66 protein-coding genes and 1 pseudogene are annotated in these 54794 nt (G+C 58.0%); 22 read left to right on the top strand and 45 right to left on the bottom strand.

What is annotated here, in order from left to right; genetic code table 11:
- Both AC097P_RS05955 and AC097P_RS05960 read left to right on the top strand, forming a co-directional pair.
- Positions 1 to 262, top strand: a 262-nt coding sequence (locus tag AC097P_RS05955; RefSeq protein WP_479609475.1) for an integrase core domain-containing protein, incomplete at its 5' end; no start/stop codon positions are given.
- Between the two features lie 68 nt (positions 263 to 330).
- Positions 331 to 2003, top strand: a pseudogene (locus AC097P_RS05960) (phage integrase family protein).
- Between the two features lie 71 nt (positions 2004 to 2074).
- Here the strand turns inward: AC097P_RS05960 and AC097P_RS05965 are convergent.
- From AC097P_RS05965 to AC097P_RS05985, 5 genes are all read right to left on the bottom strand, one after another.
- Positions 2075 to 2374, bottom strand: coding sequence for a helix-turn-helix domain-containing protein (locus tag AC097P_RS05965; RefSeq protein WP_479609476.1), 300 nt, complete (start codon positions 2372 to 2374; stop codon positions 2075 to 2077).
- A 415-nt stretch (positions 2375 to 2789) separates the two neighbouring features.
- Entirely contained in the window at positions 2790 to 3113 is a 324-nt protein-coding gene (locus AC097P_RS05970; protein ID WP_479609477.1) for an aminotransferase class V-fold PLP-dependent enzyme, read from the bottom strand.
- A 50-nt stretch (positions 3114 to 3163) separates the two neighbouring features.
- Positions 3164 to 4453 (bottom strand): MFS transporter, encoded by a 1290-nt coding sequence (locus AC097P_RS05975; protein ID WP_479609478.1) that lies wholly within the window; start codon positions 4451 to 4453, stop codon positions 3164 to 3166.
- A 9-nt stretch (positions 4454 to 4462) separates the two neighbouring features.
- Positions 4463 to 5209: an MBL fold metallo-hydrolase gene (locus AC097P_RS05980; RefSeq protein ID WP_479609479.1), complete on the bottom strand. Its 747-nt coding sequence runs from the start codon at positions 5207 to 5209 to the stop codon at positions 4463 to 4465.
- Between the two features lie 10 nt (positions 5210 to 5219).
- Entirely contained in the window at positions 5220 to 5573 is a 354-nt protein-coding gene (locus tag AC097P_RS05985; RefSeq protein WP_479609480.1) for a DsrE/DsrF/TusD sulfur relay family protein, read from the bottom strand.
- A 105-nt stretch (positions 5574 to 5678) separates the two neighbouring features.
- Between AC097P_RS05985 and AC097P_RS05990 the strand changes: the two genes are divergently transcribed.
- From AC097P_RS05990 to AC097P_RS06040, 11 genes are all read left to right on the top strand, one after another.
- Positions 5679 to 6329 carry an ArsR/SmtB family transcription factor gene (locus AC097P_RS05990; protein ID WP_479609481.1) on the top strand — a complete coding sequence of 217 codons (651 nt, stop codon included), beginning with the start codon at positions 5679 to 5681 and terminating at the stop codon, positions 6327 to 6329.
- 233 nt (positions 6330 to 6562) lie between these two features.
- On the top strand, positions 6563 to 6862 hold the full coding sequence (locus AC097P_RS05995) for a hypothetical protein (RefSeq protein ID WP_479609482.1): 300 nt from the start codon (positions 6563 to 6565) through the stop codon (positions 6860 to 6862).
- A gap of 125 nt (positions 6863 to 6987) precedes the next feature.
- On the top strand, positions 6988 to 8124 hold the full coding sequence (locus AC097P_RS06000) for an efflux RND transporter periplasmic adaptor subunit (RefSeq protein ID WP_479609483.1): 1137 nt from the start codon (positions 6988 to 6990) through the stop codon (positions 8122 to 8124).
- A gap of 1 nt (position 8125) precedes the next feature.
- Entirely contained in the window at positions 8126 to 11227 is a 3102-nt protein-coding gene (locus AC097P_RS06005) for an efflux RND transporter permease subunit (RefSeq protein WP_479609484.1), read from the top strand.
- Entirely contained in the window at positions 11217 to 11522 is a 306-nt protein-coding gene (locus AC097P_RS06010) for a DUF3240 family protein (RefSeq protein WP_479609485.1), read from the top strand. Before AC097P_RS06005 ends, AC097P_RS06010 begins: the two co-directional genes overlap by 11 nt.
- Positions 11522 to 12769, top strand: a complete 1248-nt coding sequence (locus AC097P_RS06015) for a TolC family protein (protein WP_479609486.1) — start codon at positions 11522 to 11524, stop codon at positions 12767 to 12769. Before AC097P_RS06010 ends, AC097P_RS06015 begins: the two co-directional genes overlap by 1 nt.
- Positions 12762 to 13508, top strand: coding sequence for a HupE/UreJ family protein (locus tag AC097P_RS06020; RefSeq protein ID WP_479609487.1), 747 nt, complete (start codon positions 12762 to 12764; stop codon positions 13506 to 13508). Before AC097P_RS06015 ends, AC097P_RS06020 begins: the two co-directional genes overlap by 8 nt.
- A gap of 14 nt (positions 13509 to 13522) precedes the next feature.
- Positions 13523 to 14194: a hypothetical protein gene (locus tag AC097P_RS06025; RefSeq protein ID WP_479609488.1), complete on the top strand. Its 672-nt coding sequence runs from the start codon at positions 13523 to 13525 to the stop codon at positions 14192 to 14194.
- Positions 14195 to 14279: 85 nt separating this feature from the next.
- Positions 14280 to 14684, top strand: a complete 405-nt coding sequence (locus tag AC097P_RS06030; RefSeq protein WP_479609489.1) for a hypothetical protein — start codon at positions 14280 to 14282, stop codon at positions 14682 to 14684.
- Positions 14685 to 14706: 22 nt separating this feature from the next.
- Positions 14707 to 15078 carry a hypothetical protein gene (locus tag AC097P_RS06035; protein WP_479609490.1) on the top strand — a complete coding sequence of 124 codons (372 nt, stop codon included), beginning with the start codon at positions 14707 to 14709 and terminating at the stop codon, positions 15076 to 15078.
- A 39-nt stretch (positions 15079 to 15117) separates the two neighbouring features.
- Complete coding sequence (locus tag AC097P_RS06040) at positions 15118 to 16167, top strand: DMT family transporter (protein WP_479609491.1); 1050 nt, start codon at positions 15118 to 15120, stop codon at positions 16165 to 16167.
- A 214-nt stretch (positions 16168 to 16381) separates the two neighbouring features.
- Here the strand turns inward: AC097P_RS06040 and AC097P_RS06045 are convergent, their stop codons facing one another.
- From AC097P_RS06045 to AC097P_RS06130, 18 genes are all read right to left on the bottom strand, one after another.
- Positions 16382 to 17185: a prolipoprotein diacylglyceryl transferase family protein gene (locus AC097P_RS06045; protein WP_479609492.1), complete on the bottom strand. Its 804-nt coding sequence runs from the start codon at positions 17183 to 17185 to the stop codon at positions 16382 to 16384.
- 3 nt (positions 17186 to 17188) lie between these two features.
- Positions 17189 to 17377, bottom strand: coding sequence for a hypothetical protein (locus AC097P_RS06050; protein ID WP_479609493.1), 189 nt, complete (start codon positions 17375 to 17377; stop codon positions 17189 to 17191).
- Between the two features lie 356 nt (positions 17378 to 17733).
- Positions 17734 to 18228: a hypothetical protein gene (locus AC097P_RS06055; RefSeq protein ID WP_479609494.1), complete on the bottom strand. Its 495-nt coding sequence runs from the start codon at positions 18226 to 18228 to the stop codon at positions 17734 to 17736.
- A gap of 106 nt (positions 18229 to 18334) precedes the next feature.
- Positions 18335 to 18763, bottom strand: coding sequence for a DsrE family protein (locus AC097P_RS06060; protein ID WP_479609495.1), 429 nt, complete (start codon positions 18761 to 18763; stop codon positions 18335 to 18337).
- A gap of 105 nt (positions 18764 to 18868) precedes the next feature.
- Complete coding sequence (gene soxB / locus AC097P_RS06065) at positions 18869 to 20605, bottom strand: thiosulfohydrolase SoxB (RefSeq protein ID WP_479609496.1); 1737 nt, start codon at positions 20603 to 20605, stop codon at positions 18869 to 18871.
- A gap of 47 nt (positions 20606 to 20652) precedes the next feature.
- Entirely contained in the window at positions 20653 to 21342 is a 690-nt protein-coding gene (gene soxX / locus AC097P_RS06070; protein WP_479609497.1) for a sulfur oxidation c-type cytochrome SoxX, read from the bottom strand.
- A 13-nt stretch (positions 21343 to 21355) separates the two neighbouring features.
- Positions 21356 to 22159: a sulfur oxidation c-type cytochrome SoxA gene (soxA, locus tag AC097P_RS06075; RefSeq protein ID WP_479609498.1), complete on the bottom strand. Its 804-nt coding sequence runs from the start codon at positions 22157 to 22159 to the stop codon at positions 21356 to 21358.
- Between the two features lie 23 nt (positions 22160 to 22182).
- Positions 22183 to 22494, bottom strand: coding sequence for a thiosulfate oxidation carrier complex protein SoxZ (gene soxZ / locus AC097P_RS06080; protein WP_479609499.1), 312 nt, complete (start codon positions 22492 to 22494; stop codon positions 22183 to 22185).
- 48 nt (positions 22495 to 22542) lie between these two features.
- Entirely contained in the window at positions 22543 to 22998 is a 456-nt protein-coding gene (gene soxY, locus AC097P_RS06085) for a thiosulfate oxidation carrier protein SoxY (protein WP_479609500.1), read from the bottom strand.
- A gap of 62 nt (positions 22999 to 23060) precedes the next feature.
- Positions 23061 to 24167 carry a c-type cytochrome gene (locus AC097P_RS06090; protein ID WP_479609501.1) on the bottom strand — a complete coding sequence of 369 codons (1107 nt, stop codon included), beginning with the start codon at positions 24165 to 24167 and terminating at the stop codon, positions 23061 to 23063.
- Positions 24151 to 25515 (bottom strand): sulfite dehydrogenase, encoded by a 1365-nt coding sequence (gene soxC / locus AC097P_RS06095; protein ID WP_479609502.1) that lies wholly within the window; start codon positions 25513 to 25515, stop codon positions 24151 to 24153. The genes AC097P_RS06090 and soxC overlap by 17 nt, the downstream gene beginning before the upstream one ends.
- 110 nt (positions 25516 to 25625) lie before the next feature.
- Complete coding sequence (locus AC097P_RS06100; RefSeq protein WP_479609503.1) at positions 25626 to 25946, bottom strand: hypothetical protein; 321 nt, start codon at positions 25944 to 25946, stop codon at positions 25626 to 25628.
- Between the two features lies 1 nt (position 25947).
- Positions 25948 to 26442, bottom strand: coding sequence for a GlcG/HbpS family heme-binding protein (locus AC097P_RS06105; RefSeq protein WP_479609504.1), 495 nt, complete (start codon positions 26440 to 26442; stop codon positions 25948 to 25950).
- A 40-nt stretch (positions 26443 to 26482) separates the two neighbouring features.
- Entirely contained in the window at positions 26483 to 26965 is a 483-nt protein-coding gene (locus tag AC097P_RS06110; protein WP_479609505.1) for a SoxW family protein, read from the bottom strand.
- The gene (locus AC097P_RS06115) at positions 26965 to 27852 is read right to left on the bottom strand and encodes an MBL fold metallo-hydrolase (protein WP_479609506.1); all 888 of its coding nucleotides are present in this window, start codon (positions 27850 to 27852) and stop codon (positions 26965 to 26967) included. Before AC097P_RS06115 ends, AC097P_RS06110 begins: the two co-directional genes overlap by 1 nt.
- 63 nt (positions 27853 to 27915) lie before the next feature.
- Complete coding sequence (locus AC097P_RS06120; RefSeq protein WP_479609507.1) at positions 27916 to 29199, bottom strand: FCSD flavin-binding domain-containing protein; 1284 nt, start codon at positions 29197 to 29199, stop codon at positions 27916 to 27918.
- Positions 29200 to 29208: 9 nt separating this feature from the next.
- Positions 29209 to 29514: a c-type cytochrome gene (locus tag AC097P_RS06125; protein WP_479609508.1), complete on the bottom strand. Its 306-nt coding sequence runs from the start codon at positions 29512 to 29514 to the stop codon at positions 29209 to 29211.
- Positions 29515 to 29641: 127 nt separating this feature from the next.
- The gene (locus AC097P_RS06130) at positions 29642 to 29974 is read right to left on the bottom strand and encodes an ArsR/SmtB family transcription factor (RefSeq protein WP_479609509.1); all 333 of its coding nucleotides are present in this window, start codon (positions 29972 to 29974) and stop codon (positions 29642 to 29644) included.
- Between the two features lie 326 nt (positions 29975 to 30300).
- Here AC097P_RS06130 and AC097P_RS06135 point away from each other — a divergent pair, with 326 nt between their 5' ends.
- Complete coding sequence (locus AC097P_RS06135) at positions 30301 to 30711, top strand: DUF302 domain-containing protein (protein WP_479609510.1); 411 nt, start codon at positions 30301 to 30303, stop codon at positions 30709 to 30711.
- A 126-nt stretch (positions 30712 to 30837) separates the two neighbouring features.
- Here AC097P_RS06135 and AC097P_RS06140 read toward each other — a convergent pair whose 3' ends face one another.
- A complete protein-coding gene (locus AC097P_RS06140; RefSeq protein ID WP_479609511.1) occupies positions 30838 to 31188 on the bottom strand; it encodes a rhodanese-like domain-containing protein in 351 nt (116 codons plus the stop codon).
- Between the two features lie 101 nt (positions 31189 to 31289).
- Positions 31290 to 32177 carry an MBL fold metallo-hydrolase gene (locus AC097P_RS06145; RefSeq protein WP_479609512.1) on the bottom strand — a complete coding sequence of 296 codons (888 nt, stop codon included), beginning with the start codon at positions 32175 to 32177 and terminating at the stop codon, positions 31290 to 31292.
- Between the two features lie 111 nt (positions 32178 to 32288).
- Here AC097P_RS06145 and AC097P_RS06150 point away from each other — a divergent pair, with 111 nt between their 5' ends.
- Genes AC097P_RS06150 through AC097P_RS06170 form a run of 5 tightly spaced genes read left to right on the top strand, consistent with a single transcriptional unit; the run spans position 32289 to position 35714 of the window.
- Positions 32289 to 32621: an ArsR/SmtB family transcription factor gene (locus AC097P_RS06150; protein WP_479610413.1), complete on the top strand. Its 333-nt coding sequence runs from the start codon at positions 32289 to 32291 to the stop codon at positions 32619 to 32621.
- A gap of 24 nt (positions 32622 to 32645) precedes the next feature.
- Positions 32646 to 33077 carry a YeeE/YedE family protein gene (locus AC097P_RS06155; RefSeq protein ID WP_479609513.1) on the top strand — a complete coding sequence of 144 codons (432 nt, stop codon included), beginning with the start codon at positions 32646 to 32648 and terminating at the stop codon, positions 33075 to 33077.
- Positions 33078 to 33115: 38 nt separating this feature from the next.
- The gene (locus AC097P_RS06160; protein ID WP_479609514.1) at positions 33116 to 33556 is read left to right on the top strand and encodes a DUF6691 family protein; all 441 of its coding nucleotides are present in this window, start codon (positions 33116 to 33118) and stop codon (positions 33554 to 33556) included.
- A 1-nt stretch (position 33557) separates the two neighbouring features.
- Positions 33558 to 33902 carry a protein tyrosine phosphatase family protein gene (locus tag AC097P_RS06165; protein WP_479609515.1) on the top strand — a complete coding sequence of 115 codons (345 nt, stop codon included), beginning with the start codon at positions 33558 to 33560 and terminating at the stop codon, positions 33900 to 33902.
- An 18-nt stretch (positions 33903 to 33920) separates the two neighbouring features.
- Positions 33921 to 35714 carry a SulP family inorganic anion transporter gene (locus tag AC097P_RS06170; RefSeq protein WP_479609516.1) on the top strand — a complete coding sequence of 598 codons (1794 nt, stop codon included), beginning with the start codon at positions 33921 to 33923 and terminating at the stop codon, positions 35712 to 35714.
- Between the two features lie 70 nt (positions 35715 to 35784).
- On the opposite strand, the gene AC097P_RS06175 is transcribed toward AC097P_RS06170, so the two are convergent.
- From AC097P_RS06175 to AC097P_RS06210, 8 genes are all read right to left on the bottom strand, one after another.
- Positions 35785 to 36327, bottom strand: coding sequence for a DUF6691 family protein (locus AC097P_RS06175; protein WP_479609517.1), 543 nt, complete (start codon positions 36325 to 36327; stop codon positions 35785 to 35787).
- Positions 36327 to 36881, bottom strand: coding sequence for a YeeE/YedE thiosulfate transporter family protein (locus tag AC097P_RS06180; protein ID WP_479609518.1), 555 nt, complete (start codon positions 36879 to 36881; stop codon positions 36327 to 36329). Before AC097P_RS06180 ends, AC097P_RS06175 begins: the two co-directional genes overlap by 1 nt.
- Entirely contained in the window at positions 36878 to 38317 is a 1440-nt protein-coding gene (locus tag AC097P_RS06185) for an MBL fold metallo-hydrolase (protein WP_479609519.1), read from the bottom strand. The genes AC097P_RS06180 and AC097P_RS06185 overlap by 4 nt, the downstream gene beginning before the upstream one ends.
- Positions 38318 to 38464: 147 nt before the next feature.
- Entirely contained in the window at positions 38465 to 38866 is a 402-nt protein-coding gene (locus tag AC097P_RS06190; RefSeq protein ID WP_479609520.1) for a DUF305 domain-containing protein, read from the bottom strand.
- A gap of 29 nt (positions 38867 to 38895) precedes the next feature.
- Positions 38896 to 39225: a four-helix bundle copper-binding protein gene (locus AC097P_RS06195; RefSeq protein WP_479609521.1), complete on the bottom strand. Its 330-nt coding sequence runs from the start codon at positions 39223 to 39225 to the stop codon at positions 38896 to 38898.
- Positions 39226 to 39601: 376 nt separating this feature from the next.
- Positions 39602 to 40057, bottom strand: a complete 456-nt coding sequence (locus AC097P_RS06200) for a DUF4440 domain-containing protein (protein ID WP_479609522.1) — start codon at positions 40055 to 40057, stop codon at positions 39602 to 39604.
- 142 nt (positions 40058 to 40199) lie between these two features.
- Positions 40200 to 41627: a heavy metal sensor histidine kinase gene (locus tag AC097P_RS06205; RefSeq protein WP_479609523.1), complete on the bottom strand. Its 1428-nt coding sequence runs from the start codon at positions 41625 to 41627 to the stop codon at positions 40200 to 40202.
- Positions 41624 to 42304, bottom strand: coding sequence for a heavy metal response regulator transcription factor (locus tag AC097P_RS06210; RefSeq protein WP_479609524.1), 681 nt, complete (start codon positions 42302 to 42304; stop codon positions 41624 to 41626). The genes AC097P_RS06205 and AC097P_RS06210 overlap by 4 nt, the downstream gene beginning before the upstream one ends.
- 157 nt (positions 42305 to 42461) lie before the next feature.
- Between AC097P_RS06210 and AC097P_RS06215 the strand changes: the two genes are divergently transcribed.
- Positions 42462 to 42824: a DUF4148 domain-containing protein gene (locus AC097P_RS06215; RefSeq protein WP_479609525.1), complete on the top strand. Its 363-nt coding sequence runs from the start codon at positions 42462 to 42464 to the stop codon at positions 42822 to 42824.
- A gap of 68 nt (positions 42825 to 42892) precedes the next feature.
- Positions 42893 to 43165 (top strand): copper-binding protein, encoded by a 273-nt coding sequence (locus tag AC097P_RS06220; protein WP_479609526.1) that lies wholly within the window; start codon positions 42893 to 42895, stop codon positions 43163 to 43165.
- A 180-nt stretch (positions 43166 to 43345) separates the two neighbouring features.
- Here the strand turns inward: AC097P_RS06220 and AC097P_RS06225 are convergent, their stop codons facing one another.
- The 12 genes from AC097P_RS06225 to AC097P_RS06280 all read right to left on the bottom strand — a co-directional run bounded on the left by AC097P_RS06225 (position 43346) and on the right by AC097P_RS06280 (position 53954).
- Entirely contained in the window at positions 43346 to 43696 is a 351-nt protein-coding gene (locus AC097P_RS06225) for a copper-binding protein (RefSeq protein WP_479609527.1), read from the bottom strand.
- Positions 43697 to 43707: 11 nt separating this feature from the next.
- Positions 43708 to 44196, bottom strand: a complete 489-nt coding sequence (locus tag AC097P_RS06230; protein WP_479610414.1) for a DUF411 domain-containing protein — start codon at positions 44194 to 44196, stop codon at positions 43708 to 43710.
- 11 nt (positions 44197 to 44207) lie between these two features.
- Positions 44208 to 44702: a cupredoxin domain-containing protein gene (locus tag AC097P_RS06235; RefSeq protein ID WP_479609528.1), complete on the bottom strand. Its 495-nt coding sequence runs from the start codon at positions 44700 to 44702 to the stop codon at positions 44208 to 44210.
- 26 nt (positions 44703 to 44728) lie between these two features.
- Complete coding sequence (locus tag AC097P_RS06240) at positions 44729 to 45349, bottom strand: hypothetical protein (RefSeq protein ID WP_479609529.1); 621 nt, start codon at positions 45347 to 45349, stop codon at positions 44729 to 44731.
- A gap of 25 nt (positions 45350 to 45374) precedes the next feature.
- Positions 45375 to 46817, bottom strand: a complete 1443-nt coding sequence (locus AC097P_RS06245) for a multicopper oxidase family protein (RefSeq protein ID WP_479609530.1) — start codon at positions 46815 to 46817, stop codon at positions 45375 to 45377.
- 35 nt (positions 46818 to 46852) lie between these two features.
- Positions 46853 to 48280, bottom strand: a complete 1428-nt coding sequence (locus AC097P_RS06250) for a TolC family protein (protein WP_479609531.1) — start codon at positions 48278 to 48280, stop codon at positions 46853 to 46855.
- A gap of 11 nt (positions 48281 to 48291) precedes the next feature.
- Positions 48292 to 48606, bottom strand: a complete 315-nt coding sequence (locus AC097P_RS06255; RefSeq protein ID WP_479609532.1) for a hypothetical protein — start codon at positions 48604 to 48606, stop codon at positions 48292 to 48294.
- Positions 48607 to 49162: 556 nt separating this feature from the next.
- Positions 49163 to 49717, bottom strand: coding sequence for a Cu(I)-responsive transcriptional regulator (cueR, locus tag AC097P_RS06260; RefSeq protein ID WP_479609533.1), 555 nt, complete (start codon positions 49715 to 49717; stop codon positions 49163 to 49165).
- Between the two features lie 108 nt (positions 49718 to 49825).
- A complete protein-coding gene (locus AC097P_RS06265) occupies positions 49826 to 50017 on the bottom strand; it encodes a heavy-metal-associated domain-containing protein (protein WP_479609534.1) in 192 nt (63 codons plus the stop codon).
- Between the two features lie 151 nt (positions 50018 to 50168).
- Positions 50169 to 50870, bottom strand: coding sequence for an FAD-binding oxidoreductase (locus AC097P_RS06270; protein ID WP_479609535.1), 702 nt, complete (start codon positions 50868 to 50870; stop codon positions 50169 to 50171).
- A gap of 40 nt (positions 50871 to 50910) precedes the next feature.
- Positions 50911 to 53436 carry a heavy metal translocating P-type ATPase gene (locus AC097P_RS06275; RefSeq protein ID WP_479609536.1) on the bottom strand — a complete coding sequence of 842 codons (2526 nt, stop codon included), beginning with the start codon at positions 53434 to 53436 and terminating at the stop codon, positions 50911 to 50913.
- A gap of 353 nt (positions 53437 to 53789) precedes the next feature.
- Positions 53790 to 53954, bottom strand: coding sequence for a GDCCVxC domain-containing (seleno)protein (locus AC097P_RS06280; RefSeq protein WP_479609537.1), 165 nt, complete (start codon positions 53952 to 53954; stop codon positions 53790 to 53792).
- Positions 53955 to 54124: 170 nt separating this feature from the next.
- Here AC097P_RS06280 and AC097P_RS06285 point away from each other — a divergent pair, with 170 nt between their 5' ends.
- Positions 54125 to 54589, top strand: a complete 465-nt coding sequence (locus AC097P_RS06285) for a DedA family protein (RefSeq protein WP_479610415.1) — start codon at positions 54125 to 54127, stop codon at positions 54587 to 54589.
- Positions 54590 to 54794: the final 205 nt, after the last annotated feature.

Raw genomic sequence — 54794 nt, forward strand, 5'->3', positions numbered from 1 at the left:
AGAACCTTCGGTTGGTAGCCGTGGTGACAGCTACGACAACGCCCTGGCTGAGACGATCAACGGGTTGTACAAAACCGAATTGATCCACCGCCGTGCTCCCTGGAAAACGAAGGAGTCGCTGGAACTAGCCACCCTGGAATGGGTGTCCTGGTTCAACCACCACCGACTGCTGGAGCCGATTGGGTATATTCCACCGGCCGAGGCTGAGGCAAACTACTATCGGCAACTCGCCGAGAAGACCGAAACCCCGGTTTCACTTTAACTAACTGGCCTCCACGAAACCCGGGGCGATTCATTGTGAAAAATAGCGGTCACTTAGCTCTCTCCTGTATCCCTGGTACTCAGTCAGGACTACCAGATCCCGCAGAGATTGCAGCGCTGCGCGCTTGGTACGAAGGTCTGGATTGCCATGTTGCGGTTGAGCGATATTTGAGCCCAAGGCGTGCGGATGGTGAATCGTCGCGCGGATTGTTGGAGCCATCCGTCGGAAGTTGAGAGATTTCGCCCGAATCCGAAAGCAAGATGACTTGGCAAGGCTCCTGGATCATCCGGATTCCCGGCGAGCCGAGCGCGCCCGGGCGGCCATTCAGGCCATCGGCCTTCTGCAAACCCTGCCTCCTGTCAGTCCACTTATCGGTGACGATGTAGACCGGTGGCTCGCGCCTCGAATCGCCAAAGCACTGCATGCTCATGGGATACGAACGCTAGCCGAGCTGACTATCAGAGTACCTAGGCGGCGTCGATGGTGGGTTTCCGTTGGCGGCCTAGGTGCAACTGGCGCCCGCTCTGTGGAAGCGTTCTTCGCGGAACATCCCGAGTTGACAACACGAGCGCAAGCCCTGATCTCGATCGATGGCCCAAAAGATGTGTTGCCATGGGAAATATTAAGTCTGCCCGCACACGTCGATGGAACACAGGGAACTTTCCGAGGGCCGAAACGCACCTGCACGCTTGACGCAGATGATGACTACATGGCTGTTCAAGCGTGGCTCTCGCTGCAGGAGTCGCCAGCCACGTTTCGCTCCTATAGGAAGGAAGCGGAGCGCCTAATCCTTTGGGCGATTCTGGAGCGAGGGCGCGCAATGTCTTCTTTGACACTTGAAGATGCCGTCGCCTACCGTGCATTTTTAAGAAAACCTACTCCCGTAAAGCGGTGGGTAGGGAGTGCCCAATCGCGCTCTTCACCGGAATGGAAGCCCTTTGTCGGGCCACTGTCGCCTCGCTCAATTTCTTACTCAATAGTAGTTCTCGGCAGTTTGCACCGTTGGTTGATGGAGCAGGGTTATCTGCTAACCAACCCGTTTGCCGGTCTCAAGGTGCGGGGTGCCAATGGCGGCAAAGGTATTGACACGGGGAACGCGTTTACCGACGGTGAGTGGGCGATCGTGCGGACCATTGCTGATGGGCTCAAATGGCAGTGCGGGTGGACCGAATCCGCTGCTAGAAGGCTGCGGTTCATATTGGACCTCTCGTACTCCACGGGATTACGGGCTTCTGAGCTTGTCGGTGTAACGCTCAGTTCTATTAAACCCGATGCGCACAGCGACCAGTGGTTGCATCTAATCGGAAAGGGGCACAGTATCGGGAAGGTGGCGCTGCCTCCTTTGGCCCAACAAGCGCTGAACCAGTATCTGATGCAGAGGCGACTTCCAACATCTCCAACATTGTGGATACCAGGCACTCCATTAATTTGCTCTCTCGAAACGGAAGGCCCAAGTGGGATCACTGCAGCGAGGCTGTGGAGTGTGATGCGACGATTTTTCACCGCGGCCGCGGACCAAGTTCAGGGTGAGCTTCCTGCTTTGGCGGAAAAGTTGCGCCGAGCTTCTCCACACTGGATGCGCCATACCCATGCCACGCATGCGCTCGCGAAAGGCGCAGAACTCAATACTGTACGTGACAATCTGAGGCACGCATCTATCTCGACCACATCGATTTATTTGCACGGGGACGATATGAAGCGCGCAAAGCAGATCGGCGGTGCTTTCTCGTCTCGCAGCTAGAAATGAATAGCCCGCGTTCCCTCTGATTTACTAAGGGGGACTTTCACGTAAGCCTTCAGAACAGAGGTCAACTACCTCTTAACGACTATGAGCGCAAGATCCTTTTTCACCCGTTCCAACAGGAACTCCATATTCCCAATGGTTGGCTCTGGCAGGTAGGCTAGCGCAATGAGGGCAAGTGGGTGCATATCCATGTATGCGGCCAACTCGTCCAACTTATTCAGCGTGGGCGAGTACAAGCCCCGCTCGAGGCTCCCGACGTACGTCCGGCTTGAAACCAAAGCGAAAGACTCTTGGCTCAATCGCCTCGATTTTCTTGCGATCTTCATTGCGCCAGGAAAATCGTTTGTAGTTTGTATTGCGCGTGTCATGCGCACCGATTAATCTCGAATGCGCCGTATACAGCTACAATGTATACTGTTCATTTTGCCGCCATGTTTGCAACCGTCGAAGCACATCGATCACCGCTCACGCCCCAGTTCGAGCAGATGGAGGAAACACATTGGGTCTCAGTCGAATTGGTGCTTAGTCGGCCGTGGTTTCTTGTGTCCTTCACAGAAACATCCACCAATTCGTATACGGAGGTAGATGACGAGCTCCCGCATAGCCGGACCATACTTACGTATGGGATTGGTTCAGTAGAAAATTTGCTTCAATCAAACGCAAATGGCGCAAGATCGTTCGAGTCAGTACAAATGTGCACCCCAGACCATATGAACGGTGCAGGCGGCTGGCGGCTAGAGCCCTCGACGCGGTGTATACAGCCCATCATCCCGACTACCCGGCTCACAAAATCGACGTGTTTGTCACGAAGGAGGGAAAAAGATACCCGTCGTGTTCACTTGGGATAGGGGCTGATAATCTGACACTGCGTGAACTATGGTTTAAGGTACCTGCCCGCACATAGAGCTGAGCGGGCAGAACTGACCTGTCCCCGGCAGTACTTACTGCTCCAACTTGAACCCCCCCCCGCAGGCCCTGGCGATGGGAAGAGGATGGATTGCCGTAGATCCCGCGCCAGTACGGCTGCATCGCCTCGATCACTTCCGCTGCCACTGGGGTAGTGGCGTTGTAATCAAGATAAATCAATCCACCATTGCTAAAGGTCATTTCCTAATTCTTCCGTGATACATGGTGTTGAATTATTGTGTCCTGACGCCTCATGCCGCACGGCGGTGCGTTTCAAGCATGCGCAGCGCCGCAATCACCCCCGATAAAAACGTGAGGCCGGCGACCAGCCACATGGCGCTAGCAACACCAAACAGGTCGGCGACGAGCCCAGACAGCAAAGCTCCTATGGCATAGCCCAGATCTCGCCACAGCCGATACACCCCAACAATGGAGGCACGCCATGCTGGATTGGCCACGTCGCTAATCGCAGCCAACAGCGTGGGATAAACCATGGCCGTACCCAGTCCCAGCAACGCGGCGCCCGCCGCGAAGCCGCCGAAGGCGCTACTGGCAATGACCGCTGCGATGCCGCCGGCTTGGACCCACATCCCCGCTACGATCAGGCCCTTGCGACCGATGCGGTCAGACAGCGCCCCAGTCACCAGTTGGCAAGCACCCCACACAGCCGGATAAATGGCTGCAAGCCAGCCGATCTGGGTCAGGCTCAGACCCGCCGCGGCAAACACCAAGGGGAACAGGCCCCATGCCATACCGTCGTTGAGGTTGTTGACCAGTCCGGCTTGGCTGATCGACGACAGGTTGGGGTCGCGCCAACTGGTTTGGATGAAGATTTCCTTCTGCGAAGGTTTGGCAACGAATTCACCGATGGGGTGGTGTGCGGCCTCATGCTTGGCGTGCTGGTGCGTCTCGCGCACCAGCAATACCGACAGCAGCAATCCCGCAACGACAAACACCACGCCGAGGTAAAACGGCTGCGGTCGCAAACCATACTGAGCCGCCACCCATCCAGTTGCCAATGCAGCCAGCGCCACTGCAAAGTAACCCGAAAACTCGTTGATTCCCATGGCCAGGCCACGATTCTTGGGACCTGCCAAGTCAATCTTCATGATGACCGTGATGGACCAGGTCAGGCCTTGGCTGACACCCAGGAACAGATTGGCCAGCAAGACCCAATTCCAGGATGGTGCCCACATCAGCATAAACGGCACAGGTACCGCAATCAGCCAACCCACGACCAGAATGGCCTTTCGCCCGTACACGTCGGCATAACGGCCCGCAAAGTAGTTCGTCAGCGCCTTCGATATCCCGAACACGACGATAAATGCCAAGATGGCGGAGTGCGCCACCAGCTTGAATTCCTGCTCGGCAATGGCCGGCAGGATGGTGCGTTCCATGCCCACCATAGCCCCCACAAAGGCATTCACCAGTATCAGCAGGCTGAATTGGGCCAGGTTCTCACGCAGGCCGAGCTGGATGCCAGATGGCTGGTCAGGCCTGCCCTGGTGCGCAGCGGCGCCGGATTGGAGTTCATGCGTCATGTTTGGCTTTCAAGCGGGTACGCGCTGCCCCAGATTGGCCGCCACGATGCGCTCCATATCGGCGGGTCGTTCCTGTGGTATCTCCTTCACAACCGCGTCTACGAATGCAGTCCTGTCCAGTGCAAGCAAGGGGTTCCAGCGTTTCTCGAAGCCGATGGTTGAGGTTGGCTTGCCGGACAAACCCACGCCGCACAGGCTGCCGGCCTGGTGCGCGGGGTAGATCTCAAGCCCATCTGGCAGAGACAACAGCTTGGCTTGCAAGCTGTCCCACAACTTGCCGGCCATTTCCTGCTCGCGCCCTGCCAGATCGGGGCGCCCCACGGCACCGACAAACAGGGTGTCGCCTGTCACGGCGAACCAGGGCGCATCACCACGGCGCAAATCGGTCACCAGCAAACAGATGCTGTCTTCCGTGTGGCCGGGGGTGTGCAGCACCCGAACCTGCGTATTGCCAACCGGTAACAACGCGTTGTCCGCCAGGGGAGTGAAAGCAAAATCGGTCTTGCCCACGTTGCTCTCGTGCAGCGCATAGACGCCGCCCGCCAGTTCCGCCAAGCGGCGGCCACCTGACAAATGGTCGGCGTGGATGTGGGTGTCGATGACGTGTGTGATCGCCACGTTGAGCTGGCGCGCTTGGTCCAGATACCAGGCTTCGTCGCCAGCCAACACATCGACTGCGATGGCCTTGCCATGCCCGCCGCAGCCGAAGAGGTAGGAAATGGATGCATCGTCATTGGGACGTTGTTTGAAAAACATGCTCGGCTCCTTAAAACACAAAAACCTTGTCAGCCCATTCCGACCAGTCCGCCAACGCTTCCAGGGTGCCGCGATGGCTGCCAGCAACCAGTTCGTCCGTTTGGAGCGCGCGGGCGTCCATGCAACCGCCGCACACGCCTATGCGGCTGGTGTCGCCGTGCGACACCTTGTCCAGCATCAGTTCGAGGTTGTAGAAGCCCTCAGCCACCTTTTGGCCGCGTTTCGCCGCCACGACGGCATCGCCCATCAGGTAGACCCGAACATCGTTGTGCTCGCGTTTGGCAAGCGCCGCTGCCAGGCGTAAGGCGTTGTAGATTTGCTCGCTGCCGTAAGCTGGTGCGTTCAGGATGAACAGGGCTTTCATAGACAAAACTCATAAAACTAACATACCAAAGAATGTTAGAATGTATGTCATGACGCCGATCTGTCAAGATTGTTTGCATTCGCCTACTGACTGAAAGCCCTTGCTATGCGCACCAACCGAGAAATCAAAGATGCCCTGTTCGAGCAGGTCGCCCGTATTGCCAAGGCGGTTGCCAGTCCCAAGCGTTTGGAGTTGATTGAGCTGTTGTGCCAGGCCCCCAAGTCTGTGGAAGTGCTTGCCCGTGAAGCAGGAATCAGCGTCAAACTCGCCAGTGCCCACCTGAAAGAGTTGCGCGCTTCCCGCTTGGTCGATACCGAGCGCCAAGGCAAGTACGTCGTCTACCGCATCGCCAGCTCGGAAGTGCCGCGTTTCTGGGTGTTGCTGCGTACCTTGGCGGAGGACCGGTTGTTTGAGCTGCAAGACGCTGTTCGGCAAATGTCCGATGCCAGCAACGAGTGGCAGGGCGAGAGCCGTGAAGTGCTTCTACGCAAGGCGCGGGATGGCGACGTGGTTGTGCTGGATGTGCGCCCGGCCAATGAATTTGAACAACGGCATCTGCCTTTTGCACGTTCGATTCCCATGCCTGAACTGCGCACCAGGCTGGCAGAACTTCCCAAGGACAAGCCCATCGTTGCCTATTGTCGCGGGCCTTACTGTCTGATGTCAGTTGATGCAGTTCGCCTCCTGCATGAACAGGGCTATACGGCTTTGCAACTGCGAGAGGGTGTGAGCGAATGGGCTGAAGTTACTGGCTGATGCGCGCAACCTAGCCCCCGCAGTGAAGCTACATACGTTTGGTTGCAGGGCATGCCAGCAAGGCGCAAAGCTAAATTGCCGCAAATCAGCTAGCTTCCGCTAAACCCGGTTGCCTGCAACGCTACTAATGAGCAGGTATCATTCGACCAACATTTAATTGGAATCCCCTCCATCCTATGCGCCGGCTTCTCGCCGTAATCCTGTTGCTGTCGTTCCTCTGCCAGGCTTTCGCTATGGCCGGACAGTCGTTGGCGATTGACCGTGGTGAGCCTCTCCAGGTCGAACATGTCGAGATGAATTGGGACGGGTTGGCACACCACCACGAGGAAGATGGTGAGACCCACCAAGACGACAGCTCTGAGTCCGTGGCGCATATGCTTGCGGACGCGGGCCCCGGTACTGCAGCCCTGATCCAATTTCCAGTGATGGCGTTCCACTTCGATCGCCTGCCACCACCGGCAGTGATGGCCGAAGCTGCCGGCCCGCCTCCGTACCTTGACGGCCTTCGACGGCCCCCTCGACTGATCTCCTGACCCAACCGTAGCGCCCACCCCAACGCACAGGGCTGGGCAGTTCCTTGGTGCGATCAGTTCTGGTGATTCATAACGCCTATGCGCGTGTTGGTTCCTGCTGATCGCGGTTAACAGTCAGGATTCCCGTGAGTATTTTCATCCCCAGGTATGTGGCGCGCATCGCCACTGGTCTTGTCGTTCTTCCCTTTGTCTGGGTTCTGCCCGCTTCCGCCGCCGATGACTTCGCCGTCTCGGCCGAGCAGATGCAGTCGCTGGGTGTGCAGTTGCAAAAGCTGGAGGCCACCAGCGAGGTAGCGGGCCTTAGCTACCCGGCGCGCGTAGTGCTGCCGCCGCGCCAGCAGCAGGTATTGAGCGCGCCGCTGGCAGGTGTGATTGACCAGTTGTTGGTGGCGGAGAACGACATGGTCAAGTCCGGCCAGCCGCTGCTGCGCCTGCAAAGCCCTGAACTCGGTGAGTTGCAGCTCAAGTTGATGGAGGCCGGTGCCCGCAATGCCTTGGCGACCAAGACGTTGCAGCGCGAACGCGCGTTGCTGACGGAGGGCATCATCCCGGAACGCCGCGTGCAAGAAGCCGAGACCGTTGGTGCAGAGAGTCAAGCGCGCCTGCGCCAAGCTGAAGCCGCCTTGCGCTTGGCTGGGTTGGATGAAGCCGCGATCCGCCGGGTCGCCGCTGGCGGTGCTGTGGACAATACTTTGACTCTGCGCGCTCGCGCACCAGGACTGGTCGCTGAGTTGACCGCAAAACCGGGTCAGCGCGTGCAACAGTCCGATGCGCTCCTGCATATCACCGACACCCGCAGGCTCTGGCTTGATGTGCAGGTGCCGCTAAGCCGTCACGTGGAAGTAGCTACTGCCAAAGGCGGCAAACTCAATGTGGTCGGGCGCGATGGCATCGGTGCCACGGTGCTGAGCATAGGCTCGACTGCAAGTGACGGGCAGACCCTCACCCTGCGAGCCGAAGTCAACCAGGGCGCGCAGTTATTGCGTGTCGGAGAATTTATTCAAGTGAGCCTACCGTTCGCTGCAACGGCAGCCGGCGGCGAAGGTTTTGCTGTGCCCCAGCAGGCGGTAGCCCGTCAAGGTGACAAGGCCTATGTGTTCGTGCGCACGGCCCAAGGCTTCGTCGCCAAGCCGGTCACCATCCTCGCCAGCGGCGGGCAGGCCTTGCGCGTGAAGGGTGATTTGCAGGTCGGCCAGCAGGTCGCAATTGCTTCGGTCATCGCTTTGAAAGCCGCTTGGCAAGGCAAGAGCGGGGGCAACTGAGATGCTAACCCGACTGATTCAATTTGCGCTGGCGCAGCGCCTGTTTGTTCTGATAGCGGGGGTACTGCTCGCCGGAGCAGGCTGGCTTGCGTATCAGAACCTTCCCATTGATGCTTTCCCCGATGTGTCCAGTACTCAGGTCAAGGTCATCATGAAGGCCCCGGGGATGACGCCTGAGGAGATTGAGAGCCGCATCGCTGTTCCCATCGAGGTCGAGATGCTGGGCATTCCAAAGCAACGTATCCTGCGTTCGGTATCGAAATATGGCTTGGTTGATGTGACCATCGACTTCCAGGATGGCACTGATATCTACTGGGCGCGCCAGCAGGTGGCAGAACGCCTTTCCGGCATCAGCGCCGACCTGCCCGCCGGCATCAGCGGCGGCATGGCGCCGGTAACGACCCCTTTAGGCGAAATGTTCATGTTCACGGTCGAAGCGCCAAGCATGACGCTGGAAGAGCGCCGCAGCCTGCTCGACTGGGTCATTCGCCCGGCACTGCGCTCGGTGGTGGGCGTGGCCGATGTGAATGCGCTGGGCGGCAAGGTCCACAGCTTCGAGGTGGTCCTCAATCCGGTCAAAATGGCCGCGCTGGGACTGTCCTCGGCACAGATCAAGGCCACGATAGAGGCTAACAATCGCAATGACGGTGCTGGCCGGCTAAGTGAAGGCGATGAAGTGCTGTTGGTCAGAACGGAGGGCAGCATCCGCACGCAGGATGATTTGCGCGCCGTCGTCGTCAAACAGTCTAAAGGCATGACAGTGCGCCTCGGCGACGTGGCTGAAGTGCGCAATGGAAGCGTAACCCGCTACGGGGTGGTGACGAAAGACGGCAAAGCCGAAGCGGTTCAGGGTCTGGTGCTGGGTCTCGCTGGCGCCAACGCACAAAAGGTGGTGGAAGGGGTCACCAAGAAGCTTGATGAAATCAAGCCAACCCTGCCCAAGGGGGTTGAGGTAAAGGTCTTTTACAACCGAGCAGACTTGGTCAGCAAAGCTGTCGGCACGGTGTCCAAAGCCCTGATGGAAGCGACCGTGTTGGTACTTGTATTGCTGGGGGCCTTCCTCGGCAATCTGCGCGCTGCGGTAGTAGTGGCCCTGGTGTTGCCACTTTCGACCTTAGCCACGTTCTTGCTCATGCGTTTTGCCGGCATGTCGGCGAATCTGATGAGCCTGGGCGGCTTGGCTATTGCCCTGGGTATGCTGGTTGATGCGGCCGTAGTGGTGGTGGAGAACATTGTCCAACACATGGGTCATGACAAGGGCAAAGGGAAGCTACCCAAGTTGCATGTCGTGTTCCGCGCGGTGCGCGAGGTCGCGGCGCCGGTGGTGGCGGGCATGTTCATCATCATTGTGGTGTTCCTCCCGCTGCTGACCTTGCAGGACCTGGAAGGCAAGTTCTTTGTGCCGGTGGCAATGACCATCGTGTTTGCCTTGGTCAGCTCCTTGTTGCTATCTCTGACCATCATCCCGGTACTGTCTTCCTTCCTGCTGAAGAAAGTTAGCCACGAAGATCCCTGGTTGCCGCGCAAGTTACTCAAGTTGTATGAGCCGGCGTTGGCCTTTGCGTTGAAGCGCGAGAAGCTGGTCTACATCGCCGCCGGCTTGATGTTGGTGGCGGCAGTCGGCGTCTACACCCTTGTCGGCAAGACCTTCATGCCGCAGATGGATGAAGGCGACATCATCGTAGGCATCGAGAAGCTGCCCTCGGTGAGCCTGGAAGAAACCGCCGTGCTGGATCTGAAGGTGCACCAGGCGTTGATGCGCAACATTCCAGAAATCACCGGCGTGGTGGCGCGGGCAGGATCGGACGAAATCGGACTAGACCCGATGGGGTTAAACCAGACCGATACCTTTCTGATCCTGAAACCACGTGCGGAGTGGAAGTTCGAGAACAAGGAAGCTCTGATCGGCAAGATCCGCAAGGTGCTCGACGAGTTGCCTGGTATCAGTTACAGCTTCACCCAGCCCATTGACATGCGTGTTTCAGAGATGATCATCGGCGTGCGCGGCGATGTCGCAATAAAGGTCTTTGGGCCTGAGCTTGCCAAACTCAACGAACTGGCTGGCGAGATCGAAGTGCTGATGAAGCAGGTACCCGGCAATCAGGACGTCTACACCGTAGAGAACGATGGGGTGCAGTACCTGCGCGTGATTGTTGACCGTCTGACAGCCGGGCGCTACGGGCTTTCGGTGGAGGACGTGCAGGATGCCTTGCGCGTGCAAATTGAAGGTCAGCGCGCCGGGACAGTTATCGACGGAAACCGCAGGATTCCCATCGTCTTACGCGGTCCGGACAGCGTCAAACTATCACCCGCCGAGTTTGCCGCACTCAACATCATGAGCGCCGAGGGCGTAGCCGTCCCGTTACAGGAACTCGCCAGACTGGAGCGCGCCAGCGGTCCGGTCAAAATAGATCGTGAAATGGGCAGCCGCTACAGCGTGGTGATCTCCAATGTGACCGGACGTGACTTGGTGGGCTTTGTCGAAGAAGCCAAGGCCAAGGTCGCGCAGGCGGTCAAGCTGCCCATCGGCTACCGCATCAGCTGGGGCGGCCAGTTCGAAAACCAGCAACGTGCTGCTGAACGCCTGACTCTGGTGATACCGCTGGCGCTGGGCGTGATTTTCATAGTGCTGTTTTCCACCTTCGGCTCGGTTCGTCAGGCCTTGCTGGTACTGTCCAACATCCCGTTCGCGCTGGTGGGCGGCATTGTGGCGCTGTGGCTGACTGGCGAATACCTTTCGGTGCCGGCCTCGGTCGGCTTCATTGCGCTCTTGGGTATCGCAGTGCTCAACGGCGTCGTGCTGGTCAGTTACTTCAACCAGTTGCGGGCTGAGGGCTTGTCGCTGCTGGAGTGTGTCACACAGGGCGCCCGACGGCGTTTGCGGCCGGTGCTGATGACTGCCTCCATTACCGCATTCGGGCTGATCCCGCTGCTGTTTGCCACCGGACCAGGCTCGGAAATCCAGCGTCCACTGGCTATCGTCGTCATTGGCGGTCTGATCACGGCTACGGCCCTGACGCTAATTCTCTTGCCCATTCTTTACCTGCGCTTTGCCCACGCAAAGCCAATTGGCACCCAGGAGGTGACCTCGCATGGAAACTAAGTTTTGTCTGACTCTGTTGAGTCCCCCTTCTATCGAAGAAAAGCTGCTGGACCTGCTGCTCGACGCAGTAGGCACCGATGTCTTTACAAGTGCGCCTGCCTTTAGCCATGGTTTGAGCCACGCCAGCCTCAGCAATGTCGAACAGGTGATGGGCCGCAGCGCCTCGGCACAAGCACAGATCATCGTCACCGAATCGGAGATGCGGGATCTGCTGCAACGCCTGCGCGACGAGTTCCGTGGAACCGGTCTGCGTTTTTGGGCTTCTGCCTTGGTGCTCGAAGGAGAAATCGAATGATGAGGGTCTACGGAATTTTTTGGGCTGGTGTCCTGCTGGCTTCGGTTTGCAACGCACAAATGGTGCAGCAGTCGGCTCCGCCGGACCTGCCATCCAACGAAGTGGCCGAGCTGTTAGTCACTAGCGACCCTAGTGTCGTGAAGGCCTACCACGCTCTCGAAGCTGCGCGGCACCGGGCAACTGCTATATCGGCCGGACCCGAGGAATGGACGGCCCGCACGTCGGCGCAACGGCGCCGGGAGTCCGCCACGGGGGCTGAATTTAACGAATGGTCGGTAGGGCTTGAGCGCTCCCTCCGTATCGGCGGCAAGGCTGGTATTGACAAGCAACTTGGGGAAATCCATCAGCGTTTGGCCGATGCCAAGCATGGCGAGGCGCGCCACGAGGCGGCCCGCGAATTGCTTGCCCTGTGGCTGGACTGGCTCAGCGCAGGCCGCACGCGCCAGCTGTGGACCGAACAATTGGCCTTTGCGCAGGACAATCTGAAAGCAGCCACGACTCGCCGAAAGGCCGGCGATGCGTCCAAACTGGAACAGAACGCCGCGCAAGCCGACCTGTCGGAGGTGCAACGCCAGCTGAGTACGGCAACCAATGACGAGGCCAAGGTGCGCGCCAAACTGCGCGCGCATTTCCCAAGTCTAGCGCTACAGGCACCGATATTGAGCGAGCCGCTACCTCTAACAGGTGATCCGGCCGCATGGCGCGAACGCATTCTCGAAGAGAGCGACGAACTCCGCATCGCCAAGGAAGAGCTGCGCCAGGCGGAACAGGTGGCGGCACGTTCTCGCGCAGACCGCGTTCCCGACCCGACCCTCGGCGTGCACACCGCGTCCGAACGCTCAGGTGCTGAGCGCATCCTGGGCTTCAGCATCAGTCTGCCCCTCGGCGGCGCGGCGCGCGGCGCGCATGAACGCGACACCGCAAAGCAAGTTGAGGTAGCACAGGCAGCGGTGGACGGCAAGCAGCGCGAACTAGATGGCGAAATTGCTGCCAATTTGGCCGATGCGTCCGGTAGCCTGGAACGCTGGCGCTTTGCGGAGCAAGCCTTGGTTGCGGGGCGCGAAAACACGCAGCTGACCCAACGCGCCTATAGCCTGGGCGAGGCCGACTTGCAGACCTTGTTCCTGGCTCGCCGACAGGCGGTTGATGCGGCCTTGGGCGAAACACAGGCTCGTATCGACGCATTGCGCGCACGCTACCGGCTGCTGGTTGATGCGCATCTGATTTGGAGACTAGAACATGACTGACCGTAGCAAAAGAGGGTGGACAAGGCCGGCTAGTGCCACGCATCACCGAAAGACACCGCATCCTTGGCGGCACAGGCTCTTTGCCCTCGCGCTGGCCTTGACCGGCTCCGCAGCATTGGCGCATGGCGTCACCGGCTCTGATCAAGTATTCCTGCAGCAAAACGTCGGACGCCAGCTGATCCTGTTTATCTATCTCGGTGCCAAGCACATGGTCACCGGTTATGACCACTTGTTGTTCTTGTTCGGGGTGGTGTTCTTTCTATACCGGATGCGTGAGGTTGGCGTGTATGTGACCCTGTTCGCGGTCGGCCACAGCGCGACACTGCTGTTGGGGGTGCTGGGCGGTTTGCACGTGAATGCCTATTTGGTTGACGCCATCATCGGCCTGTCAGTGGTCTACAAGGCGCTGGACAACCTGGGCGCCTACCAGCGCTGGTTCGGGGTGCAACCGAACACGAAAGTCGCGGTGCTAGTCTTTGGCTTCTTCCATGGTTTCGGTCTGGCCACAAAGCTGCAGGACTTCAAGCTCTCGCCCGACGGTCTGGTAGCCAACATCCTTGCCTTCAACGTGGGCGTCGAACTGGGCCAATTGCTGGCTCTCGGCGTCATCCTTGTCGTGATGGGTTTTTGGCGCCGTAGCGCTGGCTTCGTACGCCAATCCTTTGCGGCCAATACCTTGCTGATGACGGCCGGCTTCACGCTGATCGGCTATCAGTTGACTGGCTACTTCATTGCCTAAACAAGAGTTCCAACATGAGCAATCAACACACTTCCAACGCGCCCCCCTCTACCGCCGTGCTACTCAAGGCAACTGCCGGTGCCGCTGCCGCCGCTACGCTTATCCTTTTGACAGTTGTGCTGCCGGCCGAATACGGCGTAGACCCAACCGGCTTGGGGAGCAGACTGGGCTTGCTGGCGCTCACCCCTGCCGCGCAGGTCACCGCAGTCCCCGTTGCCCCCGATGCCTCAAATGGAGCGCCTGCGCCCACGCCGCCGGCCGCCAATGAACCTGCTGCGATGGCGACCCAGGCTGCTGCTGTGTTCGGTCAGCAGCCAGGGCAGAGTTTTGATGCGCAAGCCGTGGCTCGCAACGTCGGCGCGGTGCGCACAGATACGATGTCGGTGATTCTGGCCCCGGGCAAGGGCGCTGAAGTAAAGGCCACCCTCGACGCAGGAGGGAGCATTGTTTTCCGCTGGAGCGCCAGCGCTGATGTCGCCGTGGACATGCACGGCGAAGCGCCCGACGCAAAGGACGAGTACACCAGCTACTGGGTCGAAGGTGCGCAGCGCGAGGGTGGCGGAGCCTTTACAGCGAAGTTTGCCGGGCAACATGGTTGGTACTGGCGTAACAAGGGCAAAGAGCCGGTGACGGTCCAGGTCAGCGTGACCGGATTCCACACAAAACTGTTCCGGCCAAGGCCCTGACGGCGCCTTCGCACAGCAATACGAGCCCATATCCTGGTTTTCGCGGCGCCGCCTTCAAGTGCGCCGTATTGAAGGAGAAATTGAAATGAAGAAGTTTTTGACAACAGTTCTGCTCGGCGCTGCCGCGGTTTTTGCTACCAATGCGTTAGCGCATAGGGACCACGGTGACGTAGTGCCAAAACAGATCAGCCTTGCCCCTAAGCACGGCGGTGTCGTGCAGATTAGGGGGGACCTGTCATTCGAACTGGTCGAACAAGGCGACGACGTCGCGGTATATGTGGAGGACGGCAGCAAGCCTATTTCAACCCAGGGAATGTCGGGCAAGCTGACGGTGCTCAACGGCTCGAAAAAGTCCGAGGCTGACCTCAAACCCGCCGGCGACAATAAGTTGGAGGCAAAAGGCTTGAAGCTGACCCCTCGCGCAAAACTGACAGCGTCACTTGCGACTGAGGCTGGTAAAACTATCACTTTGCATTTCACCCTAAAGTGACCAGTGCACAAATGGCCACTTGATGAACTCCATATTTCATCGAATCCTTTTGGTTGCCGTCACTGCGCTTCTCGCAGGGTGTCAAACAGTCTACGAGGACAAGTACAACTGGCAGGGCGGCTGGCGGCACGGCATCGTACTTGATGTCGGAGTGGCCGATCAGCTAGGAGATCGACGATTTCGCGATTGCCGACCCCAGGCAATTGATGATGATCGGCGAAAGGGCAAGTTCATCGTGGTGTCTTTCACGCACTTTGGTCGGCCACGCCATGCGGTTGTGCCTATTTCATCCTACGGCCCGTGGCGCCGCGGCACGCCGGTGTACTTTAACGTCCTCGATTGCGACGCTGCAGTGCAGGCCCAATCGATGGGTGGCAAGACTTCTGCTGAGTAGGTAAGTGCAAATGCCTCACTGGTAATGGAGGGCTTCTGAATGAACTTTACCGATGGCCTGCGCCGCAAAGGCGTTCCCGCAGCCCTTGGCGCTGCTTTGCTGTTCGGCGCAGGTACTCCGCTAGCCAAGCTACTGCTGGAATCGGTAAACCCTTGGTTGATGGCCGGTTTGCTCTACTTGGGATCCGGCGTAGGCTTGGGTATATATCGATTTTTCGTGAACGCACCGTCCGTTACGTTGTCGCGCCAAGAAGTGCCGTGGTTTGTCGGAGCGGTCGTCTCGGGCGGTATCGTCGCACCTGTGCTGTTAATGTTCGGCCTGACCGGAATGCCGGCTTCAGGCGCTTCCCTTTTACTCAATGCCGAAGGCGTATTCACAGCCCTTTTGGCTTGGTTTGCCTTTAAGGAAAATTTCGACAAGCGCATCGCGCTGGGGATGGTCGCCATTGTGGCAGGGGCTTTGGTGCTGAGCTGGCCAGGTGAAACGCGCTTTTCCGGGATATGGCCCGCACTGGCGGTGTTAGGTGCGTGCTTCGCCTGGGGCATTGATAACAATCTAACTCGCAAAGTATCTCTGTCCGATGCGACCTGGATTACCTGCGTAAAAGGCTTAACCGCTGGTTTCGTAAATCTGTTGTTGGCCCTCATTGCCGGCACTAGTGCTCCCGCGCTGACAAACTTAGTGGGCGCCTTGTTAGTCGGATTTTTCGCGTACGGGGTTAGCCTGACCCTGTTCGTAGTCGGCCTGCGCCATCTTGGCACTGCTCGTACCGGCGCCTACTTCTCCGTGGCGCCTTTTTTTGGCGCGATGCTAGCAGTGGCGCTCGGCGATGCGCTGACCGGGCCTTTAGTTGCAGCTGGCGCTTTGATGGCAGTGGGGATCTGGCTGCACCTGACTGAGCAGCACCTCCATACCCACTCGCATGAGGAAATGGAGCACGAGCATTTGCACACCCACGACGATCACCATCGGCATAATCATGATGGCCCCATCGAACATGGAATGGCACACACGCACTCGCATAGACACTCCCCGATGGAGCATTCGCATGACCATTTCCCGGATGCACACCACCGGCATGAGCACTGAAGCGCATTGTGCTAGAGGCTGGGCGCGCAATTGCTACCAACGAATCCGGCGGTAAGTTACTCTTGTGGACGAGTGCGATGGACACCAACGTTTGCGCGCAGCCGTAACGGGAAGACTGGGCTTTATTGAACTGGAATGGGTGGCTAGATACACCAGAATAATCGACGCGCCAGCGGAAGAGCCTTGCGCCGTACTGCGGTGAATTCCGCTAAAGTCAATTGATGGACTGCAGTTGTTCAACCAGCGTTGCTGCTGACAACTCGCCGGTCCGAGTGCTTATCAGCCGACCTTTTGCATCGAAGAACAGCGTGGTTGGAAGCCCCCGCTGGTTAAACGTTTCAAGTGCCCGGCCCCGCGAGTCCAGTAGTACATTGCGGAGTGGCAGATTGCGTGCCACCAGCCAACCGCTGACGCGCTGCGCAGACTCTCCCTCGTTGATAAAAACGAAGTTCACTGCCGGATTCCTTTTCTGAGCCTCATACAAGACTGGCATTTCACGCACGCATGGCGGGCACCACGTTGCCCAGATGTTCACTACTGTTGGCTTTCCCTCGAACTGCGCAAGGCTTACGTCGGCCCCTTGCAGGCTAGTTAGTGTCAGCGTAGGTAGTTTCTGCTCATGGTCTGGACGAGCCAACGCAAATATGCCGCCACCCCAAATGGCAGTAGCTACGAATACGGCTGTAAGCAGCGGTTTGCGCAGCACGGGCCGATTGAACTGCCGTGCTAGTGCGTACACCCAGGCGGCTACGAACCCGGCCATTGGCCTCCACCCGCCATCGCGGATGTCCAAGATTGCAAGCGGCGACGCTTGGTAAGCCGTGCTGAAATGCAGAACGAACCACAGCCGCGCCACTACGACGCCGACAATGAGGGCCTGAAACAGAATCGCTTCAACGTCGACATTGGCCCTGCGACCCAACCGTTTGCCAATGAACGTGGCCGCGGCCATTGCAATGAGCATGAAGACGAGGGCCGCGGGCAGGACGACCGGTCCGATTTGGACAACATTAGGCACAGGCTACTTCCGTGTTGGCAATACGCTGAGAGGGATGCGCAGGTAGGCTACTCCGCTATCGTTAGCCGGAGGAATCTGCCCGGCGCGGATATTCACCTGAATAGAAGGCAGCATGAGGGTGGGTACCTCCAGCGTCGCATCCCTTGCTGCGCGCATGGCGACGAACTCTTCTTCGCTGATCCCGTTGCGCATGTGGATGTTGCTCGACCTCTGCTCCGCGACCGTCGCTTTTCCACTAGCCTCCCTCCCAACCGGCGGGCAATCGTGGCAATCGAACAACCTAGTTTCGGGCGGCAGGGCAGGAAGCTGATGCATGGACCGATATAGGGTGTGGGCGTCGCCACCCGGGAAGTCGGCACAGGCACTGCCGACATCCCGCAGTAACCAAGTCTCCAGAAAATATAGCAATATCAATCAGGTCATCATGTCCGCTTGCGTGTAACAAGGTACCAGAAGCGCTGTCGCTAACGTCTTTACTAATCTTGAACACGTAGCCGCCTTGGAACAGATGGTCGAATTGACTGCCATTCGGAACAAACGTTTTGCGATTATTTTGAGAAAAAATGTACAAAGCCTTTTGACGTGAGTCCAATTGATATGCCAAATACGATGTGAATGATCAAACTTGGGTACACCACGGAAAACCCAAGCTGCCAAGGTGTTCTATCTCCGAAAGCAAGTGGAAGAGCGAGGGAATTCAGTGCAACGTAGTAAACAGCTCCGTAAATTGCGCCAACAGACCATCTAGGAAGTCGGTTTTTTAACAATACTAAAACGATGAGTAAAGGGGCCGCGGATATCCACCCGATGGCGAAATGTTGGATGATCAACAGTAGGCGGAATGTCAGCTCGGGAAGGTCAGTAAAAAATACTTCTAGTAGTTTTTTCCCATAGTGACCAACGCGAAGCCCAAGAAGTTGGAATAGAAATCCAAATGGAATCATCGCGATCGATGCAATGGTTCCCGATCGAACGGATTCTCTGACAAGACCTTTGAAAAGGCCCCTTTGGTTGAATTTGCCTGTCAGTCGTTCGTTGATCATTTGTAATTTCGTGGGACCAATGAATCGCCCCGTGAATTGAGTTGGCCAGAAATATTGGTAAATACCGAGCCTTGAATCTCAGGGGTTTGAGGAGTACGTACAAACATCAAGGCTTGATGTACGCAAACTTTTCGCGCGACTGCAATTGCCCGACTCTTGCAACACCAGACGGTGTGAATTCAGCGTCCAAAATGAACTGATTTTTGTTTAGGCTGCGATTTTTCAGCGTAATTTCACACACTTCAAACTTTACCCCTCGCGCCTTCAAGTCACTCACTAATGCAGAATAGTCGATGTTGGGGTTGGCTTTGTCTTTGGCCCCTTCCATCAAAAAATCAACGCCGTTGGCGTGCGAGACGACGATGATTTTGGTGTCGGGCGCTACGTCCAAGTGGTTGCGAACATTGCGCAAGCCTTTCGTTGCTTGTGTCTCGGCATTGTCAATGTGGTACACCACTTTGTCCTGCGCAAATGCAATGCCAGTGCCCGCAAGAATAATCGCACCCATCAAAAACAATTTGACAAGGTATTTCATAACTGGCTCCTTAAAGTTAACAAATGCATTTGGAGGTCGCTTTCCCGCCGGTGATCCCACGTGACATACCGACATTGGAAAAATCTGTAGGAATACCGCGGTCAACTAGGCGGAGGCTACCCCCGGATTCGGCAACACGCCCTGCAATTGCGGAGTATTGAGCCTGCGCTGCGCTATGCGGCCGCCACTGGCCTTAAGCCATTGTTCAGCAATTTCCCAGATCATCCTGTTGCCAGCGCCCCGCGCTTCCTCGGCAACAGGGGCCCAGCCCGCCACCTTGTATTTCTTGTCTGCGTCCAGGGGCTTGCCATGTAGCCGCAAGTTGTCTATGCGTTTACCCATGGCAGCCAACGGCGCGCAACTGTATTCGAGCCCCCCAACACGTACCATGTCGCCGCCTTGCTGGTAGTAGGGGTCGGGGTTGAACAGGTTGTCACACACATCTTCCAGTACGGTCTTGATGGTGGCACCTGTCATTTCGGTCAGGGTAGCGTAGGAATAGGTGGTGGCCGTCATGTCCATCAGCCATTCCCGCGTGATCGCTTGGCCCGGCAAAAGGCTGGTGCCCCAGCGGAAGCCTGGCGAGAAGGCGATGTCCGCTCCCTGCACCTGCATCATGGCGTCCAGCAGCAGCTGGTCACCGGTTCCATTAAAGTTGCCACGCCGGTACAGCGTGCCTTCGGTCACAGCCAGTTTTTCTGCCAGCTGGGCCTCAAAAGGAGCGCGGACCCTGGTAATCAGTGCGTCCATTTCCCTGTCTGCGGCGAGCACGTTGGAAAACACGGGTAGCAATTTGTAACGACAGTCGCTGACTTTTTTGTCTTTGACTTCCAGGTCGAGTACGCCCAAAAACTTGCTGTTGGAACCGGCGTTGGTGACTATGGTTTTGCCACTTTTGTTACCCACAATGCTGGCAACAGGCATGCCGTCATGGGTGTGACCACCGAGGATGGCGTCAATGCCGCTAACCCGGCCGGCCATCTTCAGGTCCACATCCATGCCGTTGTGGGATAGCACCACCACGACCTGCGCACCTTTGCCGCGCGCCTCGTCGACCATGCGTTGCATGTTCTCGTCCTGGATACCGAAGGCCCAGTCGGCGACCATGTAGCGCGGGTTGGCTATGGGGGTGTAGGGGAATGCCTGGCCGATGATTGCGCAGGGAACGCCATTGATTTCACGCATCACATAGGGTTTGAAGACAGGGTCTCCAAAGTCATTGGTCTTGACGTTCTGCGCGATGAAGTCAATCTTGCCCGCAAACTCCCGATCCACAATCTCCTTGACACGCTCCATGCCATAGGTGAACTCCCAGTGTCCGGTCATGACATCGACACCCAGCAACTTGCAAGCCTCCACCATGTCCTGACCCTGTGTCCACAGGGAGGTACCGGAGCCTTGCCAGGTATCGCCACCATCCAGCAACAAAGCGCCCGGGCGACTGGCCTTTAGCCGCTTGACCAGCGTTGCCAAATGCGCAAAGCCGCCGACCTTACCGTAGCGACGGGCTGCTTTCTCAAAATCCAGATAGGTCAGCGCGTGGGCCTCTGCACTGCCGGGCCGGATTTTGGCGGTCTTTAACAGATGCTCCCCGACCAGGTGGGGCAGGTTGCCCTGCATGGAGCCTATTCCCAGGTTGACACTCGGCTCGCGAAAGTGAATCGGCTTGAGTTGGGCGTGGCAATCTGTCATGTGCAGGAAAGACACGGAGCCAAAGCGCTGGATGTCATACAGCCCATTGGCCGCGGTTGCAGCGTCAGCTTTGGCATAGGCGCCCAGGCCCATGCCTGCCATCGTGCCGGCACCCATCAATTGGAAGAATTCGCGTTTGGTGAGGTTCATAGTTTTGGAGCCGATGGTGTGCGTGTGCCCTGCGCAAGCGCGCGGGCTTACTGGTTGACCGGCGACTTGGGATCCAGGAGTAGCGCCACGATGTCGCGGACCTGAGCTTGGGTCAGAATGCCCATATGGCCGGCACGCGGCATGTTGGAACACGCGTTGTAGGCCTTGCTGTTCCAGATCTTGCCCCAAGCGTATTCCAGCATGGGCTTGGCAGCGGGGCTGGCAGGGTCTGTCACACCCCGCAGCTTGCCAAAGTTGTAGAGGCTGGGGCCAATGGTGCCAAAGGAAATTTCCTTGACGTCCATCTTGTGGCAGTTGTAGCAATTGCCCCCATTGGGGGACTTGGGGTCGTCGGTCCAGGTTAGACCGCGCCCGCTCTGGGCAATCTTCTCGCCCTCTTTCCAGTCACCTAGAAATTTGCCGTCGCTCGGCCACTGAATGGTTTTGTAATTGCTGGCCTCAATGATTTTTGCCGTCGCCGGGTCCAGCGGTTTGCCAGCAACGTCTGCCGCACTGCACAGGCGATTGGTCTCGTCGATAGACAAAACCCGGTCGACGGACACCGCGGCTTCACTGCGGAAGGACGATCGGGTCGCATCGGCGGTGCGCAGGTCGTAAACCCCTGCATTGCGTGCGTCAGGCTTGCTTTTGACGGCAGCCTTGCTCTGTGCAAAGGCGGGCAGGGTGCCAGCTGCCAATACTGCGGCAATGGCAACGGTGGTGTGTTGAAGCTTCATGGTAGTTCTCGGCTTAGCGTTTGATGGCAGGCGCCACCGACTTCGATCCATCGCTGTTCACGCCAAGGTAGACGCCCAGCGCAATCGTTGCATCACTTCCAAACCCGGGGTAGGGGAACCGCTGCTGTCGGTAGCAGTCGTTTAAACGCTGTTGCATGCCCCACATCTGACCATTGGATACGCGGTAGGCGGGCCAGGCCGCAAAACCCACGCCGTCACCAGGATTTTTAGTCAGGTTGGGCAGGTCCTGCAAGCGGATGCGTGCGCCATCTTGGCTGTGGCACGACGCGCAGGAAAAATCGTGGGTACCTCCGCGCTGGAAGAACAGACGCTTACCCACTTCGTATGCAATTTTTTCCTGGGGATGGGTTTGGGGGAGCTTGAACTTGCCATCCTTCGAGGCTGCGGCCAGCCATGTAGCGAGTGCAGTCACATTGGCTTGCTCACCTCGCCCGAAGGTAGTTTTTGAAATGTCAGCGCCATTAAACCCCTGCAGCGACTCCATGCAGGTGACCAGTCTGGACTCCAGGTCTTGCACGCGCTTGGTGTCCTGAAAAAAACGCGGCAACTCCAGAAAGGCGCCCTGAACAACGCCGGGACCCTTGCCGAGATCACACTGCTCCAGAGACGCGTTTTTTGGGCCACGCTTTTGTTTCCACAGCGACTCACCCTTGGCCTCAAACAATTCTGCCGGATTACCATCCTGCAGCATTTGTCGATACTCCTCGATGCTTTGCACCGATGTCTTTTGCGCGAGGGCCATGCTCGCTGTCATGCCAGCTAGCCCCAGTAATGCCAACAGTCGCATGGACTTCATACCGCCTCCTTTTTGTCAGACGTTCAGGACACCGTTGCTTCGTCCGTACGGGTGTCACCCTTGTTGTCTTTCCACGTGATGGCGACCTTGTCGCCAGCCTTGGAACCTTTGATCGTGAATTGCAGAAACGGATTTTTGGACACTGCTGGGCCCCAATCTGCGGTCATGACCACTTTTCCGTTATGGGTGGCGCTGACCTCACTGATATGCCATGCAGGCACCAGGTTTCCGGCGCTGTCCTTGCGTTGGCCGGATTCCATTTCATGTGCCATGAGAACACGTACCGTTGTCTTGTCGCCAGCTGCCTGGGCGCGAATGCGCATGGGATCTGCCATTTTGTTTCTCCTGAATATTCAATTGGTGGATGTGGTGCGTGGACAACGTCAGCCGCCGCAGCCACCCAGAGTGACCTTGACTTCCTTCTTAGCAAAAAAGGTTTTCCCGTCGTTCATGATCGCCACGGCGTATACGTCCGACGACTGGCCCATCTTGGCGCGTGTGGCGACATTGGCTTCCACGCTGTCGGTAATGTTGAACAGTGCAACCAGCACGGATGGGTTCTTCTCCACCAGAACCAGCAGCTGTTTCACTCCGGCCAATGTGGTGCTGGCAGTGAGCGGAACCACCGCACCGTTTTCTGCGATGTCTGGCCCACCTATGGTTACGTCCTTGCTCTCGGCGGGTGCTGCGGCGCCCAGCGCTTTGAGGACGTCGGCCAGGTTCTTGGCATCAAAGGCCGTCTTGTCATAGGCCAGTGCGAATTGCGGAAACATGCCAGCAGATGCCAGCAATCCCGCAACAACTGCGCTGTGTTTGAGTGTCTCGCGACGCGTTTGCATGAGTGTCTCCTTAATTAAGTCCATACTAATAAATAAAGTGGTCAACCGAATCCACGTTTTCCCTATCTTCCCGCTCCACTGGCTAACCAACTGGCAAGCGTGGCCGCGTCTGCATCGCTCAGGCCCTGGGCTGGCATGGGAATGGATCCCCATACGCCGCTGCCCCCGAGCTGGATCTTTTGGGCTAGATAAGCCACTTTGCCAGGATGTTTTTTAGCAATATCGGTGAATGCCGGGCCGACGATTTTTTTGTCCATGCCGTGGCAGGCTGTGCAACTGTGTTTGGCCAACAATGCCAGTGCGACCTTATTCTCCGGGTTGGTCGCAGGCGGCTTCTTGGCTTGCGGCATCGCAACGGCCACTGCCACTGCCACTGCTGTTGCTGGTTCAGAGATTGCACCTTTGCGTTCGGGCTTGGTGGTGTCCGCACCTTGTTGTGCGCCGACCAGGCGGTTTTGCTCCGCCAGGTTGCCGTGGGCGTTGCGCGCAAAATCCGGCAACACCGAGGCCAGCTTGGGCTCGGGCGCACAGTCTTTCATGCAGGCCTGGTTGCGGGTGTCGGGCTGTGCGGTCCCTTTAAACTCCTTGCCCGGCCACAGGTTGTGTGATGTGGTCATACCGTTGCGGTTGGGCATGCGGCTTTGCACCTCTTGCATGTTCTTGTCGGAGAGGGTGAAGGTGTCCGGAACAATGCCGCTGAGGTTGAGCAAAAACGCAGTGACGGCGTATACCTCTTCCGTGGACAACGTCTTGGGTGCGTTCCAAGGCATGGCGCGGTTGATGTAGTCCCACAGCGTTGAAAGGGTCGGCACCTTCATGAACGTGGTGCGACTGGGGTAAGCGGCGTCGCGCAGGTTGGCCACGCGGCCGGATTGAATATCGGCCTTGGTGACACCACCCACCAGCGGGTTGAACACTTCACCTGACTCACCAAAAAAGCCATGGCAGTTGGCGCACTTGGTCTCCCAGACATCCTGCCCCTTGGCAACCGAACCCGAGCCCGCTGGCAAGCCCTTGAAGTCAGGGCGTACATCAATGTCCCAGGCCGCTACTTCCTTGGCTGTGGCGTCGCGTCCAATACCGGGGTACTTCCCGGTTGTCTGCGCTGCGCACAGACCAGTACCTGTCAGTACCAGTGCGATGACAAAGTGCTTAAGAGAGTTGGACATTTTTGACCTCCCCGCTTTCCTGAACCAGCCAAGACTGGATCGCGTTGTTGTGGTAGATCGACCGGGTGCCACGCACCGCTCGCAGTTGTTTGTAGGTCGGCTGCACAAAACCGGTTTCGTCCGTTGCGCGGCTTTGGATGATGGTGGGCTTGCCATCCCAAACCCAGTCCAGGTTGAACCGGGTCAAGGCCTTGGTCATCACTGGGGACTCCAGGCGTGCTGTACGCCAATTGCGTCCACCGTCAACCGACACATCTACCCGTTTGACCTTGCCCCGCCCCGACCACGCCAGGCCGGTGATGTTGTAGAAACCCTTGTTCAGCAGCACCTGGCCGCCCGATGGCGTGGTGACCACACTCTTGCACTCCTGGATGCTGGTGTACTGCCGGTGCAGGCCGTCGGGCTGCAGGTCCATGTAGTGGATCGCTTCGTCCTTGGTGGCGTAAGGCATGTCACCCACCTCGATGCGCCGCAGGTACTTGACCCAGCTCACACCTTGCAAGCCCGGCACGATGAGGCGTAGCGGGTAACCCTGCTCGGGCCTGAGCATTTCGCCATTTTGGCCGTAGGCAACAAACACCTCGCCCGACTTGATGAGCTCCATGGGAATGGTGCGTGTCATGGATGAACCATCGGCTCCTTCCGCCAGCACAAATTTTCCGGCCTTCCAGTCGATGCCAGCCAGCTCCAGCAAAGTGACCAAAGGCACGCCTGTGAATTCGCTGCAGGAAATCATGCCGTGGGTATATTGCACGGTTGGCACAGCAACATTGCCCCAGTCCACGGCGGTGTTGGCACCGCACTCAATGAAGTGGAAGCGCGACACCGATGGCAGACGCATGATTTCGTCCAGCGTAAACACCTTTGCCGCCTTCACCATGCCGTTGATCATCAGCCGGTGCTTGGAAGGGTCTATGTCCCACCAGCCCTGATGGTGACGCTCAAAGTGCAGTCCGCTGGGCGTAACGATGCCGAACAAGGACTGCAAGGGCGCAAACGATACAGACGCTTGTGTGGTCTGTGTAAGCCCCGGGCTTTGGCGGCGTTGCACATTGGACTCATAGCCAGATGGTTTACCGTAGCCGCCATCCGATGCAACGCTCTGCCCCAGCCCCTTGCTGTGCTCTGGCAAATTCAATATGTTGGGATCACCGCCCTCCGGCACAACGGGGTTTCCCTGCGCGATGGCGGCGGGAACCAAGCCCGCGGCCGATGCTGCCGCGAAAGCATTGCGCAGGAAATTGCGCCGACCTTTCTTGGCCTCGACCAAGACTGTCTGTATACCCGCCGGGGTTAAAAAATTCTCGGGCGCTTTTCGGATTCGACCCGAACCGGTGCCATCGCGCATAGTCTTCTCCTCGTTCTTGTTGTAGTCTCAAGTGCCACCCAGGGGTATGGCAAATATCAGAACACACAAATATAATAAACCAATTATATAGTTCGTGTAAACATCCCACGTTATTTCAAGTGGTAGAAGTCCCGGTTCAACACGGCGGCTACGGATGTCACCTCGTCCGGGAACATCCCCAGGTTCAACTCGGTGTTGCATTGCTCCACCATGCCCCGAAGAAAACCCGGCGTGTTGATGCGTCCCTTTGGCTTGTAGATCGCACTACCGTCACCGCCGACTTTTTTTGCATGGCAAGCGACACATTTATGCTCGGCAATCAGTTTTTCGCCCAGCTTGAGATCCGCCCCGGCAAAAATGTCGGGCCCGCCCTGAGCTAAGCCCGCTACGGCGACGAGGCCTGCAACCAGTAGGGTGATGCACGTACGCATGTCAGAACTCCAGTGCGTCCGCTATCGCCTGGATGCCGGCCTTGGCGCAGGCATCGTCGGCATCACCGCCTGGCGCTCCCGATACGCCAATGCCGCCCAGCAAACTCCCGCCGCCTTCTATGGGTATACCACCCCCAGCGGCCAAAAACCTGGGTTGGTTGCGCAGGCCGCTCATGGGTTTGCTGGCCTGGGTTTCTACCGCCAGCGCAGTGGTGGCGGTGCGAAAGCTGACGGCAGTCCATGCCTTGTTGGCTGAGACCTCTACGGTATGTGCGCCAGCAAACCGGTCGCGCAACAGCACCTGGGTGATACCGGCGCGGTCAACCACTGCGACGGCGACCTGAAAGCCGCTCTTGCGGCAGCTTTCCATGGCGGCTCTGGCCGCGGATAACGCGGCCTCCGGCGTCAAGGACTTGGTCGAAAATACGGCATCCTGGGCCCAGACTGGACTCGCGGAGTTGATCAGCAAAAGCGCGGCAGCTATAAGGTTTCGCATAAAACTCCTTGGGTTAGGTTTGACCATGGCAATACGCCTCTCAATAGGGCTTGGCAATTGCCGCAGCTGCCGCGTGCAGCCTGTCGTTCAGGTACGCACCATAAAAGTCTGGCAAGGACGCGCCGACCAAACGCGGCGCAAGCTCTGCCCCCTTAGCGCCAAAAAAGAGTACGGTGGGTGCGATCCTGATGCCCCGCTTGTGTACCCATTCCTGGTGGGATAACACCTGACCATCGAAATCGGCAACCCTGCTCGTGGTGTGCATGTCAATTTGCACGGCATGCACGCCACTGCGCAAGCGCATGGGCGCCAAATAGTTCTGGCGTACCTGCTGGCAGTAGCCACAGCCCTCCAGGCTCACCAGCACTACAAGCGGTTGACCGGCCTTTAAGGCCTGCAACAGGTCGCCGGGCAGGTCCGTGGCGGAGGGTAACGTCGCCGGCTGGTTGGACCACGCAGCGCCCGCAACCATCGACACAAGGAGTCCCCCCATTTGGCGCCTTGTCATGGCAAGGGCCGTCATCAGTCGGTCTCCTGTTCCAGCAACAAATAGGTGTTGTACGCATTCATGCGGTTGGCAAAGCGGAACAGCGGCATTTGCTCAAAGCGGGACCAGTCGGTCGAACGGTATGCCTCTTCAAAAGGCTCCAGGTTCTTGGCGGCCTTTCCCATGGACATGCGCAGGTAGGCGAGGTAGTCACGGGTCAGCCGCATGTCTTCACGTGCTGCGCGTGAAGTCCCGCCGTGGCCCGGAACAATCACCGCCGCGTTGAATTCAATTAGCCGGTCCAGCGCAGCAATCCAGTGTCGGCTGTCCGCTTGCCCCACAAAGGGTATGCGTGCGCGGAACACCAGATCACCGGCAAAAAGCACACGCTCCGAAGGTAGGTAGACAACCAGGTCCTCTGGTGTGTGTGACGGGCCCAAGGCCTTGATCTGAAAATCCACTCCGCCAACCTGCAGCAGTGTGTCGCCGTCAATCCATTGGTCCGCATGGGTCAGCACAGTTTGTGCGTTGACCCAGGGTGCCAGCTCTAATCGCGACGCTTCCAGCCGCAACCGTGCTGTGTCGGAGTTGAGATACGTGAGTGCCGCCTTATGGGCAATGATCTTGGCCCCCTGGGCCTTGAAAACCTGCAACCCATAGATGTGGTCAGCGTGGTAATGCGTAACGATGACATGGCTCACGGGTTGCGACGTAAGCTTCTTGATCTCCGCAATCAATTGCTGGGCCAATACCGGCGAGCCCAGCGCGTCAATAACAACGACGCCAGCAGGGGTGACCACAAACGCCGCGTTCGATATGAAGTTCTGGTTGGCTACGGAACCGAGGGCCGAAGAACCCTCCACATACCAGACCGAATCGGAGACCGGCTGTGCCTGCATGGCCAAAGCTTGGGGTGCCGACAACAGCCCCGCCAGGCATGCCGAGCACCAGAGTAAAAAACGCAGGCTCCACATAACGGTGCGGCTTCAGGCCAGGGTGTCCGCCCAGATGTTGTGGGCCCAAGCCATCGCGTACGCACCCTCCAACGCATTGGCATCAGTGGATACGCCGCCGGCCCCGGCAACGGGCAACATGGTCTTTTTCTCGGCGTCGTAACGGTGAACGCTGGACACGTGAATGGCATCCTCATCACTGACAAAGCTGTAGCAGGTGTTGTTGTATATCGGCAGATCGTTCGGTGTCCTGTCACCCAGAAGCGCTACTACAGCTGCCGCGCAGGTCTTGCCATGCTGATTGGCCATATGGCCCGACTTGGGCATGGCAGAGGCAATTTGGATGGAGTCCCCGAGCACGTGGATGTTTTTATGGACTCTGGATTCAAAGGTGAGAAAGTCAACCTCGCACCAACGTTTATTGGCAGTTGCCAGCCCGGTATTGACGGCAATCATGCCTGCCCGCATGGGTGGGATCACGTTGAGTACGTTGGCCTTCACGTTGTCGCTGAAATCAAACTTCAGCGTGTTGGTTGCCGCGTCCACATCGGTTAGCGTGTGTTTGGGCCGGTATTCGAGAATGCCCTGGTAACGCTCTGCCCATGCTTTTTTGAAGAGGGGGCCTTTGGATGTCACGTCGTCGTTGGCGTCCAGCACTAGCACCTTGCTTTTGGGCTTGGCCTTGCGGAAATAGTTGGCAACTTGGCAGGCCCGCTCGTAAGGTCCGGGTGGGCAGCGGTAGGGCGCCAGCGGTATGCTCATGGCATAAACGCCGCCGTCGGGCATGGCCTCGAGCTGCTTGCGCAGGCTTTCCGTTTGTGTACCCGCTTTCCACGCGTGCAATATCTTCTCTTGTGCACCCGCCGCGTTCATGCCCGGCAACGCATCCCACATGAAGTCGACGCCTGGTGACAGGATGAGTCGGTCGTATGACAGCTCGCCGCCGCTGGCCAATTTGACCAGGCGTTTGTCCGGGTCTATGGTGGTGACCATGTCCCGCAGCACCCGTATGCCGTGCCGCCGGGCCAGGTTGTCATACGGCGTGGTGATGTCCGCCATCGTTTTGACGCCGCCAATGACCAAGTTGGAGATTGGGCATGACACGAAACTTGCGTTTGGCTCGACCAGTGTCACCTGGATCTGGTTGTCGGACCACATGCGAACATACTTGGCTGCAGTAGCACCGCCAAAACCTCCACCCACTACGACCACTTTGGCTTCTTTGCCTGCGCCCTGGGTAGCGCAGCCTGACAGCAGGCCCGTGCCAGCGAACGCACCCAACGCGCCCGCGGTTTGCAATATTTGACGGCGTTGCATGGCGACTCCTTACTTCTTTAGGTTGGCAAAGTAGGTTGCCATTTGCTCCAGCTGTTCGTCGGTATAACCTTTGGACAACTGATGCATGATGGTTGCGGGGCGCTTGCCAGACTTGAAGTCCAACAAATTTTTCAGCAGGACATCTTTAGGCTGGCCGGCCAACGAAACCATGCCGGGCTGGGCCACGCCTTGCGTCCCGTGGCAGTTTGCGCAGCCCGCGGCAAGGTCGCGAACCTTGGATACATCTGCAGCACCTGCACTAGCAGCAAACAAGCTGGTCGCGGCCAGCACCACCAGTTTGATCGGAATATGCATATTGACTCCTGGGTGTTGATTGCCGTTCGACCGCTTGCATTTATTAGCGATCTCTTATATTTAAGGCAATGCTATTCCCAGTCGTACAAAATGCTGTCAGTGAAAACCCGAAGACGCCGCAGACTTCTTATTCGCCTTCTATTTGGGCGCAGACGGCCTTGCAAAGATTCACGATTTGCTGGTTGGCGATGCTGTAGTAGATCTGCACGCCTTCGCGGCGTTTGGCCAGCACACCGCTCTTGTACAGCGTGTTGAGGTGCTGAGACATATTGGGCTGTGTGGTGGCGATCTTCTCCAGGAGGTAACTTACGTTTTGCTCGCCATCACACAGGCAATTGATGATTTTGAGCCGCATGGGAGCGGACATGACCTTGAACAGTCCGGCGGCCTTTTCGAACTGATGGTCGGAATGGTCCAACGTCGGGCGTTTGGTTTTGGGAGTACGGGTGACCATGTCCATAAATGTACTTGGTGTTGTGCCTCCCCCACTTTCGCTCAGGTGCCCGGCACATATCTAGGTGGGCCTGGTAGGCTCCAAATGCAAAATCCTATTGCTCTGGGAGTTGATCGGGGCGCGGTGTGATTACTCCGCCCGGCAAGTACGCTGGCACACAGACGAATAAATTACGTGCGTTCAGACTGAACGTTCGTGCTGCTCAGCCCAGTTCAAGTCCACGCTGTGAGCTAGCGCTGATCGCCTGTGCCAAATTGGCAAGACGGGTAAGCAAACCGTTGGCTGCTGAAGTAGTGCTCACCAGATTCCTCCACCCAAAGAAAAGGAAAACCATGTACGGATTTACCACCATTCTCACCGGCATCTCCTTCGACGAGGCGCTTGCAAAGACCCTAGGCGCGCTGAAAGCGGAGGGCTTTGGTGTACTCAGTGACATTGATGTGCAGCACGCTATGAAGGAAAAGCTGGGCGTGGACATGCCGCCTTATCGAATCCTTGGCGCCTGCAACCCACCCCTGGCGCACCAAGCCCTGCAGGCCGCGCCTGACATAGGATTGCTTTTGCCATGTAACGTGATCGTACGAGAGGAGGCTGGGGCTCGCGTGGTAGTCGGCTTCCTTGATCCTCAGATCATGGTGAACCTGGTCGGCAAGCCAGAGGTAAAGACTGTGGCCGACGCAGCGCAGGAGCGTCTGCGCCGGGTCTGTGCAAGTCTGGGCGGCAGCACCGCACAAGATACCTGACGCACATTGCGTGAGTTACACGCGCGGCGGCATCAAAACTTTCAGCAGCCACACATGGCAAGTTTCGAACGCACCTGCATAAAGGGCCGCTGTTAGCCCGCCCACCGTTCGGAATGCAATGGGTATTTAGGGCTGGAGTGCCCGGTACGCTTTGAGCCCACCCGCAATGAATTTGGCATTCGCGTACCCCATCGCACGCAAGGTGTCGGCCGATAGGGCGCCGCGGTTGACCGCGTTGCAATAGCACAGGATGGTGGTGCTGAGGTCGGGTATGGCCGCCTCAATGTTCATCTCCAGCTTGCCCCGGCTGACATGCAACGAGTGGGGGATGTGGTCGGCGTCGTGCTCTTCCTTGTCGCGTATGTCCAATGCGACCGCACCGCGCGCCAGGAGTGTGTCCACGTCTTGCGGTTGAACTGACTCCACGCGGGCAGCCGCCGCGTCGGCGAGTTGTTGAAACTTTTGTGTATAGGCCATCGTGTCTCTTCAAGAGTGTGGTGCAGACAATTGCTATGTATTTAATAGCTGTATAGCCAGCATTATCGGGGGCTGGAGGCTTGTTTCGTTTGTAACGACTCCTACAGCACGTTAAGCGGTATCTTCAGATAGGCGTGTCCGTTGGGCTCGGCTGGTGGCATCGCCCCAGCGCGAATATTGATCTGTACCGAGGGCAGTATCAGGTTGGGCATGGCCAGACCTGCGTCGCGTTTGCTGCGCATGGTCACAAAGGCCTCTTCAGTCACACCCTCGTGGATGTGGATATTGCTGGCGCGCTGCGCGGCAACTGTGGACTCCCAGGTGGGCGCGCGGGCGTCGGGCGGGTAGTCGTGGCACATATAGAGGCGGGTGTCGCCAGGCAGGCTCAGCAGTTTGCGCACACTCTGGTACAGGTCGTTGGCATTGCCACCGGGGAAGTCGCAGCGGGCAGTACCCACATCGGGCATGAACAGCGTGTCACCCACAAACACGGCGCTGGGCCCAACCTCAGACATCACCTCGTAGGCCATACACGCTGGGGTGTGGCCGGGTACGGGCAGGGCGTGGGCTGTCAGGCCACCAATGCCGAAAGCTTCGTTGGGCTGGAACAGGTGGTCAAACTGGCTGCCGTCGGGGTGGAACTCGGGCTCCAGGTTGAAAATGCCCTTGAACACATTTTGCACATCGGTGATAGCCGCGCCAATGGCAATCTTGCCACCCAGCTGTTTGCGCAGGTAGTGGGCCGCCGACAGGTGGTCGGCGTGGGCGTGGGTTTCCAGAATCCATTGCACGGTCAGTGCCTTCTCTTTTACAAATGCCATCAGACCGTCGGCAGACGCGGTGCTGGTGCGGCCCGACTTGGCATCAAAGTCCAGCACAGAGTCGACGATGGCGCAGTGGCCGCCATCGTGGTCATACACCACGTAGCTCACGGTCCAGGTGGCGGGGTCGAAACAGGCTTTGATCTGGGCTTGCTTGGCATCGGTCATGGATAGCTCCTCTAAAAACGGATCGTTTAATTAATATGACGATAGTTTATTGACAGATATATTGTTTGTCAATAGAATATGGGAATCGAAAACGAACTGGACCTGCGGACCATGCCTACCCAAGCTGAAATCTCAAACCCGCTACCCCTTGATCTGGAGGTGCTGCGCCAGTCTGCCAACGCCGCTTGCAGACTGATGAAGACCCTGTCCAACCCCGACCGCTTGTTGCTGCTGTGCCAGCTCAGCCAGGGTGAGTTGAACGTAGGTGAGCTGGAAGCCCTGGTGGGCATTGCCCAGCCCACGCTGTCGCAACAGCTCGGTGTGCTGCGGGATGAGGGTTTGGTCAGCACCCGGCGCGAGGGCAAAAACATTTACTACTGCATCAACAGCCCACAGGCCATGGCGGTCATGGGTGTCTTGTACGCGCAGTTCTGCAAATCTTGAAACCTATACACAAGGAGTAAGACCATGGCGATTGACTGGAACCATTTCACCCCGTGGGCCGCGCTGGCTGGCGGCATTCTGCTGGGCCTGGCCTCGGCCATTTTTATCTTGGTCAACGGCCGCATTCTGGGCATCAGCGGCATTGTGGGTGGCCTGTTGCGCCCCAAAACCGGTGACACCAGCTGGCGCATCAGCTTTGTGCTGGGCATGCTGGCCGCGCCCGTGCTGTACATGCTGGTAGCAGTCCCCGTGCCGGCCACGATTGACGCAGGCTGGGGCACCGTGGTGCTGGCGGGACTGCTGGTGGGTGTGGGCACGCGGTACGGCTCGGGTTGTACCAGTGGTCACGGCGTGTGCGGGCTCTCGCGCCTCTCGCCCCGCTCACTGGCGGCCACGCTGTCCTTCATGGGCGCTGGGTTTGCCATTGTTTTCCTGGTGCGCCACGTATTGGCCTAAGCACCAGCCGTTAACCGATCCATTTGAGGAGTATTCGTATGCAACACCGTGTAACCGAGTTTTTGGTAGGCCTGCTGTTTGGCGTGGGCCTGATCGTGGCCGGTATGACCGACCCCAGCAAGGTGCTGGGTTTTCTGGACCTGGCGGGCACGTGGGACCCATCCCTTGCCTTTGTGATGGGAGGGGGCATTCTGGTGGGGCTGGGCGCCTTTGCCACGGCCAAAAAACGCACCACTACTTTTTTTGGCGGGGCCATGCAGCTGCCCACCTCGACCGACATTGACAAGCGTCTGATTGGCGGCGGTCTTTTGTTTGGCGCGGGTTGGGGCTTGGCGGGCTTCTGCCCCGGCCCTGCCATTGTGTCGTTGGGAGCCGGCGAGCCCAAGGCGGCTGTCTTTGTGGCCGCCATGCTGGCGGGCATGGCGGTGTTTGAAGTGTTGGAGCGCATGCAAGCGCGCAAATCTGCAGGAGCCCACTGACATGTCTATCACCACACATGCCATAACACCCGGCTTTGCCGTAGCGGCCCAGTTGTTGGCCAGCCAGATGGCCGATGCGGCGGCCCAGGGCTTCAAGACCGTGGTCAACAACCGCCCGGACGGTGAAGGCGGAGCCGAACAGCCCCCGAGCCAGGCCTTTGCAGCCGCGGCCCAGGCCAACGGCCTGCATTACGTCTACCTGCCCGTGGTGGGTGGTGCTATCACAGCGGAGCAAGCGTTGGCCCTGCGTGAGGTATTGCAGACGGCACCCCAACCGGTGCTGGCGTTTTGTCGGTCCGGTGCGCGCTCGGCACAGCTCTACACACTGGCCCAGGCAGACCGCTAAAACACGCCAAGGCATCCCATGACCCCTCCCCGTTTTTTGATTGCGTCGGCCTTGCCGCAGTGGCTGCGCCACTACCAAAAGGCGTGGCTGGCCGGTGACCTGACGGCCGGTCTGATCGTCACGGTCATGCTGATTCCACAAAGCCTGGCCTACGCGCTGCTGGCCGGCTTGCCGCCAGAAGTGGGGCTTTACGCCAGCATCCTGCCCATCGTGGCCTATGCCCTGCTGGGCTCCAGCATGACGCTGGCGGTAGGGCCAGTGGCTGTGGCGTCGTTGATGACGGCCAGTGCGCTGGCACCCTTTGCTGCAGCAGGCACCACCGAATACACCACGATGGCGGTGCAGCTGTCGCTGATCTCGGGTGTCATGCTGCTGGCTTTTGGTGCGCTGCGCCTGGGCTTTCTGGCCTACTTTTTGAGCCACCCGGTGATCAGCGGGTTTATCACCGGCTCGGCCGTAGTGATTGCCATCGGCCAACTCAAGCACCTGCTGGGTGTGCGGGTGGCCTCGTCCTCTACCTGGGAGACACTGCAGGGCCTGGTGCATGCCCTGCCGCAGACCAACTCGACCACGTTGGCGCTGGGCCTGGGCAGCTTGGTCTTTTTGGTGGTGGCGCGGCGATACCTAGCTGGGTGGCTGGTGAAACTGGGCCTTCCTGCCAAGGTGGCGGATCTGATGACCAAGCTGGCACCCATGGCAGCAGTCATAGTGTCTATTGCCGTGGTGGCCTTGGGGCGGCTGGACATCAGCGCCAAGGTCAGCGTGGTGGGCGTGGTGCCACAGGGTCTGCCGCATCTGGGGCTGGAGTTGCCCGGCCTCACCACGCTGGGCCAATTGTGGTTGCCGGCCTTGTTGATATCACTGGTGGGTTTTGTAGAAAGTGTGTCGGTGGCGCAGTCGCTGGCACTCAAACGCCAGCAGCGCATCGCCCCCAACAAGGAGCTGCTGGGCCTGGGCGCGGCTAATGTGGCCAGTGCCTTGTCGGGCGGCTACCCGGTCACGGGTGGCTTTGCCCGCTCGGTCGTCAACTTTGCTGCGGGTGCCAACACACCGCTGGCGGGAGTGGCGTCTGCCGCGCTGATGGCGCTGGTGATTGCCACCATGACCGGTGCCTTTTATTACTTGCCCCACGCGGTACTGGCCGCCACCATAATCGTGGCCGTGGTGTCGTTGGTGGACTTTGCGACTTTGAAAGAGGCTTGGCACTACGACCGGGCCGATGCCCTGTCACTCATCGCCACGGCCTTGGGCGTCATCACCATGGGTGTGGAAGTGGGCATTCTGATGGGCGTGGCCTTGTCGCTGGGTGTGCTGGTGTGGCGCAGCAGCCGCCCGCATATGGCGGTGGTGGGCCGGGTGCCGGGCACCGAGCACTTTCGCAATATCGAACGGCATGCCGTGGAAACCGTGCCCGGCCTGTTGGCCCTGCGGGTGGACGAAAGCCTGTTCTTCGCCAACGCCACAGCACTCGAAGAGCGCATAGAAGAGCTGATCCACCAAGACCCTACGGTGCGCCGGGTGCTGCTGGTGTGTTCTGCCGTCAACCAAGTAGACACGACGGCCCTGGGTGTGCTGACTGAGCTGAACACCAGCTTGGCCAAACGGGCCATCACCCTGGAGCTGGCCGAGGTTAAAGGCCCGGTCATGGACCGGCTGCAGCACACCGCACTGGGCTATCAGCTTCAGGGGCGGGTATACCAGAGCGTGCACGCCGCATTCAGTTTCAGTTCCGGCAGCATTTCTCAAACTATGCCAGATGCCGCTCAGGTAGATACAGGTAGCTTGTCAACTTTCAGTCGTGTTACTCGCTAAGTGAAATGATCACTGCGTGTGCACTCACAAATCCGTCTACAAGCGCGGATACCGGCCCAATTACTACGTGCTAAATGACCGCCGGGACGTCAGTGTCCGAATCAGCACGCGGGCGCACTACTACGTCCAACGGTATAACGGGGCGGCCTGCAGGTTTCCCGCTCAGCAGGTTTACACGTCCCATAGTTCCAACCTCGAGCGCCTTCTTTATTCGGGGATAGGTAGCCACGAAAGCTGCCGCTGCGGCCAGCATGCCTGACATCGCCCAAAGTCCTTCGCGGCGCCCGCTGCCCGCTGCCGCCGCGGCTGTTCCCGGGCAGTAGCCCGACAGCGCCATGCCCGCCCCGAAGAGCACGGCGCCCCCCACCAGGCCCACTGGATTCATCGGTTTAGGCTCGAAGGTCGTAAGCCCACGTCGGCGCAAGAGTCGGTGGCCGATTGCGCCCACTACCACTGCAGTGCCCATCGTTTTTGCAACGCGGCTGTCGTCACCCGTCAACTGGCCAACGATCGTCCGCGAGTCCGCGAGGCGACCTCGCTGGAGCAGCGCTCCGAAGATGATTCCGCTGGCTAAACCCAGCGCGTTCTGCGTGAACTTGTTCATTTCTGCCATCAGAGTTCCTTGTTTGGGCGACGGGCACCACGCGCTTGCCGCGCTAGCAATGATCCGACCCCGAACATGAGTGGGGTGAACAACCAGCTCGACCCCGCACCCTGCGCCGTGCCTGACAGCGCGTGTCCGCTGGTGCAGCCGTCCGCCATGCGGGCGCCAAACATGAGCATCGCTCCGCCTGCAGCACTGGCAAGTGGCGAGTGTTTCGGTTCCGCGCCCTCAGACTCCATTTTTCCAACATCGCCACTGCCGCCGAAGAGTCGCGCTGCAGCCATGCCACCCAGGATCGTACCAACCACCATCCACGACTCTGAGTTGAACTTCGGAGCCTCCTTGCGGGCCTTGACATAATCGTTGACATGGGCCGTATCAGGAGCCACGCGCCGCGCTACGAGCGCCGCAGTACTCTCGTAAGCACCGCTTATGCCTATTCCCTTGCGGAACGCCCCGAACGCAAAGACATTGAGCAGCCCTATAGCGGCTCCAATCAAATAGGGCGACGGGCCGTGCCCATTTGCGGGGTCCTGCCTGACTGACGGTTGATGGATGCTCATAGGCGGGGGCCCTCCACTTCAGGGGTAGTTACCGAGTTATCGGATGCACCGAAGTCCATCTGCAGTCCCAATCGCTTCCACGCGTCCATGCCACCTAGCAAATTGCGCACATCGCGCGCGCCACGGCGCAACAACATGCTGGCCGCCAAGCTCGCACGGTGCCCCACACCACAGGTGACGACCACAGCAGTATCGGGGTCGAAGGAAGGCATTAGTCGATCCAGCTCTTTCTCAACATAACCGACGTATAGATGGGAGGACCCGGGAATGTGTCCCTCGGTCTCGAACTCGTTATCGTCGCGTACATCCAAGACCCGCATGTCGCGACGTTGTGCGTCTCCGCCAACTCGGCCGGGGCCGACGGTACCAATACCCGCCATCGGCAAACCCTGGTCACGCCAAGCTTCGAAGCTGCCCGCGAGCACCCCCTCAACGTGGTCGAGACCGACCCGAGCCAGGGCCTTCACCGCGTCCGGCAAAGACTTCTCAGCATCGTCGATCACTAGATAAATGGGAGTCCCCGGCTCAGCAATCCAGCCAGCAAAGACGGGCAAGCCCTTGGCCCAGATACTGTACGAGTTAGGTACATGTCCGCCAGCGAATGCCTCGGGCAGACGTAGATCAAAAACAACGCCGCGGCGACTCTCCGCCTGGAATTCCTCGGGCTGCAGCACTCGCACCGCACTTGCGGCCCGGGGTGGTCCCATGCCACCGTTTGCATTCACCTGCTCCATGTGGCGAAAGTATGGCGGGCGCGGAATACGTTCGTCCAGCTTGCCTTGCACGAAAGCCTGGCGCGAGCGCACGAACACAGGGTTGTACCGTCGTTCGAGCCCGATGGTCGAATCATCACGTTCAGCGATGTTTCCACCGCAGACCGACCCGGCACCGTGTCCAGGCAATACGAGTGTCTGGTCGCCCAATGGCAGGAGCTTCGAATGCACGGCGTCATAGAGCTGCCCTGCGTGTTCAGCGGTCTTCGAAGTGTCACTCAAGTCCGTACGACCCGACTCACCAATGAAGAGCGTATCTCCAGTGAACACCGCCCACGCATGCTCCGGTGCATCGTCCACGTAGACGGCGTAGCTCATGCTTTCTGGGGTATGCCCCGGCGTGTGTAACGCGACAATACGTAACCCCTTGGCGATTTCAAAAGCCTCGCCATCGTCCAGCCGGATATCGCCATGGCCGAATCCCTTATGACGCCCGTTGATGACCTTAGCGCAGCACTGGCGCGCAAGCTCAGCAGAGCCCATGACGAAGTCTTCCTGGCGATGGGTCTCCATCACGTACTTGATCGTGAGCTTGTGCTTTCGCGCCAAGGCCAGGTACTCATCGACATCTCGGCGCGGATCGACAATTGTGCCTTCGCTTTCATTGCCGATCAGGTACGCTACGTGAGCAATGCCGGGTGTCTTAATGCGTTCGACAATCATGGCCGTAATGTAGGCATCGCTGCATTCCCAGTCTGTGCGGCTTCGCACAACGCCAATGACCGCACCGTCCGTTTGAGGGAGTTGTTGTTGTGGTGCGCAATTCGCGCTAATGTAACCGCTTCTATGACGTAATCAGATGTGGAACTTTTACTTTTGCTTTGCCAGCCAGCGATCAAACTGGGCTATCTCTTTCTTTTGCCCCGCAATAATCTTAGTGGCCATGGCCTTCAGCTCTGCCGACTTCCCGTGGGCCAGCTGCATTTCCGCCATGTCCAAGGCTTGTTGATGGTGCATTTTCATCATCATCGCGAAGTCCTTGTCCATGTCGCCGGACATCTTCATGTTTTGCATGCTGTCCATGCCGCCTTTCATGGATTGTTTCATGTCGGGCGATCCCATCAGGCCGCTATGCATGCCGGCTTTCGGCGCGCTTGCAGAGGCCGCCATAGGCATAGCGGTCTGTGCTTGCACTGCCGTTGAGGCAAGCCAAAGTGCTGCTATTGGGATAAGGCATATCGCCCGGATCGGTTTGCGTGTTGGGTAGTACATGGATTTATCCTTGGATGGTGGTTTGAAAATTACTTCGCCATGCTGCAGCAGGCGTCAGCGCAACGTTTGCATGCCTCCGCGCATTTTTGGCAATGGTCCATATCGTGCTTGCCGCATTCAGCTGCACAGGCTTCGCATGCAGTTGCGCAGAGTGCGCATACCGCGTCCATTTGTGAACCACCCATGGCGATAGATGTCGCTGCCAAGCGGCAGATATCGGCACACTCTAAGTCAAGGGCGATACAACGGGCCATTGGCTTGGGGTTGTCTTCCTGTAAGCAGGCCGTCGCACACTGAAGACAGGCGGCAGCAGATTCGTTGCAGGCGCGCAGACATTCGATTTCTTTTGCTGTAAGCATTGGGATCTCCTAATTAAAGGATTCATAGTCGCTCGCAGGACTCACAAGTACTGTGCGCCACCACACGCGAGAACAATTACCGCGCCGATTTGTCGATATATACAAACTACGGCGTTCACAAAGGGGTGTCCCCATCAACGCTCTGAATTGATTGCTATCGATGCTGTTTGATCAATGTCAATGTTTCGCCGCAACTACTGCATAAGATGTAGTGACGGTAGGCACCTCAGTGTCAACGTGTGCAGCCATTCGAGGTATTTGAATGGGTTGCGAAGGGAAATCATCCACGCCCGAGGCGGATTTTCTTCCGACAAGGCTGTATGCAGATTGCCCTATCTAACGCAGCACAACCCCAGGACGATTCCCTCATAGTTTCTCACTGTTTGTGGGATGACCAATGCAGATGCTGAATTTTCCAAGCGTCGCCCTCACGGCGTAAAACCATGGTCTCTTGGCCCACACGGCGAACACTCTTTCCCTTGAATGTTTCGGTAGTTTCGCCAGTCTGCATGAGTACACACATCGATTGGTCGCACTGCTGCCGCGTATTTTTTACAGTGTGTTGTGTCGCCTTCGCAAACGTGATATCGGCCGCGAGATGGTGAGAGACGTATTCGTCACGCGTTTCGGCATGACCAGATTCGTAGATCAGTGCTGTGGCGGATAACAAGGCGCTGGCACCTTCGGTATTTCCGGTCGCGAGTGCCGCGTGAAACTGCTCCGCTACTTTGCTTGCCGCCTCAGCACTGGTTACTTCTGCAGCGTTGGCAGTGCAAGCCATTGCCAGCATTGCGGCGCATAAGGTCAGATTGGTTCCTTTCTTTAGATGCATCGTGTTCTCCATGTTTCATTGTTGAGTAACTTGCCAGACTGGATGTCGGTTCCGAGTCGTACTCCACCGTTTGACTTTTGGGTAGTGAAGTCCTTCCATCGATAAATTCCACACTTGCAGGTGCAGCAGACGATACCCAGAGTTAGTATTTGGACTCGGAAATTGGAAATACCAATGTGAACGTTGTCGTCTTCCCCAGCACACTGGACACGTCAACGCGCCCGCTATGAGCCTGCATGATGGAACGAACAATTGCTAGACCCAATCCGCTTCCTCCGTCCAAGCGCGCGCGACTGGAATCAACGCGGTAAAAACGATCAAAAATTCGTTCCAAATGAATGGCTCCGATACCTTCCCCCTCGTTGGTCACTGCCAGCCTGACGCTGTCGTCCGTCGTTGAGATCGCCGCCCTAACTGTCGAACTAGGGTAGGCATGCCGCACAGCATTTGACAAAAGGTTAGTGACCGCGCGTTGCACTAGCATTCGATCGACCATAACAGTCGCTGCTCCAGTGACGTCCAGGGATATCTTGCGTTCTTCGGCAACCAGAGATAGATATTCGGTAACCTGTTGGACTTCGTGTGATAGCTCCACAGCCTCGCTGTGGAGAGCACTTTCGTTTGAGCTAGGGTCTGTTCGCGCAATGAAGAGCATGTCTGAAATGAGGCTGGCCAATCTCTCCAGCTCATCGACGTTGCCTTCTAAAACCTCTCGAAGAGTCGCTTCGTCACGTTTTTGGGACAGCGTCACCTGCGTTCGCCCAAGAAGAGTCGCAACCGGGGTACGCATTTCGTGAGCGAGATCGCCCGAAAATTCCTGGAGCCGCTGATAACCGTCGTCGATACGGTCAAGCATTCCGTTTAACTCTCCGGCTAACTCGGCTAGCTCAGTAGGTAGGCGTTCGGAAGATACACGATGACTTAGCGTCCTCGTTCCGACACCAGCTGCCAGTCTGTTGAAACGCCGCAGTGGCGCTAGCGTCGTCCGCGCAATGAGCCAGGCCCCGAAAGCGACGACGAGTAACAGTAGAGGCAATCCCACCACGGTTGCTCTAACAAATCCGGCCAACAGCTGCGTATCGTGTCGGCGATCCATCGAAAGCCTGAATTTCACCAATTGCCCGTTGGCCACCCGGCCAGTACCGTTGTGAGTAGTGTGTGATACACCAGTTGACGAAACCCACGCCTGGATAATCCTCGTCCCAAAGGTGGGGGCAACGTCAACTGCCTGGCGCGGCTTCCCTGAATAGTTCACTACTACCTGATCGCTGGTTGATTCGATCAATGACAGGTGAAGGTCGTCATGGCCAATCAATAGGTCAGCAAAACGGTGACTATTTTGGGGGATGGACTGAGGCGAGGGAATTTCGGACAACACATGCATCAGTAGCTCGCGCTTTCCATCCAACTCCGAGGCTGCCCGAGCGTCGAGTTGGGCGGATAGAGCCTGAAATCCCACTCCAATTGCCAACGCGGAAACGACAAGCCCAAATGCTGCGCTGGCCATTGCGATGTGTGCCGCCATGGAGTAGCGAGCTCTCCAACCCGTCAATTGAGCGAGGTTGTTCATAGTGGAGAACGGCGTTCCAGGACATACCCAACACCCCGAACCGTATGGATCAATTTTTCGTCGAAAGGATCATCAATCTTGGCGCGCAGGCGCCTGATTGCCACTTCGACCACATTTGTTTCTGAATCGAAGTGAATGTCCCAAACCAACGATGCGATTTGTGTTCTGGATAGAACTTCGCCAGCCCTTTGGACGAGAAGGGTCAACAATGCGAACTCTTTTGCGGACAGATCAACGCGCTGTCCGGCCCGGGTTGCTCGGTGACGAATGGGATCAATCTCCAAATCTGCAGCCCGTAGCACAGGCTCTGCAATTGCAGGTTGACCGCGTTTCAGTAATGCCCGCACCCGTGCCAGCAACTCTGGAAACTCAAATGGTTTGACCAAATAGTCGTCAGCGCCGAGATCGAAACCTCGCACCTTGTCATCGGTATTGCCACGCGCGGTGAGCATCAAAACTGGGACCTGCTTCGAAGTGCGGAACGCGGACAACACAGTAAACCCATCAATACCCGGCAGCATGACGTCTAGGATCACCAGATCATGATCGCCATTCAACGCCAGGTGAAGTCCGTCTGTACCGTTGCAAGTTACTTCCACGCCATAGCCGCTCTCTGTCAAGCCCTGGCGAAGGTATTCAGCGGCTTTAGGCTCATCTTCAATTAATAGTATTTTCAAAAGATTTCCTCAGCTCTATATAACGAATTCGTAATCTGCGAGTCAGCGTGTTGTCGCGACCAGGTATCTACATTTAGAACCGTGATGCAAGGGTTGCATCGCAGTCATCCCAGTAGTTGGGGAGACACATTGCAATCGATACTTAAGGAGTTCTATCATGTTCTTTAAAAGAACCGTATTCGTCCTGGCCCTTGTTGGGGCAACCATTCCAGTAGCTTTCGCTAACAGCGGCAGCACTCTGGTTGGCGGCGAGAAAGGTATTGAAACCCACAAGATGCCAAGCACCAACACCCGGGCGGAAGTGAAGAAGGAGGCGCAGGATGTCCGTAACCACTTAACAAAATCCCATGGGGTAACGCAGGTCAATGGCGAAGCAGCTTACACGCCCACACAACATAGCCACAGCCTCCAGAACGGTACGCTTGTAAACACGGTCACCGCGCCAGCTGTAAGTGCCAAGCCGACGTTGGCAATGACGGGCATGGATCAACGCCAGCTTCGCGAGCTTTACCTGAACTAAATCTGCGCCCTATGGTATGGCTTGGTGTAAACCCCCAAGCTTTTTTAAACTTCACCGAAGACATTGCCATGAAACTAAAAATCTCGACTCTCCTGATAACCGCTTTGCTTTCAATGGGCGCCTCCGCCCATTCCACCGCTGCAACGGATACCGCACCGGGCGTCAAAAACGCTTCTGCTGTCTCCAATTCGGTAAAGCTGACCGCGGGTGTGGTTCGCAAGATCGATATTGAACAAATGAAAGTGACCATCAAGCACGAAGCTCTTGAGAATCTAGATATGCCAGGAATGACAATGGTCTTCAAAGCGACTGATTCCGATCTTCTCAAAGGTTTCAAGTAAGGGGACAAGATCATGTTTCGTGCTGAAAAGCTCACCGACGGGTTTACGGTTGTAAAACTCGAACACGCAAAGTAAACGCAAGGGTCCATGGGCTGAAGCTTTCGCGGTTTCGCCCTCAACGACCAATGCGCTAGAAAAGCCGGAGAAAGATTAAACTTCCCCGGCTTGACGGATCCGCGACTACTTCGCGGGTTGAATGTCCGTTACAACAAAAGCTCCACCAATTTTTTCAGCGCTGAAGCGGACCTTGTCTCCGACTTTTGCCTTGCCCAGCAAGGTGTCTTCTTTCACCTGAAACACCATGGTCATTCCCGGCATATCAAGATTCTTGATCTCGCCGTGCTTGATGGTGATTTTCTTGTTGTCCGCATCGACTTTGCGAATTTCGCCATCGGCCATGTCAGCCGTGGCTGCCACGGCAGTATCTTTTTTGGTTTTGTCCATAGCAGCAGGTGAGCCCGTGTGTGAGCCGGCGTACGCAGAGCCGGAAAGCAGGGCGGACAGGAGCAGCGCAGTGTGTAGTTTTTTCATCGTGTTTTCTTTCAGGAGTTGGTGGACGTTACGGAGACTTTGGAAGGATAGGTTTGATAAACACGCGTGCCGCCGTCCTTCAGAACCAGCAGCACGTCGTAGGGGTCTTTGCGCCCCCGGTAAATCGGCGCGTCCATGCCCGGCGAACCGACTGGCATTCCCGGCACCGCCAGTCCCACAGCTTTGGGTTTTTCTGTGAGCAAACGGTGAATGTCAGTGGCCGGCACATGGCCCTCAATGGCGTAGCCGCCGATCAATGCGGTATGGCAGGAGCCGAGCTGCTCCGGTATGCCGAGGCGCTTTCGGGCCCGCGCGTTGCCGCTGTCATGGACCTTGACCCGAAAGCCGTTGGCTCTCAGATGGTCTATCCATTCTTTACAGCAGCCACAGCTCGGGTCTTTCCAGACCTCGACTTGCGGGCTTGTTTGTGCAATCACCACAGGCGCCAGCGCAGCGGCGGCGAATCCGCTCAGGGTCTTTAAAAGAAAACGCCTTTGCATGATGATCATTCTTATCGTGTAGCGACCGTGATCTTGCCAACCATGCCGGCCTGGTAGTGGCCGGCGATCAGGCAGGCAAAGTCAAAGTTACCGGGTTTGTTGAAGGTCCAGATGATTTGTCCGGTCTTGCCCGGTGCAACGTGTGCCATGTAGGGCTCGTCATGCTCCATGCCGGGAAACTTGACCATCAGTGCGGCATGTTCGTCCAAGTCTTTCTTGTTGCCGATCACCAGTTCATGCATCATCTTGCCGCTATTTTTGATGACGAATTTGATGGTCTCGCCCTGCTTGACGTCGATCTTGTCTGGCGAAAAGCGCATGCTGTCGCTCATGCCGATGGTAATGGTGCGGCTGACGGCTTTGGCATCGCCGGCGATGCCCCATTCCTTTTGTTCCTTCTTGACCGGGCCAGCTTTTTTTGTATGCGCTGTGTCACTATGTGCAAGAGCCAAGGTGCCGGTGCTGGCGATGCATGCAGCGAAGAGGAGGGTTGTCAGTTGTTTCATAATTGTTTCCTTCATGTAAAAAGCGCTCAGTGCTTGTGGGAAGAGGGCACGGCAGGAATGGCGGTAGCCACCCCTGCGGTGTAGCCACGCAGTTCTGCGTAGCGGTTGATCTGATGGGGCGTCAGCAACGCGGTTTGCTGCAAGTGGGTCTGCAGATGATTGGCGCGCAGCGTGGCCTGAAGTTGTGCAATGCGGTCGGTGTGGGTTGTCAGGCCGGCGGCGTTGATCTGGCGGGTCGAGAACGATTGATCCAGCGCGCGCTCTGCCTCCACCAGCTCGGCACCAATGCGTCGGACATCTGCCTTGTGGCGGTCCAGCAGCTCCTGCGACGCCTGCTTTTGCACAACGGTCAGCGCCAGAGTTTGCGCCAGTTCCAGCGTGTGCATGGGACCGGGATAACCATTGAGCTCGGCCGCCTTCGCCAGCTCCATTCCCTTGCCCTGCAGCAGATCCTGCTCTTGGGTGGCAGACAAGGCCTTGATGCTGCGGGTCTGTTGACCGGCATAGGGGTTGAGCGCAGGTGCCGTTGCGGTTGTCGCATGGGTCCCGTGCCCGTGTTGGCCAGGAGCATGTTGGGCAAATAGGCCTCCAGCCCCCGTCAACGCTATACAGGCAGCTATCAATTTAAGAGTATTTTGGGTTTGCATGGTATTCCTTGTGCTAAGTAGCTGATCAATGTTGACTGTGGTCCATGCCACCCTTGGCGCCCTTGTTGCCCATCACAGGCTTGCGAACCTGCACTTCAATCTCCTTGGCCGGCATGTTCTGCGCTTTCATGGTCTGCCCGCCTTCGGCGGCAAATCGTGCAGGGTTGGGCAATGCGCCAGTCCACTCGTACGCGACCTCACCCGCCGGGTGTTTGTACCAGCCGGGGTCTTTGTAGTCGCCAACCTTTTGGTTCTTGCGCACTTTGAGCACTGAAAACATGCCACCCATTTCCACCGACCCAAACGGGCCTTCACCCGTCATCATCTTGGCGGTGTTGTCGGGTATTGGCATGTCCATCTCGGCCATGTCGGCCATGCCGCGTTCACCCATGACCATGTAGTCGGGGATGACGTTGGCGATGTCACGTACCACCTTGCGGTGGTCCACACCAATCAACGTGGGCACGTCGTGGCCCATGGCGTTCATGGTGTGGTGGCTCTTGTGGCAGTGGAAGGCCCAGTCGCCTTCTTCATCAGCCAAGAAATCGATCTGGCGCATCTGACCCACCGCTACGTCCGTGGTCACCTCGTACATGCGGGTGGACTTCGGTGTAGGGCCACCGTCGGTGCCCGTCACCAAAAACTCGTGGCCATGCAAATGGATGGGGTGATTGGTCATGGTCAGGTTGCCCATGCGGATGCGCACCTTGTCATTTTTGCGAACCACCAGCGGATCAATGCCCGGGAAGACACGGCTGTTCCAGCTCCAGATGTTGAAGTCCAGCATGGTCATGATCTTGGGGGTATAGGCACCGGGGTCGATGTCGTAGGCGTTGAGCAGGAACACAAAGTCTCGGTCCACTTCGTCAATCAGCGGGTGTTTTCCCTTTGGGTGGGTGATCCAGAAACCCATCATGCCCATGGCCATTTGGGTCATCTCGTCCGCATGCGGGTGGTACATAAATGTGCCGGGCCGCCGCGCTACAAACTCGTAGACGAAGGTCTTGCCCGGATTGATGGCTTTCTGGTTCAGTCCGGCCACGCCGTCCATGCCATTGGGTAGTCGCTGGCCGTGCCAGTGAATACTGGTGTGTTCGGGCAACTTGTTGGTGACGAAGATGCGCACGCGGTCGCCCTCAACGACCTCGATCGTGGGCCCCGGTGACTGGCCGTTGTAACCCCATAAATGGGCTTTGAAGCCGGGCGCCATTTCGCGCACCACGGGCTCGGCCACCAGGTGGAACTCTTTAACGCCCTGGTTCATGCGCCAGGGCAGTGTCCAGCCGTTGAGCGTTACCACCGGGTTATAGGGGCGGCCTGTAGCTGGGACTAGCGGAGGCATGGTGTCAGGCTTGGTTTGCAGTACCGGCTCGGGCAGTGCAGCCATGGCCACTTTGCTGACCGACGCGGCTAACACCGCACCGGTGATGGCGCCAGCGCCACCCAAAAAATTGCGTCTATTGTTCATAGTGTTTCCGTTTTGCATGTGAGGGTGTGGGCGGCTCAGTGGCCACCACCTGCGGCGCTGGGCGCGCTACTGCTGGCCAGTGACGGTGCCCCGCCGGGCATGGGTTTGCCTAACAATGCCGTGGAAAGGCCAGCATCGGCCAGCCAGAATTGCTGTTGGGCGTTGATCGCGGCCATCACGCTGTTGATTTGTTCGCGCGTGTCGGCCAGCAACTCAAACACACCAATCAACATGGCGTTGTACCGCAGCACGTTTTCTTCGGCCATGGTCTTGCGCAGCGGCACGATCTCGTCGCGGTAGTGCCGGGCCAGGTCGTAGCTGGTGCGGTAAGCGGAATAGGCCTCACGCAGTTGTGGGGCCGCAGCGCGCAGCACGCTTTCGTACTGGTTAGCCGCGACCAGCGTCTGGGCATTCATGGCCGCGCGCTGTGCGCCGCCCCAATCAAACAAGGGCAGGCGAATGGCTACCTCATAACCTTTGCGGTCCGAGGTTTGGCCACTGTGGGTGTCGGTGACGGTATCGCGCCGTATGCCCAGTTCTACATCTGCCAAGGTGTTTATCAGACTCAGGCCTTGGGCCTTGCCAGCACCGTCCAGTTGCAGGCGGGCTTGTTGCACATCCAAGCGTTGTTGCATCGCCGCGGTGCTGAGTTCCGAGGCGGCGCGGGCTTGCTCGGGCAGGTCCGGTAGGCGTTCAGGCAGCTTGAGCCGTGCGGTCTGTGCGTCATCCAGACCCAGTTGGCGTATTAATTCCTCACGCGCGGCGGTGGCGGCGTGCCGGGCCAATGCCAACTGCGCGATGGCGTCGGCATAAAAGACGTGTTGGCGTGCGCGTTGTAGTTTGCTGAAATTGCCGACCTGCTGCATGCGTTTGGCCAACTCCGCACTGGCTTGGGCCGCCTTGTTCACCTGTTCGGCATATTGCGCGGTCTGCTCGGCGGCAACGGCGCGTACCCACGCTTGGCGCACCTGGGCAACCTGGTCTACCACGTTGGCGCTGAGTTGGATACGGGCTCGGGCAGTTTGGTTCTGGGCGATTTTCAGGCGTTGCGGCAGGGTCAAAAGGTCGAGCAGGCCGATGGACAACAGACGACCCAATTCCACTTCGTCCAACAACTGCGTGCGCTTAAATGTCAATACGGGGTTGGCAATGCGACCGGCTTGGTTGATGGCTGCCATATCGGCCCAGCTTTGGGCCAGCACGGTTTGTAGGGCGGGGCTATTGGCCAATGCCAATTCAACAGCGTCTTGCATGGACAGGGGCTTTGCCAGCAATTCCTCGCTGCGTTTTACCCGCGCCTGGTGGTGTTCGGCAGTTCGATGCAGCGCCAGTGAGTCAGGTACAAACCCCGCGGTTGCTTGGCGCGTGTCGCTCAGCGCCTGGTCGAAGTTGACGCTGGCGCAGCCAGAAAGCAGAAGCAACGCTGCAGCACTGCTTGCAAGGAGTCGAAATTTTCTGGGCATGTCGATTCCCTCTAATGCTTGCCGTGGCCGGCGTGTGGGTTGGGCGCTGCGGCAGGTGACGCAGGCGCCTGCTTATCGGGTGATGCGGGCTCAGCCGCTTCTTTGGCATAAGCTCGCCATCCACCAATTTTTTCTACCGTGTTGTTACTGTCTTTCCAAGACCTCACTTTTTCGTCCGTGAACGACTGGTAGCCGTCAAACACGGATCGGTAAGGCAAGGCAGTTGGCGCGGCTTGGGCCACAACAGCGGTTTTGGAGTTTGAGATGGGCTCTGCAGGTGCTGTGTTGACCTGGGCAAATTCGGGCAGCGCAACAAGCGCAAGCACAGCGAAAGGCCAGGAGACTGGCGAAATTGGGGGAATAAAGTCCTCGCACAAAATTCGGGATGGACGCCACAGGGCCGTGGGTGGGCCTATGGCGGACGTACCAAAGCATCCGCAGCCCGCAATGGATAAAACCAGCGGGCCGGGATGCGTCTTATGCGCGAGGCGGTTTGTCGGGGACGGGGGAGGGTAGGGCGTGAATCAGCACGAAGGGCTCGGCTAATTCCACCTGCGGGGCGGGCGCCGTGGCCACAACGTAATCCATTCCGACAAGGGCCGCACCGTTGCAACAGGCGGCGCAGATGCTGCACTTGTGACCCTTGTCCGGTGATGCGCCAGGTGTTGGGTCTGCCGCTTGTGCATGGCCTTGTTCGACACTGACAGTAAGAACATGCATCGTAGCGTGGTCATGCGGTCCACTTGTCTGCACAGTTCCAAGTTGCTGTGTACCCATGCCACAAAATAGCATGGACGCCGCGGCCAAGCCCTGCATGGGCACTGCAGCTATCAACAACCAAGCGAACAATATGCGCAACATGAGCATTGTGGCCGGATTCTACTAGCCATTTGCAATGGCCACACCGCGCGTCCAGGCCATCAGGTCGATATGGTCAATTGGGACAGTGGGCTGGTTTTTGTGCGGGCTGCCCGGCCGCTCATTGACCTTACGCTTGGGTTTAAACATTTGGACGTTCTGCAAAGGTGTTGCCAGGCTGTCCACGGCCAGATTGTCCAGAATGGCGCAGTTGGCGTGGTCGTCGCCCCTGCAGGCCTTGACCATACTTTCCAGTGCGTTTTTCATTTCGGCGATTTCAAGCATTTTTTCTTCTAGCTCGTCCAGGTGGCGCTGGGCCACGGCCTTGACCTCGCGGCTGGAGCGTGCGTCATCACCCCACAAGCCTATCAACTCGGAAATCTGCTCCATGGAGAAGCCCAGGCGGCGCGACTGGCGGATGAAGCGCAGTACCGACACATCGCGCAACTCATACAAGCGGTAGCCAGAGTCGCTGCGCTCGGCCGGTGGCAACAGGCCAATCTGCTCGTAGTTGCGGATCATCTTGGTCGAGACGCCCGCCGCCTTGGCCGCTTCTCCAATGTTCATCAAGGGGTTCATGGTCTGCTCCTTCTCCGTTACTTGGGACCGATGTCTGCACTATCAAGCTTTCCACGGTGGGAAGGTCAAGTGCCCCTGATTGCGCAGGGGTCTTGAATTGGCAACCGGTCAGGCGGGTGGGTAGCCCGCTTCGGTCAAGGCTTCTATTAAGACAGATTTTTCCTCGGTGGTCTGTACGCTGACTTTGCGTTGTGACAAATCGACACTGACCTTGCAGTCTGGGTCGGTCTGGGCGAGTGCAGTACTCACCTTAGAAGCGCAGTGGCCGCAGGTCATATCTGGGATGTGGAATTCGATCATGGATTACTCCTGAAAAGTTGAGAGAACTTAAGTTTCATGCTTGCCACGGGGGAAAGGTCAATAGCGCGGGCTTGAGTTTTTCGGCCTGACTGATATTCATCACACTCTTACAAAGATGACTCTTCAAATACCACCCGAAAAAAAAGGAGGTTTAGCTAGGCGCAGATGCTTCTCTGGGCGTAAAGAACACATCCGCATATAGGTCTTTAGACCGCAGCCCGCGCGCGGTGCAGATCTGCATAGCCGCCTCGACCATAGGCGGTGGCCCGGCGACATAGGCTTGCCAGCCATCAAGATCCTGGAGGTCCTTGGCGAGGGCGTCGGTTACGAAACCGGTGCGCCATTGCACCGCCGGAGGTGTATCGGAGAGGACGGGCGTAAAGGTCAGGTTGGGGTGACGCCGCGCCAGTCCTATGAAATGGTCGATGAGATAGAGATCGCGTTCGCTGCGCAGGCCGAAATAGACATGGATTGGCTGCTTCATGCCTTGTGAAATTGCCGCGCCGACGATCCCTTTGATCGGCGCAAGGCCCGAGCCACCAGCGACGCATAGGATCGGTCCGGCATGCCGCTCGCGCAAGTAGGAGGATCCTAACGGCCCTTCGACCAAGACCGAATCGCCCAGCTTTATCAGCGTGTGGATGTGCTGGGTCGCTGACCCTCCCGGCACACGACGGATATGGAACTCAAGCGCTCGATCGCCCGGAACGTTTGCCATCGAATAGTCACGAGTTGGAGCGCCTGGAAACGTGAGCCGAGCGTATTGGCCTGCCGTAAAGACCAGCGGCTCCCCCCCTTCGATGACGAGTTGGATACGCTTGATGTCGTGTGTAGCGTTCTCTATGTCTGCCACACGGCAGTTCAGCTGACGTCGCGGATGGGATAGGGTCTCCTCATCGCCGCCGGGAGACGGTTTCGACCGTCATCGGTGCCCGGAAGCGCTTGAGCCGTAGGGCATTGCCTAGTACAAAGACACTGGAGAGTGCCATGGCGGCCGCGGCGAAGATCGGTGAAAGCAAGGTACCGTTCACCGGGTACAGTGCGCCAGCAGCCACAGGGATCAGTACGGCGTTGTAGGCGAAGGCCCAAAATAGGTTTTGCTTGATGTTGCTGATCGTCGCCTTACTGATCGCGATGGCGTTCGCCACACCACGCAGGTCGCCCGACATCAGCACCACGTCAGCCGCCTCGATCGCCACATCGGTTCCCGTTCCGATTGCGAGCCCAACGTCCGCTTCGGCAAGGGCCGGCGCGTCGTTGATACCGTCGCCCACGAAGGCGACTCGCGCGCCGTTGATCCGGAACTTCTTCAGCGCAGCGACCTTTCCTTCGGGCAAGACCTCGGCTGAGACTTCATCGATGCCGAGTTGTCTCGCAATCGCCGCGGCAGTGGCGGCGTTGTCGCCGGTGATCATTGCGACCTTGAGGCCAAGCGCGTGCAGCGCCTTGATGGCCGCCGGCGTCGTCTCCCTGATCGGATCCGCCACCGCTATTACCGCTGCCAGACGGCCGTCGATCGCGGCGTAGAGCGGACTCTTTCCTTGCTCGCCGAGGCGCTGCGCGGTTGACAGGAAGCTCGCCACGTCAAGACCGAGCTTGGTCATGAACCGGTCCGCACCGACGGCGACGCTCCTACCAGCGACCTTGGCCGACACGCCGTAGCCCGGCGTTGCGTCGAAGCTCTCGATAGGAGCGAGCGTGATATTCCGCTGGTGCGCGGCGGCGACGATCGCTTCAGCAATCGGGTGCTCGGAACGGGTCTCGACCGCCGCAACGAGAGCCAGAATTTCGTTGTATTCGAAGCCCTCGGCCGGAACGAGGTCGGTCAGCTCAGGGCGTCCTTTCGTCAGTGTGCCGGTTTTGTCGAGTGCAATGACGCTCACATCGCGCAGCGCCTGCAAGGCTTCGCCCTTGCGAAAGAGAATTCCAAGCTCGGCCGCGCGGCCTGTACCGACCATGATCGAGGTCGGCGTGGCTAGACCCATGGCGCAGGGGCAGGCGATGATGAGAACTGCGACGGCATTCACGAGCGCAAAGGTCAGCGCCGGGTCCGGACCGAAGATCAGCCAGACCAGGAAAGTCAGTGTGGCCGCTACCATGACTGCCGGGACAAACCACATGGTCACCTTGTCGACCAGCGCCTGGATCGGCAGTTTAGAACCCTGCGCTTCCTCGACCAGACGGATGATTTGCGCGAGCACCGTGTTCGCGCCGACCTTGGTGACGCGGAAACTGAAGGCGCCCGTCTTGTTGATCGTGCCGCCGACGACTTCGGCGCCCACCCCCTTTGACACAGGCACCGGCTCGCCTGTGATCATGCTCTCGTCAACGTAAGAAGCGCCTTCGACGACCTCGCCGTCGACCGGAATCTTCTCGCCCGGACGAACGAGCACGACATCTCCAGTTGTTACCTGATCGAGCGCTATCTCGACCGTCACGCCGTTGCGCACGACGCGTGCGGTCTTGGCCTGAAGTCCGACAAGCCGTTTGATTGCCTGTGAGGTTCGCCCCTTGGCGCGCGCCTCCAGCGTGCGTCCGAGCAGGATCAAGGCCACGATGACCACGGCTGCTTCGAAGTAGACGTTTGCGGTGCCCTGTGGCAGCGCCTCGGGCACGAAGGTCGCGACCACCGAGTAGCCATAGGCCGCTGCCGTGCCCAGCGAGACCAGCGAGTTCATGTCGGGGGCACCGCGCACCAACGCCGGTACGCCCTTACGGAAGAAGCGCAGACCCGGACCGAACAGCACAAGGGTGGCGAGCGTGAACTGGATATACCAACTTACCTGCTCACCCAGGACCCCCAACACCCAATGGTGCACGGCAGGAATGAGATGGGAGCCCATTTCGAGGATGAAGACTGGCAAGGTGAGGATGGCAGCAATAAGCAAATCGCGCCGCAGCGCTCGTGCCTCGCTCTCGCGGCGCTCGGCGTCCTGATCGCCTGCACTAGTCGTTTCGGCGGACATGCGGCGTGACTTGTAACCGGCCTTTTCGACCGCCGTTTCAAGGTCGGCCGTGGAGACGACCCCGGCAACGTGGCGCACCCGCGCACGCTCGGTCGCCAAGTTGACCGTGGCTTCGAGAACGCCCGGAACTTTTGCGAGCGCTTTCTCAACCCTGCCCACGCATGACGCGCAGGTCATGTCCTCAATCGCGAGCTCGGTAGTTTCCTCACGGACGCTGTATCCGGCACTCTCGATGGCGCCGACAACCGCCTTCGGATCGGTCAAACCGATGAACGTGATGTCGGCGCGCTCCGTGGCGAGATTGACCACGGCCGTTTGCACGCCCGGGACCCCTTTAAGTGCGCGCTCGACGCGGCCGACACACGATGCACAAGTCATGCCTTCGACCGGCAGGCTCAGTCGAGTAAATGAGGCCTTGGATGGGTTAGCGCCTTGTTGGGCAATGGAAGCCATTGAATTATCCCTTTGATGTTTCTGATGGTTAGAAGTTTCAAGCTTCTCACCGGGGGAATGTCAAGGCCCGTAGATACACTGCGCCATAGGTTCGAGGCATCAGCGTTTTTCTGCAGTGTGCAATACGGGACGGTCAACGTTCCGTTGGATGGCCTCACTGGCCCGCGAAAGGACGACCATGAAGTCGCATTTCGCTGAGGAGCTAGACAACCAGTTCCGGTAAAACTAATGGCACGCCCTCGAAGAAGTGACCAACCGATTCATTTGTTCCACGCATTGATATCACACGTATTGGTTGCCTATCGCTCGCCGCAAGTAGATTCGGTTTGAATAGGAGGACACTTCACATCTCTCTAACTGCAAAAGACGCAGCGGTCTGCTGGTAGTAGACGCAACAATGTCCTGCACTCCTTACATTCGTAACAGAACTGACAGGCGTACGTCGGCATCTTAAGCCTGACGGATTGGCCGCAACCGGGGCATGTCAAGGTAGATGAGGTTTGAATCGTATTGCTCACTTCGCGTCCCGTGCTGTGGAGGGTATCCGACGTTGGTCGTGGACTGGGTCAATGCTGCCACGGTAGCCTATTTAGCCAATTTGCGTTACCGTCATTGGGTCGCCCGCACTAACCACAGTCAAACATTTCATGCTCCAGTATTTAATTCACTTGATTGAGCGTTTAGGCTACTGGGGTTATCTAGTCATTTTCGTGGGTGCAACGCTGGAGTCCGCGGCGTTCCTGGGCTTGATCATCCCGGGCGAAAGTTTGGTGCTGGTCGCGGGTTTTTAGCCGCTCAGGGTCTCCTCGATCTGGACATCCTCATCATTACGGTGGCAGCCGGAGCATGCATCGGAGATAGCATCGGGTATGAAATGGGCCGCAGGATGGGTCGTCCTACGTTGATTCACTACGGCGGTCGTTTTGGCCTGACGGACACACAGGTGGCTAAAGCGGATGCATTTTTTGCCACGCATGGAAGCAAAGCAGTGTTTCTCGGCCGCTTTGTCGGTTTCGCGCGCGCGTTGGTACCTTTCCTCGCGGGTTCAACCCATATGCGCTACCGCAAGTTTTTGCCATATAACGCTGTTGGCGCGTCGCTCTGGGCCGCTGTTGTAGTCTTGCTGGGGTATTTCCTGGGCGCGAGTTGGTAATCCGCCGAACGATGGATTGGACGGGCTAGCTCGGTCATTGGCGGGCTCCTGCTATTCGGGCTCTTATTGGTCTGGCTGTGGCGAGGGCTGGTAAACCATGAAAATGCCATCAGACAAGGCTGGGCTCGATTTCTCCAACGTCCTCGCGTAATTGCGGCGCGCCAGCGCTTCGCACCGCAAATTTCGTTTCTCCGGGCTCGGCTGT

The sequence above is a fragment of the Rhodoferax sp. ZS1R8 genome (genome assembly GCF_056521325.1).

Bases quoted from the DNA above. Each gene is read 5' to 3' on its own strand.
- AC097P_RS05990 (WP_479609481.1), top strand. From the start codon at position 5,679: ATGCGCACCAACCGAGAAATCAAAGATGCCCTGTTCGAGCAGGTCGCC.
- AC097P_RS05965 (WP_479609476.1), bottom strand. From the start codon at position 2,374: ATGACACGCGCAATACAAACTACAAACGATTTTCCTGGCGCAATGAAG.
- soxY (WP_479609500.1), bottom strand. From the start codon at position 22,998: ATGCAAACGCGTCGCGAGACACTCAAACACAGCGCAGTTGTTGCGGGA.
- AC097P_RS06010 (WP_479609485.1), top strand. From the start codon at position 11,217: ATGGAAACTAAGTTTTGTCTGACTCTGTTGAGTCCCCCTTCTATCGAA.
- AC097P_RS06235 (WP_479609528.1), bottom strand. From the start codon at position 44,702: ATGAAACAACTGACAACCCTCCTCTTCGCTGCATGCATCGCCAGCACC.
- soxB (WP_479609496.1), bottom strand. From the start codon at position 20,605: ATGAACCTCACCAAACGCGAATTCTTCCAATTGATGGGTGCCGGCACG.
- soxZ (WP_479609499.1), bottom strand. From the start codon at position 22,494: ATGGCAGATCCCATGCGCATTCGCGCCCAGGCAGCTGGCGACAAGACA.
- AC097P_RS06195 (WP_479609521.1), bottom strand. From the start codon at position 39,225: ATGCTTACAGCAAAAGAAATCGAATGTCTGCGCGCCTGCAACGAATCT.
- AC097P_RS06055 (WP_479609494.1), bottom strand. From the start codon at position 18,228: ATGATCAACGAACGACTGACAGGCAAATTCAACCAAAGGGGCCTTTTC.
- AC097P_RS06230 (WP_479610414.1), bottom strand. From the start codon at position 44,196: ATGCAAAGGCGTTTTCTTTTAAAGACCCTGAGCGGATTCGCCGCCGCT.
- AC097P_RS06175 (WP_479609517.1), bottom strand. From the start codon at position 36,327: ATGGCAGAAATGAACAAGTTCACGCAGAACGCGCTGGGTTTAGCCAGC.
- AC097P_RS06135 (WP_479609510.1), top strand. From the start codon at position 30,301: ATGTACGGATTTACCACCATTCTCACCGGCATCTCCTTCGACGAGGCG.
- AC097P_RS06030 (WP_479609489.1), top strand. From the start codon at position 14,280: ATGAAGAAGTTTTTGACAACAGTTCTGCTCGGCGCTGCCGCGGTTTTT.
- AC097P_RS06050 (WP_479609493.1), bottom strand. From the start codon at position 17,377: ATGCGCAACGGGATCAGCGAAGAAGAGTTCGTCGCCATGCGCGCAGCA.
- AC097P_RS06145 (WP_479609512.1), bottom strand. From the start codon at position 32,177: ATGACCGATGCCAAGCAAGCCCAGATCAAAGCCTGTTTCGACCCCGCC.
- AC097P_RS06205 (WP_479609523.1), bottom strand. From the start codon at position 41,627: ATGAACAACCTCGCTCAATTGACGGGTTGGAGAGCTCGCTACTCCATG.
- soxA (WP_479609498.1), bottom strand. From the start codon at position 22,159: ATGAAGTCCATGCGACTGTTGGCATTACTGGGGCTAGCTGGCATGACA.
- AC097P_RS05985 (WP_479609480.1), bottom strand. From the start codon at position 5,573: ATGAAAGCCCTGTTCATCCTGAACGCACCAGCTTACGGCAGCGAGCAA.
- AC097P_RS06105 (WP_479609504.1), bottom strand. From the start codon at position 26,442: ATGCGAAACCTTATAGCTGCCGCGCTTTTGCTGATCAACTCCGCGAGT.
- AC097P_RS06040 (WP_479609491.1), top strand. From the start codon at position 15,118: ATGAACTTTACCGATGGCCTGCGCCGCAAAGGCGTTCCCGCAGCCCTT.
- AC097P_RS05970 (WP_479609477.1), bottom strand. From the start codon at position 3,113: ATGACCTTTAGCAATGGTGGATTGATTTATCTTGATTACAACGCCACT.
- cueR (WP_479609533.1), bottom strand. From the start codon at position 49,717: ATGAACCCCTTGATGAACATTGGAGAAGCGGCCAAGGCGGCGGGCGTC.
- AC097P_RS06060 (WP_479609495.1), bottom strand. From the start codon at position 18,763: ATGAAATACCTTGTCAAATTGTTTTTGATGGGTGCGATTATTCTTGCG.
- AC097P_RS06110 (WP_479609505.1), bottom strand. From the start codon at position 26,965: ATGACGGCCCTTGCCATGACAAGGCGCCAAATGGGGGGACTCCTTGTG.
- AC097P_RS06150 (WP_479610413.1), top strand. From the start codon at position 32,289: ATGCCTACCCAAGCTGAAATCTCAAACCCGCTACCCCTTGATCTGGAG.
- AC097P_RS06025 (WP_479609488.1), top strand. From the start codon at position 13,523: ATGAGCAATCAACACACTTCCAACGCGCCCCCCTCTACCGCCGTGCTA.
- AC097P_RS06140 (WP_479609511.1), bottom strand. From the start codon at position 31,188: ATGGCCTATACACAAAAGTTTCAACAACTCGCCGACGCGGCGGCTGCC.
- AC097P_RS05980 (WP_479609479.1), bottom strand. From the start codon at position 5,209: ATGTTTTTCAAACAACGTCCCAATGACGATGCATCCATTTCCTACCTC.
- AC097P_RS06005 (WP_479609484.1), top strand. From the start codon at position 8,126: ATGCTAACCCGACTGATTCAATTTGCGCTGGCGCAGCGCCTGTTTGTT.
- AC097P_RS06240 (WP_479609529.1), bottom strand. From the start codon at position 45,349: ATGCAAACCCAAAATACTCTTAAATTGATAGCTGCCTGTATAGCGTTG.
- AC097P_RS06015 (WP_479609486.1), top strand. From the start codon at position 11,522: ATGAGGGTCTACGGAATTTTTTGGGCTGGTGTCCTGCTGGCTTCGGTT.
- soxC (WP_479609502.1), bottom strand. From the start codon at position 25,515: ATGCGCGATGGCACCGGTTCGGGTCGAATCCGAAAAGCGCCCGAGAAT.
- soxX (WP_479609497.1), bottom strand. From the start codon at position 21,342: ATGAAGCTTCAACACACCACCGTTGCCATTGCCGCAGTATTGGCAGCT.
- AC097P_RS06155 (WP_479609513.1), top strand. From the start codon at position 32,646: ATGGCGATTGACTGGAACCATTTCACCCCGTGGGCCGCGCTGGCTGGC.
- AC097P_RS06180 (WP_479609518.1), bottom strand. From the start codon at position 36,881: ATGAGCATCCATCAACCGTCAGTCAGGCAGGACCCCGCAAATGGGCAC.
- AC097P_RS05995 (WP_479609482.1), top strand. From the start codon at position 6,563: ATGGCCGGACAGTCGTTGGCGATTGACCGTGGTGAGCCTCTCCAGGTC.
- AC097P_RS06245 (WP_479609530.1), bottom strand. From the start codon at position 46,817: ATGAACAATAGACGCAATTTTTTGGGTGGCGCTGGCGCCATCACCGGT.
- AC097P_RS06225 (WP_479609527.1), bottom strand. From the start codon at position 43,696: ATGAAAAAACTACACACTGCGCTGCTCCTGTCCGCCCTGCTTTCCGGC.
- AC097P_RS06215 (WP_479609525.1), top strand. From the start codon at position 42,462: ATGTTCTTTAAAAGAACCGTATTCGTCCTGGCCCTTGTTGGGGCAACC.
- AC097P_RS06265 (WP_479609534.1), bottom strand. From the start codon at position 50,017: ATGATCGAATTCCACATCCCAGATATGACCTGCGGCCACTGCGCTTCT.
- AC097P_RS06160 (WP_479609514.1), top strand. From the start codon at position 33,116: ATGCAACACCGTGTAACCGAGTTTTTGGTAGGCCTGCTGTTTGGCGTG.
- AC097P_RS06130 (WP_479609509.1), bottom strand. From the start codon at position 29,974: ATGGACATGGTCACCCGTACTCCCAAAACCAAACGCCCGACGTTGGAC.
- AC097P_RS06020 (WP_479609487.1), top strand. From the start codon at position 12,762: ATGACTGACCGTAGCAAAAGAGGGTGGACAAGGCCGGCTAGTGCCACG.
- AC097P_RS06035 (WP_479609490.1), top strand. From the start codon at position 14,707: ATGAACTCCATATTTCATCGAATCCTTTTGGTTGCCGTCACTGCGCTT.
- AC097P_RS06275 (WP_479609536.1), bottom strand. From the start codon at position 53,436: ATGGCTTCCATTGCCCAACAAGGCGCTAACCCATCCAAGGCCTCATTT.
- AC097P_RS05975 (WP_479609478.1), bottom strand. From the start codon at position 4,453: ATGACGCATGAACTCCAATCCGGCGCCGCTGCGCACCAGGGCAGGCCT.
- AC097P_RS06125 (WP_479609508.1), bottom strand. From the start codon at position 29,514: ATGCATATTCCGATCAAACTGGTGGTGCTGGCCGCGACCAGCTTGTTT.
- AC097P_RS06120 (WP_479609507.1), bottom strand. From the start codon at position 29,199: ATGCAACGCCGTCAAATATTGCAAACCGCGGGCGCGTTGGGTGCGTTC.
- AC097P_RS06250 (WP_479609531.1), bottom strand. From the start codon at position 48,280: ATGCCCAGAAAATTTCGACTCCTTGCAAGCAGTGCTGCAGCGTTGCTT.
- AC097P_RS06220 (WP_479609526.1), top strand. From the start codon at position 42,893: ATGAAACTAAAAATCTCGACTCTCCTGATAACCGCTTTGCTTTCAATG.
- AC097P_RS06200 (WP_479609522.1), bottom strand. From the start codon at position 40,057: ATGCATCTAAAGAAAGGAACCAATCTGACCTTATGCGCCGCAATGCTG.
- AC097P_RS06190 (WP_479609520.1), bottom strand. From the start codon at position 38,866: ATGTACTACCCAACACGCAAACCGATCCGGGCGATATGCCTTATCCCA.
- AC097P_RS06100 (WP_479609503.1), bottom strand. From the start codon at position 25,946: ATGCGTACGTGCATCACCCTACTGGTTGCAGGCCTCGTCGCCGTAGCG.
- AC097P_RS06090 (WP_479609501.1), bottom strand. From the start codon at position 24,167: ATGTCCAACTCTCTTAAGCACTTTGTCATCGCACTGGTACTGACAGGT.
- AC097P_RS06185 (WP_479609519.1), bottom strand. From the start codon at position 38,317: ATGATTGTCGAACGCATTAAGACACCCGGCATTGCTCACGTAGCGTAC.
- AC097P_RS06165 (WP_479609515.1), top strand. From the start codon at position 33,558: ATGTCTATCACCACACATGCCATAACACCCGGCTTTGCCGTAGCGGCC.
- AC097P_RS06170 (WP_479609516.1), top strand. From the start codon at position 33,921: ATGACCCCTCCCCGTTTTTTGATTGCGTCGGCCTTGCCGCAGTGGCTG.